Origin of the sequence: Streptomyces sp. NBC_00390 (assembly GCF_036057275.1) — a bacterium.
Lineage (GTDB): Bacteria > Actinomycetota > Actinomycetes > Streptomycetales > Streptomycetaceae > Streptomyces.
The window spans coordinates 8,063,755-8,120,121 of record NZ_CP107945.1 but is presented as its reverse complement, the minus strand read 5'-3'; the positions used below and the strand labels follow the sequence as shown (position 1 = coordinate 8,120,121).

At 69.7% G+C, this 56,367-nt stretch carries 54 protein-coding genes (2 of these 54 cut by a window edge); 26 read left to right on the top strand and 28 right to left on the bottom strand.

Annotation, left to right across the window (positions count from 1 at the left end):
- Window positions 1–100: the beginning of a YciI family protein gene (locus OHS70_RS36195; RefSeq protein ID WP_328404724.1), read on the bottom strand. It extends 308 nt beyond the left edge of the window; the window shows 100 of its 408 coding nt (coding positions 1–100); it begins with the start codon at window positions 98–100; its stop codon lies beyond the left edge, outside the window.
- Window positions 101–1,013: 913 nt separating this feature from the next.
- Between OHS70_RS36195 and OHS70_RS36190 the strand changes: the two genes are divergently transcribed.
- A complete protein-coding gene (locus OHS70_RS36190; RefSeq protein ID WP_328404722.1) occupies window positions 1,014–2,549 on the top strand; it encodes a SpoIIE family protein phosphatase in 1,536 nt (511 codons plus the stop codon).
- 135 nt (window positions 2,550–2,684) lie between these two features.
- On the opposite strand, the gene OHS70_RS36185 is transcribed toward OHS70_RS36190, so the two are convergent.
- Together OHS70_RS36185 and OHS70_RS36180 are read right to left on the bottom strand one after the other, a co-directional pair.
- The gene (locus tag OHS70_RS36185) at window positions 2,685–3,506 is read right to left on the bottom strand and encodes a DUF427 domain-containing protein (RefSeq protein WP_328404720.1); all 822 of its coding nucleotides are present in this window, start codon (window positions 3,504–3,506) and stop codon (window positions 2,685–2,687) included.
- Window positions 3,507–3,653: 147 nt separating this feature from the next.
- The gene (locus OHS70_RS36180) at window positions 3,654–4,556 is read right to left on the bottom strand and encodes a LysR family transcriptional regulator (protein WP_328404718.1); all 903 of its coding nucleotides are present in this window, start codon (window positions 4,554–4,556) and stop codon (window positions 3,654–3,656) included.
- 108 nt (window positions 4,557–4,664) lie between these two features.
- Between OHS70_RS36180 and OHS70_RS36175 the strand changes: the two genes are divergently transcribed.
- Window positions 4,665–5,021 carry a DoxX family protein gene (locus OHS70_RS36175; protein ID WP_328404716.1) on the top strand — a complete coding sequence of 119 codons (357 nt, stop codon included), beginning with the start codon at window positions 4,665–4,667 and terminating at the stop codon, window positions 5,019–5,021.
- 142 nt (window positions 5,022–5,163) lie between these two features.
- A complete protein-coding gene (locus tag OHS70_RS36170; RefSeq protein WP_328404714.1) occupies window positions 5,164–6,249 on the top strand; it encodes a winged helix DNA-binding domain-containing protein in 1,086 nt (361 codons plus the stop codon).
- A 226-nt stretch (window positions 6,250–6,475) separates the two neighbouring features.
- Here OHS70_RS36170 and OHS70_RS36165 read toward each other — a convergent pair whose 3' ends face one another.
- Window positions 6,476–7,573, bottom strand: coding sequence for a GlxA family transcriptional regulator (locus tag OHS70_RS36165; protein WP_328404712.1), 1,098 nt, complete (start codon window positions 7,571–7,573; stop codon window positions 6,476–6,478).
- Window positions 7,574–7,669: 96 nt separating this feature from the next.
- Between OHS70_RS36165 and OHS70_RS36160 the strand changes: the two genes are divergently transcribed.
- Together OHS70_RS36160 and OHS70_RS36155 are read left to right on the top strand one after the other, a co-directional pair.
- A complete protein-coding gene (locus tag OHS70_RS36160) occupies window positions 7,670–8,629 on the top strand; it encodes an NADP-dependent oxidoreductase (protein ID WP_328404710.1) in 960 nt (319 codons plus the stop codon).
- A gap of 499 nt (window positions 8,630–9,128) precedes the next feature.
- Window positions 9,129–9,632: a hypothetical protein gene (locus OHS70_RS36155; RefSeq protein ID WP_328404707.1), complete on the top strand. Its 504-nt coding sequence runs from the start codon at window positions 9,129–9,131 to the stop codon at window positions 9,630–9,632.
- 519 nt (window positions 9,633–10,151) lie between these two features.
- On the opposite strand, the gene OHS70_RS36150 is transcribed toward OHS70_RS36155, so the two are convergent.
- Together OHS70_RS36150 and OHS70_RS36145 are read right to left on the bottom strand one after the other, a co-directional pair.
- A complete protein-coding gene (locus OHS70_RS36150) occupies window positions 10,152–10,865 on the bottom strand; it encodes a hypothetical protein (protein ID WP_328404705.1) in 714 nt (237 codons plus the stop codon).
- 128 nt (window positions 10,866–10,993) lie between these two features.
- On the bottom strand, window positions 10,994–11,974 hold the full coding sequence (locus OHS70_RS36145) for an alpha/beta fold hydrolase (RefSeq protein ID WP_328404703.1): 981 nt from the start codon (window positions 11,972–11,974) through the stop codon (window positions 10,994–10,996).
- Window positions 11,975–12,403: 429 nt separating this feature from the next.
- Here OHS70_RS36145 and OHS70_RS36140 point away from each other — a divergent pair, with 429 nt between their 5' ends.
- A complete protein-coding gene (locus OHS70_RS36140) occupies window positions 12,404–13,645 on the top strand; it encodes a PP2C family protein-serine/threonine phosphatase (RefSeq protein ID WP_328404701.1) in 1,242 nt (413 codons plus the stop codon).
- Between the two features lie 310 nt (window positions 13,646–13,955).
- Complete coding sequence (locus OHS70_RS36135; protein WP_328404699.1) at window positions 13,956–14,159, top strand: ferredoxin; 204 nt, start codon at window positions 13,956–13,958, stop codon at window positions 14,157–14,159.
- 29 nt (window positions 14,160–14,188) lie between these two features.
- On the opposite strand, the gene OHS70_RS36130 is transcribed toward OHS70_RS36135, so the two are convergent.
- A complete protein-coding gene (locus OHS70_RS36130; RefSeq protein ID WP_328404697.1) occupies window positions 14,189–15,022 on the bottom strand; it encodes an SDR family NAD(P)-dependent oxidoreductase in 834 nt (277 codons plus the stop codon).
- 273 nt (window positions 15,023–15,295) lie between these two features.
- Here OHS70_RS36130 and OHS70_RS36125 point away from each other — a divergent pair, with 273 nt between their 5' ends.
- Complete coding sequence (locus OHS70_RS36125; protein ID WP_328404695.1) at window positions 15,296–15,712, top strand: signal peptidase I; 417 nt, start codon at window positions 15,296–15,298, stop codon at window positions 15,710–15,712.
- 91 nt (window positions 15,713–15,803) lie between these two features.
- Here the strand turns inward: OHS70_RS36125 and OHS70_RS36120 are convergent, their stop codons facing one another.
- From OHS70_RS36120 to OHS70_RS36085, 8 genes are all read right to left on the bottom strand, one after another.
- A complete protein-coding gene (locus OHS70_RS36120; RefSeq protein ID WP_328404693.1) occupies window positions 15,804–16,313 on the bottom strand; it encodes a DUF3592 domain-containing protein in 510 nt (169 codons plus the stop codon).
- Between the two features lie 136 nt (window positions 16,314–16,449).
- Complete coding sequence (locus tag OHS70_RS36115) at window positions 16,450–16,635, bottom strand: hypothetical protein (RefSeq protein WP_328404691.1); 186 nt, start codon at window positions 16,633–16,635, stop codon at window positions 16,450–16,452.
- A 225-nt stretch (window positions 16,636–16,860) separates the two neighbouring features.
- On the bottom strand, window positions 16,861–18,642 hold the full coding sequence (locus OHS70_RS36110; protein ID WP_328404689.1) for a VanW family protein: 1,782 nt from the start codon (window positions 18,640–18,642) through the stop codon (window positions 16,861–16,863).
- A 255-nt stretch (window positions 18,643–18,897) separates the two neighbouring features.
- A complete protein-coding gene (locus OHS70_RS36105) occupies window positions 18,898–19,956 on the bottom strand; it encodes an SAM-dependent methyltransferase (RefSeq protein ID WP_328404687.1) in 1,059 nt (352 codons plus the stop codon).
- A 278-nt stretch (window positions 19,957–20,234) separates the two neighbouring features.
- Window positions 20,235–21,023: an oxidoreductase gene (locus OHS70_RS36100; RefSeq protein ID WP_328404685.1), complete on the bottom strand. Its 789-nt coding sequence runs from the start codon at window positions 21,021–21,023 to the stop codon at window positions 20,235–20,237.
- Between the two features lie 75 nt (window positions 21,024–21,098).
- Window positions 21,099–22,085, bottom strand: coding sequence for an alpha/beta fold hydrolase (locus tag OHS70_RS36095; RefSeq protein ID WP_328404683.1), 987 nt, complete (start codon window positions 22,083–22,085; stop codon window positions 21,099–21,101).
- 223 nt (window positions 22,086–22,308) lie between these two features.
- On the bottom strand, window positions 22,309–23,013 hold the full coding sequence (locus OHS70_RS36090; RefSeq protein WP_328404681.1) for a TetR/AcrR family transcriptional regulator: 705 nt from the start codon (window positions 23,011–23,013) through the stop codon (window positions 22,309–22,311).
- Window positions 23,014–23,319: 306 nt separating this feature from the next.
- Window positions 23,320–23,778: a winged helix-turn-helix transcriptional regulator gene (locus tag OHS70_RS36085; protein WP_328404679.1), complete on the bottom strand. Its 459-nt coding sequence runs from the start codon at window positions 23,776–23,778 to the stop codon at window positions 23,320–23,322.
- An 85-nt stretch (window positions 23,779–23,863) separates the two neighbouring features.
- On the opposite strand from OHS70_RS36085, the gene OHS70_RS36080 reads away from it, so the two are divergent.
- The 5 genes from OHS70_RS36080 (at window position 23,864) to OHS70_RS36060 (ending at window position 28,945) form a co-directional block, all read left to right on the top strand.
- On the top strand, window positions 23,864–24,679 hold the full coding sequence (locus OHS70_RS36080; protein WP_328404677.1) for an acyl-CoA thioesterase: 816 nt from the start codon (window positions 23,864–23,866) through the stop codon (window positions 24,677–24,679).
- Window positions 24,672–25,853 carry a thiolase family protein gene (locus tag OHS70_RS36075; RefSeq protein ID WP_328404675.1) on the top strand — a complete coding sequence of 394 codons (1,182 nt, stop codon included), beginning with the start codon at window positions 24,672–24,674 and terminating at the stop codon, window positions 25,851–25,853. The genes OHS70_RS36080 and OHS70_RS36075 overlap by 8 nt, the downstream gene beginning before the upstream one ends.
- Entirely contained in the window at window positions 25,850–26,548 is a 699-nt protein-coding gene (locus OHS70_RS36070) for an SDR family oxidoreductase (RefSeq protein WP_328404673.1), read from the top strand. The genes OHS70_RS36075 and OHS70_RS36070 overlap by 4 nt, the downstream gene beginning before the upstream one ends.
- A gap of 196 nt (window positions 26,549–26,744) precedes the next feature.
- Entirely contained in the window at window positions 26,745–26,954 is a 210-nt protein-coding gene (locus OHS70_RS36065) for a hypothetical protein (RefSeq protein WP_328404671.1), read from the top strand.
- A 23-nt stretch (window positions 26,955–26,977) separates the two neighbouring features.
- A complete protein-coding gene (locus OHS70_RS36060; protein ID WP_328406147.1) occupies window positions 26,978–28,945 on the top strand; it encodes an ABC transporter ATP-binding protein in 1,968 nt (655 codons plus the stop codon).
- Between the two features lie 93 nt (window positions 28,946–29,038).
- Here OHS70_RS36060 and OHS70_RS36055 read toward each other — a convergent pair whose 3' ends face one another.
- Window positions 29,039–31,114 carry a DUF1996 domain-containing protein gene (locus OHS70_RS36055; RefSeq protein ID WP_328404669.1) on the bottom strand — a complete coding sequence of 692 codons (2,076 nt, stop codon included), beginning with the start codon at window positions 31,112–31,114 and terminating at the stop codon, window positions 29,039–29,041.
- Between the two features lie 228 nt (window positions 31,115–31,342).
- Here OHS70_RS36055 and OHS70_RS36050 point away from each other — a divergent pair, with 228 nt between their 5' ends.
- Together OHS70_RS36050 and OHS70_RS36045 are read left to right on the top strand one after the other, a co-directional pair.
- Window positions 31,343–32,101 (top strand): IclR family transcriptional regulator, encoded by a 759-nt coding sequence (locus OHS70_RS36050; protein ID WP_328404667.1) that lies wholly within the window; start codon window positions 31,343–31,345, stop codon window positions 32,099–32,101.
- Window positions 32,102–32,324: 223 nt separating this feature from the next.
- Entirely contained in the window at window positions 32,325–33,440 is a 1,116-nt protein-coding gene (locus tag OHS70_RS36045; protein ID WP_328404665.1) for a PP2C family protein-serine/threonine phosphatase, read from the top strand.
- A gap of 86 nt (window positions 33,441–33,526) precedes the next feature.
- Here OHS70_RS36045 and OHS70_RS36040 read toward each other — a convergent pair whose 3' ends face one another.
- Together OHS70_RS36040 and OHS70_RS36035 are read right to left on the bottom strand one after the other, a co-directional pair.
- Window positions 33,527–34,345, bottom strand: a complete 819-nt coding sequence (locus OHS70_RS36040; protein WP_443062704.1) for a GNAT family N-acetyltransferase — start codon at window positions 34,343–34,345, stop codon at window positions 33,527–33,529.
- 190 nt (window positions 34,346–34,535) lie between these two features.
- Window positions 34,536–34,934, bottom strand: a complete 399-nt coding sequence (locus tag OHS70_RS36035; RefSeq protein ID WP_328404663.1) for a GntR family transcriptional regulator — start codon at window positions 34,932–34,934, stop codon at window positions 34,536–34,538.
- A 235-nt stretch (window positions 34,935–35,169) separates the two neighbouring features.
- Between OHS70_RS36035 and OHS70_RS36030 the strand changes: the two genes are divergently transcribed.
- On the top strand, window positions 35,170–35,790 hold the full coding sequence (locus OHS70_RS36030) for an L-threonylcarbamoyladenylate synthase (protein ID WP_328404661.1): 621 nt from the start codon (window positions 35,170–35,172) through the stop codon (window positions 35,788–35,790).
- A 234-nt stretch (window positions 35,791–36,024) separates the two neighbouring features.
- On the top strand, window positions 36,025–36,534 hold the full coding sequence (locus tag OHS70_RS36025; protein ID WP_328404659.1) for a DinB family protein: 510 nt from the start codon (window positions 36,025–36,027) through the stop codon (window positions 36,532–36,534).
- Window positions 36,535–36,732: 198 nt separating this feature from the next.
- On the opposite strand, the gene OHS70_RS36020 is transcribed toward OHS70_RS36025, so the two are convergent.
- Window positions 36,733–37,179: a hypothetical protein gene (locus tag OHS70_RS36020; protein ID WP_328404657.1), complete on the bottom strand. Its 447-nt coding sequence runs from the start codon at window positions 37,177–37,179 to the stop codon at window positions 36,733–36,735.
- A 128-nt stretch (window positions 37,180–37,307) separates the two neighbouring features.
- On the opposite strand from OHS70_RS36020, the gene OHS70_RS36015 reads away from it, so the two are divergent.
- The gene (locus OHS70_RS36015) at window positions 37,308–37,508 is read left to right on the top strand and encodes a hypothetical protein (protein ID WP_328404655.1); all 201 of its coding nucleotides are present in this window, start codon (window positions 37,308–37,310) and stop codon (window positions 37,506–37,508) included.
- A 340-nt stretch (window positions 37,509–37,848) separates the two neighbouring features.
- A complete protein-coding gene (locus OHS70_RS36010) occupies window positions 37,849–38,769 on the top strand; it encodes a serine hydrolase (protein WP_328404653.1) in 921 nt (306 codons plus the stop codon).
- 262 nt (window positions 38,770–39,031) lie between these two features.
- On the opposite strand, the gene OHS70_RS36005 is transcribed toward OHS70_RS36010, so the two are convergent.
- The 4 genes from OHS70_RS36005 to OHS70_RS35985 all read right to left on the bottom strand — a co-directional run bounded on the left by OHS70_RS36005 (window position 39,032) and on the right by OHS70_RS35985 (window position 43,939).
- A complete protein-coding gene (locus OHS70_RS36005; RefSeq protein ID WP_328404651.1) occupies window positions 39,032–40,039 on the bottom strand; it encodes a hypothetical protein in 1,008 nt (335 codons plus the stop codon).
- A 60-nt stretch (window positions 40,040–40,099) separates the two neighbouring features.
- Window positions 40,100–40,627 (bottom strand): hypothetical protein, encoded by a 528-nt coding sequence (locus OHS70_RS36000; RefSeq protein WP_328404649.1) that lies wholly within the window; start codon window positions 40,625–40,627, stop codon window positions 40,100–40,102.
- 599 nt (window positions 40,628–41,226) lie between these two features.
- Window positions 41,227–43,335 (bottom strand): elongation factor G, encoded by a 2,109-nt coding sequence (gene fusA, locus OHS70_RS35990; protein WP_328404647.1) that lies wholly within the window; start codon window positions 43,333–43,335, stop codon window positions 41,227–41,229.
- Between the two features lie 397 nt (window positions 43,336–43,732).
- Complete coding sequence (locus tag OHS70_RS35985; RefSeq protein WP_328404645.1) at window positions 43,733–43,939, bottom strand: hypothetical protein; 207 nt, start codon at window positions 43,937–43,939, stop codon at window positions 43,733–43,735.
- A gap of 500 nt (window positions 43,940–44,439) precedes the next feature.
- On the opposite strand from OHS70_RS35985, the gene OHS70_RS35980 reads away from it, so the two are divergent.
- Window positions 44,440–45,270 (top strand): IS5 family transposase, encoded by an 831-nt coding sequence (locus tag OHS70_RS35980; protein WP_328401068.1) that lies wholly within the window; start codon window positions 44,440–44,442, stop codon window positions 45,268–45,270.
- On the opposite strand, the gene OHS70_RS35975 is transcribed toward OHS70_RS35980, so the two are convergent.
- Complete coding sequence (locus tag OHS70_RS35975) at window positions 45,188–45,754, bottom strand: hypothetical protein (protein ID WP_328392304.1); 567 nt, start codon at window positions 45,752–45,754, stop codon at window positions 45,188–45,190. The two genes, OHS70_RS35980 and OHS70_RS35975, sit on opposite strands and share 83 nt — an antisense overlap.
- 373 nt (window positions 45,755–46,127) lie before the next feature.
- Between OHS70_RS35975 and OHS70_RS35970 the strand changes: the two genes are divergently transcribed.
- The gene (locus tag OHS70_RS35970; protein ID WP_328404643.1) at window positions 46,128–48,212 is read left to right on the top strand and encodes a TIR-like protein FxsC; all 2,085 of its coding nucleotides are present in this window, start codon (window positions 46,128–46,130) and stop codon (window positions 48,210–48,212) included.
- A gap of 109 nt (window positions 48,213–48,321) precedes the next feature.
- Here OHS70_RS35970 and OHS70_RS35965 read toward each other — a convergent pair whose 3' ends face one another.
- Complete coding sequence (locus OHS70_RS35965; RefSeq protein WP_328404641.1) at window positions 48,322–48,651, bottom strand: putative quinol monooxygenase; 330 nt, start codon at window positions 48,649–48,651, stop codon at window positions 48,322–48,324.
- 148 nt (window positions 48,652–48,799) lie between these two features.
- Window positions 48,800–49,003, bottom strand: coding sequence for a cold-shock protein (locus tag OHS70_RS35960; protein WP_328404639.1), 204 nt, complete (start codon window positions 49,001–49,003; stop codon window positions 48,800–48,802).
- A gap of 355 nt (window positions 49,004–49,358) precedes the next feature.
- On the opposite strand from OHS70_RS35960, the gene OHS70_RS35955 reads away from it, so the two are divergent.
- The 5 genes from OHS70_RS35955 to OHS70_RS35935 all read left to right on the top strand — a co-directional run bounded on the left by OHS70_RS35955 (window position 49,359) and on the right by OHS70_RS35935 (window position 52,942).
- Window positions 49,359–50,099: a GntR family transcriptional regulator gene (locus OHS70_RS35955; protein ID WP_328404637.1), complete on the top strand. Its 741-nt coding sequence runs from the start codon at window positions 49,359–49,361 to the stop codon at window positions 50,097–50,099.
- A 168-nt stretch (window positions 50,100–50,267) separates the two neighbouring features.
- Window positions 50,268–51,032 (top strand): LamB/YcsF family protein, encoded by a 765-nt coding sequence (locus OHS70_RS35950; protein ID WP_328404635.1) that lies wholly within the window; start codon window positions 50,268–50,270, stop codon window positions 51,030–51,032.
- Window positions 51,029–51,661, top strand: a complete 633-nt coding sequence (locus OHS70_RS35945) for a 5-oxoprolinase subunit B family protein (protein ID WP_328404633.1) — start codon at window positions 51,029–51,031, stop codon at window positions 51,659–51,661. Before OHS70_RS35950 ends, OHS70_RS35945 begins: the two co-directional genes overlap by 4 nt.
- A 5-nt stretch (window positions 51,662–51,666) precedes the next feature.
- Window positions 51,667–52,554, top strand: a complete 888-nt coding sequence (locus tag OHS70_RS35940) for a biotin-dependent carboxyltransferase family protein (protein ID WP_328406143.1) — start codon at window positions 51,667–51,669, stop codon at window positions 52,552–52,554.
- Between the two features lie 73 nt (window positions 52,555–52,627).
- Window positions 52,628–52,942: a hypothetical protein gene (locus OHS70_RS35935; protein ID WP_328404631.1), complete on the top strand. Its 315-nt coding sequence runs from the start codon at window positions 52,628–52,630 to the stop codon at window positions 52,940–52,942.
- Window positions 52,943–53,023: 81 nt separating this feature from the next.
- Here OHS70_RS35935 and OHS70_RS35930 read toward each other — a convergent pair whose 3' ends face one another.
- Window positions 53,024–54,538 carry a S1 RNA-binding domain-containing protein gene (locus OHS70_RS35930; protein WP_328404629.1) on the bottom strand — a complete coding sequence of 505 codons (1,515 nt, stop codon included), beginning with the start codon at window positions 54,536–54,538 and terminating at the stop codon, window positions 53,024–53,026.
- 228 nt (window positions 54,539–54,766) lie between these two features.
- A protein-coding gene (locus OHS70_RS35925) for an acyl-CoA dehydrogenase family protein (RefSeq protein WP_328404627.1) crosses the window boundary here: on the bottom strand, window positions 54,767–56,367 show its 3' portion. The gene runs 121 nt beyond the window's last position; the window shows 1,601 of its 1,722 coding nt (coding positions 122–1,722); the start codon falls outside the window, past its right edge; the stop codon is at window positions 54,767–54,769.

The window sequence follows — 56,367 nt, the reverse complement described above, 5'->3', positions numbered from 1 at the left end:
TGTGGGCCGAGATCTCCTCCGGGCTCCACTGGTCCATGGGCACGTCGTTGACCGCTGCCGGGGCGCCGCGGTAGTGCTTGAGCAGCAGGTACTTGGCCATCGTGGTTCTCCTCGGTGCTGGTGCGACCCATTGTGGTCGCCTTCATTGCGGGGACGAAGCCAGTCACGGGTTCTCGACATCGCCGTCCGAGTTTTTTGACTCTCGTAGATGAAACTGGGTGAGCCGCACGACTGGACCAGTGGCTCCCGCTCGGCGAGCCGAACAGCGAGGTCGAGGTCACCCGGCACCTCTACCAGCAGATCCGCTCGGACCGTGCCGGCTCCTTCGCGACGGCCCGTCGCAGGTTCGGCACGCAGTGCGCCTGCGCCACCACGGTGCACCGCGCTTGCGGACGGCACCGACATGGACCGTAACCGCCTGCTGACGTGTTGCAACGGGTGGTCGGCGGCCACATGACCGGCGGCCTCACCCACCGCCGCACCGCGAGCGACGGACACGGAGGCCGCAGCCGCGTCGATAGCGCATGCCGGCGCCGCCTCCGGCCGTCGGGCGCACATCGGCGCGAACCCGGTCGTCTCTGCGGCGGGGAGCCGCCTCCCCCAGGAACTCCCAGGTCATCGGGGACCGCACGCCCAGGAGAACGGCATCGACTGCCACCGTGAGAACCGCACTGGCGTAGGGAGGGCACGGCGGTCACGGCGGCCGAGCCGCGGCACAGCGAGCGCTTGTGGGCCGCCCGCATTCACCCGGATCAGGATGGTGCGCATGTGCCGCCCGGTGGCGGCCGCCATGCAGGCCCGATGGTGTTCGGAGGCGTGAACCCGGCGCTGATGGGGACGACCTCGGCAAGCTCCGGCGGCGCCGGCAGGCCCGGGCACAGGATCGCCATGGCTGCGCGAATGGCACTTGTGGGGCGACGATGGAGGAGGTGGAGCCCCGAAGCCGAGGCTCGGTCGTGGGTCGCCGTCCTGATACAGCTGGGCGGCGACGTGCGCAGTGAGGAGGGCCTGGGATGTGCGCAGCCAAGTCCTTCCCGCCTGGTGCCGACCCAAGGGACGTCGCTGCGACATCCGGCGGCCTCCTCGATGTACTGAGCGTGGCGGCCGTCCTCCTCAATGCCGAGGGCAGGATCGATCTCTGGAGTCCGCAGGCCGAGGCCCTGTTCGGCTACACCGCAGAGGAGGCTCTCGGCCAGTACGCGGCCCGTTTGCTGGTCCACGAGAAGGATCGCGGACTTGTGATGGACATGTTCATTCGGGTCATGGAAGGCGGCAGCAGCTGGGCCGGAGTCTTCCCGGTGCGACACAAGGACGGCAGCACGCGGCAGGTGGAATTCCGGAACATGCGGCTACAGGACGACCAGCGGGAGTACTGGGCTCTGGGCCTTGCCGCGGATCAGACGACGCTGCGCGAGCTCGAGCGGGACCTCGCGTTGTCCGCCCGGCTGGTGTCCCAGTCGCCGATCGGACTCGGTGTACTGGACACCGACCTTCGCTATGTCTCGGTCAATCCGGCTGAGGAGCGCATGAACGGCGTGCCTGCCTCCGAGCATCTGGGCCGCCACGTCCATGAGGTGCTGCCCTTCCTGGACGAGTCCTTCGAAGCGACGATGCGTGAGGTCCTGGACACCGGCGTCCCCGTTCTGGACCAGTACACCGTCGGCCGCACCCCGGCCGACCCGGAGAACGAGCATGCCTGGTCGATCTCCTTCCACCGGCTCGAAGCACCCAACGGAACGGTGCTGGGGGTGGTGACCTCCAGCGTGGACGTGACCGAACGGCACCGTGCCGTCCAGGAACAACGCCGCACCGTGCTCACCCTCCAGCGCAGCCTGCTGCCCCACCCGCCACCGCCACGTCCCGGACTGGCGATCGCCTCCCGGTACCAACCCGCCCAGGCAGCCAGCGAGATCGGCGGCGACTGGTTCGACGTCATTCCACTGGGCGGAGACAAGACCGCCCTCGTCGTCGGAGACGTGATGGGCAGCGGTGTCGGCGCCGCTGCCACGATGGGCCAGCTCCGCACAGCCACCCGTACCCTGGCCGGCCTCGACCTCGACCCCGCCCAGGTCCTCCAGCACCTCGACCACATCACCGAAGGCCTGGAGCAGGACACCATCGCCACCTGCGTCTACACCGTCTACGACCCGCTCAGCGCGCAGTGCCACATCTCCCTCGCCGGCCATCTGCCCCCCGCCCTGCTCCGCCTCGACGGAAAGCCCGAACTGCTCGACCTGCCCACCGGAACACCGCTGGGCGTCGGAAAGGCCCCCTTCCACACCACTACGCTCGCCCTGCACCCGGGCGAACAGCTCGTTCTGTACACCGATGGTCTGGTCGAGCGGCGCGACCGAGCCATCGACGAATCCCTGGACGGCCTGCTCGCCCTTCTGGACGACCCCCATCGCTCGCTGGACGACACCTGCGACGTGCTCCTGAACACCCTGCGCCATCCCGGCGACCCCGATGATGTCGCGCTGCTCATCGCCCGGGTCCTGCCCTCCACGCTCAGCACCAACGGCACGCAACTGCCCCAGCCTGAGCACTGAGTGAGCGAGCAGGGGACGCCGCGGAGGTCCGCAAGCTCAGGCCCGGCCTGCGACTTGTCGGAGCCCACTGCCCAACAGGGCGCGAACGGACCGCCTTGACCGGCGCACCTGCGCGACCGCCTTGTGGCCGGAGAGCTACCGCGCCAGCATGTCGCTGAAAGGGGTGACCGGACGTTCCAGCCGCTCGCCGTCGACGACGATGTCGACGGCCTCGTTGTAGAACGCCACCCGCCCCGTGATGGCGCTCATGGCCGGCAGGGGATCGGGGTAGCTCCAGGCGATGTTGCGCGGCACGTCCCCGTCGCCGGCCCACGACCAGTAGTCGGTCGCAACCCCCTTGTACGGGCATCGGGTTCGGTGATCGTCCGGGGTGAAGAGATCGAGCCGGACGTCCTCGCGCGGGAAGTAGTACCGGGTCGGCAGATGGGTTTCGAAGAGAAGCACCGGGGTGCGTGTGTCGGCGACGACCGTGCCCTGGATCTCGACCTGGACGTGCCGGGTACTGGCCAGGGCGTCGACCCGCTTGTACGGGTCACGCGGGTGTACGAAGATCTCCTCTTCTTCTTCGTACCAGTGGTCGAGTACGTCCCGTCCGAACCACTCGAAGGACACGTGATCGGCCAATTCCTCGGCGGGGTACGTCCATGCCGCCCTTGGGACGGTTTCGCCGCCGACCTCCAGGTCGTAGAAAACGGTCGCTCCCGCATGACGTCTCGTGGCCGGTTTCTCGGTCCTGCGCAGCAGGTCCATCCGGACGTCCTCCTCCGGGAAGGCGTACAGCGGTACCGGACGGCCGGGTTCCCACACCAGGACCGGCCGTCGGCTGTCGACGACCGTGACCTCACCCTTCGTCCCGCGTACCCAGCGCCCGCTGGGTTCCCAGGTCACGCGGTCGTCCGGATCGGGCCGACGGCGGGTGACCGGCACGACTCGCGCGTTCTCGTCCGATGGGGTCATGAGCCCTCCTCGATACGTCAAAACCATGGTGCCACTGCTGACAGCCGGGCGGGCTGCGGGCTGCGGGCTGCACGACCCGTGACACCTGCGACCGGCTCCACCGCCGTCCGCCGGGGGTTGCTCACGGGCCGGCCCCGCGCGGCCCCATCACGTCGGGTCCGGCGGCCGGTTGTCCAGGCAGCACCGGACGAAGTCCTGGATGACCGGGTCGGTGTCGGCAGCGGACGCCCAGGCGATGCCGACGCTGCTCGGGCTGACGCCGGTGACGGGGCGGTGGACGATGCCGGGGCGGGGGTAGAAGCGGGCGGCGGACTCCGGGGCGAGGGCGATGCCGTAGCCGTTGGCGATCGCGCTCAGCCACTCGTCGGGGTTCTCGGTGACGGTTCCGATGCGGGCCGGGCGGCCCTCGCGTTCGTCGGTGGCCAGCCAGTAGTCATGCCATGAGCCGGTCTCGGGCGGGGCGGCCACGAACGGTTCGTCCCACAGCTCCCGGAACGGGATCTCGTCCCTGCCGGCCAGAGGGTGTGCGACGGCCAGCACGACGCACCGCGGCTCGGTCAGCAGCACCTCGACGCGCAGCTCGTCCTGGCCGGGGAAGGGCAGCCGTAGCAGCGCGGCATCGACGGTCCCGTCGCCGAGCCCGGCGGTCGGGTCTGACCAGGGTGCCTGCCGCATGTCCACCCGCCAGCCCGGCCGGCGGCGGACAAAAGCGGCGACGATCTGCGGAGTGAGCTCGTTGGCGGCGCTGGCCAGGAACCCGACCCGCAGCACACGGCCGGCCCGGGCGGCGGCGCTCCTCGTCCCCCGCAGCAGCCGGTCCCAGTCGGTGAGCAGCCCCGGCACCCCAGCGGCCAGAGCACGGCCCGGTTCGGTGAGAGTCATCCCGGCCCGGGAGCGGGTGAACAGCTCCACACCCAGCTGGGCCTCCAGTTGCCTGATCTGCTTGGTCAGCGCCGGCTGCGACACGAACAGCCGCCGTGCGGCGCGGGTGAGGTTTCCCTCCTGCGCGACGGCGGCGAAGTACCTCAGCAGCCGCGTGTCCACATCCATGCCGTCAGGTTATGGATGCAGGTATTGGACTCGCAACGCCGGACGTGAGGAAGGTGGAGATCAAGAGAACAGGCACATTCGCCTCGATCTCAGCCCGGGGAGGAATCCATGTTCACCGCCTACGCCACGGTCACCGTCCTGACCGCGATTGCGCTCGGCTACGGCGCCTGTCTGGACCTGGTGCGCCACGAGTCGATCGCCGTGATCGCAGACAGACTGAGTGTGCCCCGGTCATGGATGGTCCCGTTGGGCACGCTCCTCGGCGCGGGCGCGCTCGGACTGCTGATCGGCTTCGCTGTGCCGTTGATCGGAACGGCGGCCGCGGCAGGCCTCGTCCTGTACTTCCTCGGCGCCGTGGGCGCACACCTACGGGTGGGCGACCGCAGGCTCGGCGCCGCGGCCGCGTTCCTCTCGCTCTCCGTCGCCGTACTGGCCCTGGGCCTGGCCCACCACGGCGCATGGTGAACCGCCTGCCGACGGCACCGACCCCACGAAGTCTTCCAACCGCGGCTGCGCGTCACACGTCCGCTGATGTGACTGGCGACAGTGCGACTACCGGGTGCGGGCGTGTGTACGGTACGGACAGACGTATGCAGGGGGCAGAGTCGTGAGCAGCGCACACCGGATCGAAGTGGGCCGGGAGCAGGTACTGGCCCATCGGGTGGCGGCTCATGGGTTCGACCGCTCCTCGCTCGCGCCGCGGGTACTCGATCTGGGAGTGCAGGACACGCCGAAGGGCTCGGCACGGGCGGCGCTGGCCGCGCGGGGCGCGTCCGCTGACGGGCTGGACCTCGTGTGGTCGTTCCGCGGCGCGCCCCATCTGCACCGGCGTACCGACCTCCCGGCCCTCGCCACCGCCTTGTGGCCCGTCGACGACACGGACGCGACGGCCCGGATCAATACCGCTGTGATCAAGGAGGGCAGGCGGCTCGGTCTGGGGGCCTTCCGCGCCACCGCCGAGGCCTTCCGCGAGGTGGTGACCGCGCCGATGGTCAAGGGCGAGGTCAGTACAGCGGTGAGCAGGTTGGTGCCCGCGTCACTGACGTACTGGTGCGACGCCTGCGAAGCGCAGCACATCTCCGGGCTGCTCTTCCAGCAGGCCGGACTGTTCGGTGGGATCCGGGTGGACGCGGAAGGGGTCAGGACCCTCCTCGCGCCGCTGGAGCAGCGGTTCCCCGTGCCGTCCACGGCCACGGGCACGGACGGACTGGTGCGTGCCTATCTGCGTCTTCTCGGTCCTGCCACACCCGCCGACGTGGCGAAATTCCTGGGCACCAAGCCGACCGTCGTCAAGGCGGTGTGGCCACAGGATCTGGCCGAGGTGTGGGTGGACGGGGAGAAGACCTGGCTGCCCGCCTCCGGACTGGACGCCCTGCGTGCCGCGAAGAGCCTGGATCTGGTCCGGCTCCTTCCGCCGGGCGATCCGTTCCTGCAAGCGCGGGATCGCGGGCGGCTGGTGCCCGACAAGGACCGGGCGAAAGAGATCTGGCGGGCGATCGGAGGGCCCGGGGCTGTCCTGGTCGGTTCGGAGATCGCCGGAACCTGGCGCGCCAAGGCCGCCGGCGCCGAACTCGACCTGACCGTCACGCCGTTCGGGTCACTGTCCGCTGCCGTCCGCAGGGCCCTGGAGGCGGAGGCCGGCACCGTGGCATCGGCCCGTGGCGCGGCGGAGGTCAGGCTGCACTTCGCCTAGCGCTTCGCCACCTGCGCCGATCCTGACCGGTCGGGGCACGGTGGAGCGTTGAGCCTGATGGAACGGCTCCGGCATCGCAGTTCGTGGCCACTGATGTGATCGCCTCGCAAACACGGCGGGACCGGCGCCGGCGGTCCGCCGTACCCGCCCTGCCGGTCGCGACCGCCGGGCCGCGGTCACCGGCGCGCGACTGGCGCGCCCCGCATGCTGCCGAACGGCAGGGGCGTCAAGCACGTGATGCGGTGAGCTCCGTCCGCCCGGACGCCGGGCCGTCGCCTCGGTCGGCGGCTGTGGCGCGGAAGGTCCGGCGATAGGCGGCGGGTGAGACGCCGACAAGGTCGCGCATGTGCTGCCGCAGCGAGTTGGCGCTGCCGAAACCGGCCCGGTCGGCGATCAGGTCGATGGACAGGTCGCTGGTCTCCAGCAGTTGCTTGGCCACCTCCACCCGCTGAGCGGTGAGCCACTGCCCCGGAGTGACGCCCGCCTCGTCACGGAACCGCCGGGTGAAGGTCCGCACGCTCATCCGGGCGTGCTCGGCCAGCTCCCCCAGTGACAGCGGCAGGTGCAGTCGCTCCAGTGCCCAGGCCCGGGTGGGAGCGGTAGTGGCGGCAGCCGGGGGCGGCACGGGTCGCTCGATGTACTGCGCCTGTCCGCCGTCCCGCCACGGCGGCACGATGCAGCGCCGGGCCACCTGGTTGGCGACGGCACTGCCGTGGTCGCGTCGCACCAGGTACAGGCACACGTCGACCCCGGCCGCCGCGCCGGCCGAGGTGAGCACGTCGCCGTCGTCGACGAAGAGGACGTCCTCGTCGATGCGCACCTGCGGGAAGAGCCTTCGGAAGTGCGCGACCTCTGCCCAGTGCGTGGTGGCGGGGCGGTCGTCGAGCAGCCCGGCCGCCGCGAGCACGAAGGCCCCCGTGCAGATGGACACCGTCCGGGTGCCCGGCCGGATCCGTGCCAGAGCCGCGTCCAGCGGTCCGGGCAGCACGCCCTCCTCTCCGACCGGCCCCAGTCGGTGCGTCGGCGCGATGACCACGGTGTCCGCGTGTTCCAGGGCCTCGGGGCCGTACTCCACGTCGATGGAGAAGCCTGCCTCGGTGCGCACCGGCCGTCCGTCGGGGGTGCAGACGGACACCTCGTAGAGCGCGCGTCCGTCCGCCGAGCGAGCCGTCCCGAAGATGCGTGCGGGGATGCCCAGCTCGAAGGTCATCACTCCGTCGAGGGCGAGAACCACGACGCGGTGCGGATCAGGGCCGGGAGGGACGACACAGCCGTCACGCACGGTCCATTCGGCACTCTGGTTCGGCTCCTGCGCAGCAGTCATGGCCAGATTCTGTCACATCATGGCCATCCGGCCAGTTCTGAGGACCGGGGAAAGCGCCGAAGGTGGTGGCGTACCGAGAAACGGGAAGGACATCTCATGAACGACACCACGATGCGCGCGATCACCCCCACCTCCTGGGGCGGCCCGGAAGTACTGACCATCGCCGAGCTCGCCCGTCCCGTGCCCGGGCCCACGGAGATCCTCGTGCGGGTCCACGCCGCCGGCGTCAATCCGGTCGACTGGAAGACACGGTCCACGGGCGGGTTCGGGATGCACGGGGAGCCCCCGGTGCTGGGTTACGACGTATCGGGCGTCGTCGAGGCGGTCGGCCTCGGGGTGACGCTGTACCGGCCGGGCGACGAGGTGTTCGGCATGCCCGAGTTCCCGCGCCAGGCCGGCGGCTACGCGGAGTACGTCACGGGCCCGGCGCGGCACTTCGCCCGCAAGCCCGCCGGCCTCACCCACGTGGAGGCCGCCGCGCTGCCGCTGGCCGGCCTCACGGCATGGCAGGCGCTTGTGGAGACGGCACGCCTCGACGCCGGTCAGCGTGTCCTGATCCACGCGGCCGCGGGCGGCGTCGGGCATCTCGCGGTGCAGATCGCCGCGGCCCGGGGCGCGTACGTCATCGGCACGGCCCGGGAGGACAAGCACGCACTCCTGAAGGAACTGGGCGCCGACGAGGTGATCGACTACACCCGCGAGGACTTCGTCGAGCGGCTCGGGCGCAGCGTCGACGTGGTCCTCGACTCCGTGGGCGGCGACTACGGGCCCCGGTCCCTGCGGGTGCTGCGTGACGGCGGCACCCTCGTCACCCTGCCCTCCCCCGACGACGTGCCCGCCGCCGAGGAGAACGGCGCACATGGGATTCGCACCGGGTTCACGCTGGTGGAGCCCGACTCCACCGGGATGATCGCCCTTGCCGGGCTCGCCGAGAAGGGCAGCCTGCGACCCGTCGTCGAGACGGTGCTGCCGCTGGAACGTGCGGCCGAGGCCCACCGGCTGGGCGAGGCCGGCCGCACACGGGGCAAGATCGTGCTCTCGGTCCTGGAGGACTGAGCGAGCGACGCGCCGCGGGGCGCCCGGTCCTGCTGGTGCGCGGGGGTGCGTGAGGCGACGACCGTCAGAAAGCGCCGGCTCTCGCACGGGCCCTCGGTGAGCACCGAGGGCCACAACCCCACGCCTGGACCTCACCCGCCCGGGGCAGGACCATGGCGGCGCCTCGCGGCAACTGCACCGGGAGACCACCCGTCCCGGCCCCCGCCCCCGCATTCAATGCATGGGCCGCCGGCCGAGCACGCCCTCTCGTCGCCCCGCACAGGGCAGTTGGCTCTCAGTCGGCCGTTTCCGGCGCACCGATACCGGTCGCACCCAGCACCCGACGCTCCGGTCAGTTGTCCGTCGGGCGTCCCACTGTCGGACGGGTGAGAGTCGGCCGGCTCCGGCATGTTGCGGGAATCGCCGCCGGATGGATGAACCAGGCGCTTCGGTTGAGTTATGTAATTGACACCGAATCACACAATGAGATTGTTGAGCGCACCGAAGAAGCCGCGTTCACATGCGAGGAACAATGCTTTCCATTTCGAAGTGGGGCGTGGTGGCAGCAACGGCGTTGTCGCTCGTAACTCTCGCGGGTTCCGCCTCTGCATCCAACGACCCGTACCCCCTGAACTGGGGCAGCGTGAGCCGCGCGGAGGTCATCAGCCTGACGTCGACGGGCACAGGAACCACGATGGTCGACCACGGCGCACCCGGACGAGGGATCGGCGACCAGATCATCATCACCGCGAACCTCTTCCGCAGAGGCGTCAGTTACGGCACCGAAGGTGCGGTGTGCACCCGAATGTCGGCGCAATCCAACCTCTGCACAGGCACGTTCAGCCTTCCTCGGGGGCAAGTGACGTGGCAACACCTGCAGACCACCACTGTCGGCACCCCGCCCAGCGACTTCGACCTCGCCATCACCGGCGGCACCGGCGCCTACGCCACTGCCCGTGGCTATGGTCACGTCGCCCGCATTTCTGAGCCTGGCGGCGCCCTCACCCTCTATCTCGTGCACTGATTCCTCTCGCCACAGCACGCCCGCATGTCGCGTTGTATGCCTCGCCGCTGATCTGCTGGAAGCGGATCGTTCGCCACGCTGCTTCGGACATGATCTGGGCCATGTCGCTCGGGGCAGCTCGGCACCGCCCACCGCTACGTCACGGGTGCGCCGCCCGTACCCGTGACGATGGCATTGCCCCAAGGGTCCCGATCGACGGCCGCCGGGCACTCGTCCGCGCCGCTGCGGCGGGCATGGCCGGGCCGTGCGGAGCGGGGGCCGACATGACCGGTTGCCGCGTCAAGGGAGTTGCGTACCCCACGTTTCGGCCGCTGATTGAACGGCGGGCCGGTCCGGTCCCGTTTACCTCGGTAACCGGTGACCCTTCTCCAGACCGGTGAGTGAGTGAGGTTCGCACATGTCAACGGTCGTTCCGAAAGACGCCAAGAGCCGCCTTCTGACGGCTGGTTGCTGCCCGGCCGGGTCGGCCGACCGCGGTTGCTGCCGGCGACTCCCTTACTGATCGGTCGAGCCCATGGACTACTGCTCCCCTTGCCGCCGCACCCTCAACGGCGCCGTGACCTGCCCGGAGTGCGGGGCGTACGACTCCCGCATGGCACCGCCGAGCGAGCCGGACAGCGGTGCTCCGGCAGTCGACACGACGATGCCGAATGCCCTGTTCAGCGCGGGACCGGGCTCCTTGGAGTCCTTCGACATTCCCTCGTCACCGGCTCCCTCGGCCGAGGTGCCCGCAGCCCGGCGGCAGTGTCCGCCGCGCGTGAAGAAGTACGGCGGCCGGAGTCTCGCCGCGGCCACCATCGCCGTGCTCGGCGGCATGGCCGGCGCAATGCTGCTGCCCCAGCACTCCGCAGGTGTGCCACAAGCAGCGCCCAGCCCGGAACAGGCATCCCCCGACGAGCCCCCGGCCCCCGTCACCAACGGACCGAAAGCCACCCGTTCACCGGAACGTGCGGCCACGCACCCGGCCAGGGGAAGCGTCCGGGACCGCACCAGCGGAGCGCCCCAGCGTCCACGCGCGTCGGCCGCTCCCCGGGAATCACCGGCCTCCCAGTCTCCTCCTGCCGACACCAGTCCGCCGCCCGTGAAGGCCCGGCCGACCCCCCGCCCTTCCAGTGGCCGCCCCAGCCATTCGGCGTCGCCGACACCGACGCCGACGCCGAGTGCTTCCGCAAGCCCTTCCGACGGTGCCTCGCCCACGAGCAGTCCCACACCGAGCACCACGGGGCGTGCCACTGACTGATCCGCACGGGGCGTACCCCACCCGCAGGCAGGACAACCGGTCCTGCCGGTCGCAGGCTTCGCGCAGCAGCGCGAGCGCCGGAACGTCGGCGTCCCCTTGGCCGTCCGGTCGGAGCAAGGCTTCAGGAGGGCAGAGAGGCGAGCCAGTCGGTCAGAAGCCGGTTGACCTCGGCCGGGCGCTCCTGCTGGATCCAGTGGCCGCAGCCGTCGAGGATGTGGGAGGAGACCAGGCCGGGCAGTGTGGTGGGGTAGGCATCGATCGCGTCGGCCATCCAGGTGGTGGGGGCGTCCAGGCCGCCTCCGATGAACAGGGACGGCTGGGCGATGGGGGCGCCGGCGAAGCGGGCGAGGTCTTCCCAGTCCTGATCCATGTTCCGATAGCGGTTCAGTGCCCCGCTCATGCCGGTCCGCTCGAACTCCCCGGCGTAGACATCGAGGTCGTTCTCGCTGAGCCACGCGGGCAGCCGGTCGGCGGGGAACCGGTCACGCAGCCTCCCGCCCCGGCTGACGAAGTACGGGGCGGGGGCGCCGGGGCCGGGCATGGTGTCGGCGGACAGGGCAGCGAAGAATCCCGCCAGCCAGCCTCGCACATCGGGCTCGATCTCGGCCTCGGCCCGGCCGGGCTCCTGGAAGTAGGAGACGTAGAACTCCTCGTCCCCGCCCATCCGCGCGAAGACCTCGCTCGGCCTCGGTCCGCCGCGCGGGGCGTAGGGAACACTGAGCAGCCCCATCGCGCGGAAGACGTCCGGCCTGACCAGAGCCGAGTTGGCGGCGATGGCCGCCCCCCAGTCGTGGCCGACGATCACCGCGGACTGTTCGCCCAGCGCGTGCACGGCCGCGGCGTTGTCGTCGACCAGATCGAGCATCCGGTACGCGGCCGTGTCGCCGGGCCTGGAGGACCGGCCGTAGCCACGGACGTCGACGGCGACCGCCCGGTACCCGGCCGCGGCCAGGACCGGCAGCTGATGACGCCACGAATACCAGGACTCCGGGAATCCGTGCACAAGCAGCACCAGCGGCCCGGTGCCCTGCTCCACCAAGTGGATCCGGCCTGCGGGCGAGGGAACCAGCCGGTGCGTGAGGGCCGTGACCTGCTGCGACATGAACACTCCAGGACTCTCGGTCTGTCAGCGCCATCATGGGTGCCTGATCGTGCGCGATCAGCGGGGACATGGCGAGCCTTGTTGCCGCTCCGGCAAGAAGCGTCCGAGCGGTCGTACCTGAGTCCCGATGTGCCTCGCCGTCCCGCGACCGCAATGACCGGACGGTGCATCCGCCTCCCGTACTCGTGACCATCGACTGCCTGCGGCACACCGCGTTCCCTCGATGTGGATCAACCGCAGTCGCCTGGCACCCCAAGGACGCCGGGCGGCTGCCCCACGAGCTGATGGCGGCGGGGCACCAGCCTGTCGTCCGGCGCAGCAATGGATGTGCCCGGCGCCGACGCGAAGAACGCCGCAGATCGTCGTGGCAGGCGAGAACGCCGGGCGCCTCCTAAATTGGTAGTGGTCCGCCGGTCCAAGGGGACGCATGTGACGATTCCAGAGATCGATTACGCGGCGTTGTTCGCGGCGACGCCCAGCCCGTACCTGGTCCTGAATGCCGACCTGAATATCGTCGGCGTCAACCAGGCATATCTGGAGGCGACCGGGCGGACGCGAGACAACCTGATCGGGCAGTACATCTTCGACGCGTTCCCGGACAACCCCGCAGACCCCAAGGCCGACGGAGTGCAGAATCTCAGCGCCTCGCTGCACCGGGCACTGGCCTCCCAGGAGCCCGACAGCATGGCACTGCAGAAGTACGACATTCCGCTCATGGACCAGCCCGGTACGTTCGAGGAGCGGTGGTGGAGCCCGATCAACACCCCTGTCCTTGGACCCGACGGTACCGTGGCGTGGATCATCCACCGGGTGGAGGATGTCACCGCGTTCGTCCGTACCCGTCGACACCGGCTCCAGGGCACAGACCTGAGCGAGCGGGAACAGACCATGGAATCCGAGCTGTATGCCCGGGCCCGGGAGCTGCAGCTGCTGAACGAGGAACTGCGGCTGGCCCACGCCCGCGAACGCAAGGTCGCGCTGACCTTGCAGGAGGCCATGCTCCATTCGCCCGACCTCGATGAGCGCACGGACGTCGCGGTGCGCTACCTGCCCGCAGCCGGCTCGCTGAACGTGTGCGGTGACTGGTACGACGTGATCAACCTGTCCGGAGACAGCTTCGCAGTGGCGGTCGGCGACGTGGTCGGCCACGGACTGGAGGCTGCCAGCGTCATGGGTATGCTCCGCAGCGCGCTGAGCGCGGCGATGCGCACCGCCAACGGCCCCGCCAAGGCCATGGAGGTTCTCGGTCTGTATGCCCGCAGCGTTGTCGGTGCCCTGGCCACCACCGCCGTCGGGATCACGATCGACAGACGCCGCCGCCTGATCACCTACAGCTGCGCCGGCCACCCGCCGCCGGTCCTCATGCACGCCGACGGAACCTGCGCACTGCTGGACCAGGCGACCGACCCGCCACTGGGCGCCCGCCCCGACCATGTCCCTCGCCCGCAGGTCAGCCTGTCGTACACCCCGGGAGACACCCTTGTGGTCTACACCGACGGGCTCATCGAACGCCGCGACGAAGACATCGACACCGGGCTCACCCGCCTGACCGACACACTCGCCCAGCAGGAACGGCAGGACCCGGACCGCCTGGCAGACACGCTGCTGGCCCGCCTCGGCGTCAGCGGCGGCGCCAGCGACGACATCGCCCTGGTCATCGTCCGACTGTGACCCCGGCGGGTGGCAGCCATCGCCGCAGGTGATCCGGCCCGGCTCCGGCCCGGCGTCCCGTCTCAGCCGCCGCCGCGTCGGATCACTCGGGCATCCGCAAGGTGCAGAGATCGGGGGTTTTCTCGAGGAATCCCTCGCCGAGCACGGACTCCGCCGCAGGGCGGACACCAGAGACGAGTCGCCCGTCTGATCCAGCCCCGGTTCCCCGACCGGGTGACGCCCGGCGGGTTTGACGTGCGACGGGGTCGGCCCACGCGATCATGCCACTGGCGTGAGACCTCGTGTGCCGGACGTTCGGAGGGATGGGCCAGTGTCCTCTACCAAGATCAGCGTCAACAGCGACACCTGCATCGCAAGCGGGCAGTGCGCCTTGACAGCCCCTTCCGTGTTCACCCAGGACGACGACGGGTTCGGGACGGTGCTGCCAGGGCGGGAAGACGGGGCGGGAGATCCGCTCGTACGGGAAGCCGCCAGGGCCTGCCCCGCACAGGCCATCGAGTTCTCGGAGGCCTGACCGCTCCCCGCGTGGCGCAGGCCCTTCGATCACTGCGCACTTCGGTTCAGCTGTCCGACCAGGCGATGGGTCAGCTCCATGAGGCGCCGGCGGGCGTCGACGTCGTACGCCTGCTCGTGGGCGCGAGTGTCCGTGAACTGGTCGAAGTAGCGGCCGGTAGTGGATTCCAGGTCCGGGTCGGTGACCAGCCGCACCGTCGGCCGTACGCCCTCGTCAATGGTTGTCACGGGAGTGAGGCCGTACTCCCGCACTCCGTCGGTGTCCATCAGATGGGCCGGGTGGAGGGTGTTCACGGTGACGCCGGTGCCGGTGAGTTCGGCGGCCAGCTCGAAGGTCGCCATGATCATTGCGAGCTTGCTCCTGCAGTAGGCGCGTAGTCCCTCGTAGCCCTGCTCCAGCATGACGTCGTCGAAGTCGATGGCCTCCTGCCCGATCGAAGCCACATTCACCACGCGGGCGGGGGCGGACGCGGCGAGCAGCGGCAGCAGGTCGCGGGTGAGGGCGTACGGGGCGAGGTGGTTCACGGCGAACCGCAACTCGTGCCCCTGTTGGCTCAGTTCCCGACGCAGGGGCTCGGAGCCGCCACCGGCAACCGCGTTGTTGACCAGCGCGTCGAGGCGGGGCTCCGCGGCCCGCACCTGGTCGGCCATCGCGTGCACATGGTCGAGGTCGGCCAGATCCGCGAGGTAGGTGCGGACCGTGGCGTGCGGTGCGGTGGCGCGGACCTCAGCTGCAACGGCATCGAGGCGGGTGCGGTCGCGGCCGTGGAGCAGGACGGTGTCGCCGCGTGCGGCGAGGTGCAGTGCGATACCACGGCCCAGCCCTTGGGTCGCGCCGGTGATCAAGGTAGTGCGTCGCTTCATGGCCGCGATCCTGGCAGGCGGGGTGCGGTACGAGGCAGTGTGTACTGATCCTGGTGTTGCCACCACCAGCCGGGGATTGCCCAACTCCGTGCGCGACGGGACCTGATCGAACGGCGTCTGTCTGCTGTGTGCGGCCCGGACGGTCCGGTCGTCAGGGTCCGTCACCGTGGACGACCGGTCTGCTGCCGGCGGCGCCGAGACCTTCAAACGCACCCTTCGGCCTGGCATGACCCTTGCGAGAGCTGATGTGGTCGACTGCTACCTTGCGAAACCATGAACGACAGCGTGTACGTGGGCAATGCGGGCGAGGACGCACTTGTGGACCGGGGATGGCTCCTCGGACACTTCAAGGAAGCTTCTGACCCCCGGCACAGTGAGGCCGTTGAGATCAAGTGGGGTGTCCACCCGCAGGGCGATGAGCGGGCGCGGTGGGTGACCGGCGAGGAGCGTACCGCCCTGTTGGTCCTCGTCAGCGGCCGCTTCCGTGTGGAACTTCCCGGCCGCAGTGTGCTCCTGGCCCAGCAGGGCGACTACGTCGTGTGGGGTCGGGGCGTCGATCACTCCTGGTTCGCGGAGGAAGAATCCGTCGTGCTGACGGTTCGCTGGCCGTCCATGCCCGGCTACAAGGTCACCGACGAGGAGCGGAACGCGGCATCGCTCTCCAACCCGGCCCGGCAGACGGCGCCCTGACCCGGCTCCCGGCGAACGGCCGTTGAACCGGGTCCTCCTCGGCGGTCCGACTGCGCGGCACACAGCCGAGGGCGGGGCCGCCGGCCAGAACCTAGGGCTCGGTGATCCAGTCCTCCGTGTCGGAAATGGTCCCGCCGTCATCGACCACTTCGTCGGTGGCCGCGGCAAGACCGAAGCCGGTCGCGGCGAAGAAGAGCCCCGCGCATATGAAGACCGTCACCACTCCGCCGACCAGGTACGGACCGATCCCCAACCCTGATGATGCCGTGGCCGGTACCGCCCGCTCAGGGCGCTGCGGCAGATAGCGCACGGGAACGATGTCCCCCACCACATACGGCACTTCCGAGGTGACCTCGGCCCGCGCATCCCGCCCGTCGGGCGTCCGGAACCCGAGGATCAGACGCCGCTGGCTGTGCCCGTGCCCCTCCGACGAGCGGTTGTGCACCACGAACGTCTCCAGACAGCGGGCCTCCGCAACAAGCCCCTCCCGCAGAGTCCGCCTGTACTCCAGGACCTTGCGCACCGTGAGAACGAGCATCACGATCCCGAGAGCCGCAAACAGCAGCCCGATCGTCCCGATGACCCACTCCGCTTCACCCACAGCAAACACCCTCATCCCCCGCTGATGGCCCGACATCACGCTTCTGCGCGCAGGGCCGACGACACCTGTGAAGATACACAGCCGGGACCAGCGGTTCCCGTTCCGGAGCAGCGGCGAACCGGCCCGTGCCCTGCGCTCAGCCTTGGCGTGACCGGTCGGACGGACCCTGGTCTACGGCTTTCTGCCACGCCGTCGTGCCGAGCAGTCCCGTGTCACCGACGTCGAGGCCACCCTCCGGCTGCACCGTCTGGCGGTCGACCCCGGCGGTCGGGGCGATCTCCACGTACACGCCGCTCCCCCGCTGTGTCTGTACGACGGTCATGGCGCGATCATCACACGCGCCTCGTACGCCCCGGACATGATCCGCCGAACACAGGAGTGCCACCGGGTGCAACGCCAACGCGACTGGGCCTGCGCCCGTTGGCCGGCTCCCCTCTGCCGCGGCAACGATCCGTCCAAGGCGGACCGTTCCCGTTGGCGTCAGATCTGAGCGGGACGACGCGTCACCGGTCTTCCGCCTGCCCGCCCAGCAGGCCGAGCGGAATTGTCAGCTGAGGGGGTCACCGTCGGCCTCGAGCGCGCGCAGAATGTCCTCTGCCGCCGTGGGTGCCGGCTCCTCCGCGTTGCACGTGACCTTGTCACGAGGCGTGTAGTGGGTCTTGAAGTTCTCTCGCTTGACTTCCCGGCCGCCCTGCACGAAGACGCGGTCGACGGCGACATCGAAGCCTTCGAGCGGGGTCTGGACCTCGCACGTCGGGCCACTGCCCGGGCGAATGCCCGGCTCCTTGATGTTGGTGCGCGGCCCCTGGGTCGCACGTATCTCGTCGTACTTCTTCGTGCCGAGGAAGGTGATGGTCACCGAGGTACCGGTGGACTCGGCCTGGATGTAGAGGGCGTTGCCGGAATCGTTGATCCACCGCAGATCGAGGGTGCCCCACGCGACCGTGGCCTCGCGGCCCTCGGGGTAGCGCTCGATGTAGAAGGAGTGGGCGCCGTACTCCACCGGCTTGACGCCTGCGAAGAACATGGCGTTGAACATGGTGGTGGCAACGGCAGAGACCCCGCCGCCGGGAGACTTCACGTACTGACCATTGTTGATCATGATGCCGTCGACGAAGCCGTTCCCCTTGGTGCGCTCGCCGACCGTCCGGTTGAAGCTCCACTCCTGCCCCGGGAGGACCACCGACCCGTTGATGAGCTCCACGGCGCGGCCGATGTTGGTGCTGCGGTAGGGGGCGGGCGGGAAGGAGACGGTGAAGGAGGAGACCTTTTCCTTGATCCCGAGCCGCTGTGCTGATGCGCTGGTGAGCTGCGGCTGAACGGTTTCGGCCGCAAGCTCGCCGGTGCGGGCCGCGCCGGAGCGCGTCAGCAGGGGTACGACGGCCTCTCCGAGCGCTTTCTCCGTGATCTGCCGTCCCTCGCGGCTCCCGTGCGCCACCACGCGGTCACGGTCGTCGAGCCGGAACGTGGCATCCCGGGGTGCCTGCGTGGCTGCCTGCACCGAGCCCGAGACATCGGGGTCGGTGAGCAGGCCCTTGGAGTCGAGGTCCGGCGCGAGGTGGTTCCGGCCGTCCGGCTTCATCGCCAGATGACGACCGAGCGCCTCGGGGCCGATGGATATGCGCTTCTCGGCGAATGTGAGCGTGATCGGGCCGGAAACCGCGGGCTGGGCGAACTCCTTCATGGCCCGCGCGGTCTCCTGCGCGCCGATCCGCGGCTGCGTCTGCTTCACCGGCATCACGACGGGACCGGCGGCCGTACGGGGGTACGCGTCGCGAAGGGTGTCCAGAGCCTGGTCTGCGACCAGGGCGACGCCGGTGGCCGGAGCGACGGCTTTTGCCTTGCCGTTCTCGAACGTTATCGCGCCGTCGCGGACCTGCCGGCCGGCGGTCGCACCGATGCGGTCGACGGCGGCCCGGCTCTTGCGCTCGTCCATGCGTATCACCGGATCGACGTCCCGGTCCTCAGAGGCGAAGAGCCTGCCGATGACGGAGAACGGATCGATTCCTGCGCCGGCGGCGCGGTCGGCGGTGGCGGCGGTGTCGAGGGACAGCCCGAGGGCTCCGGGATCGGCCTTCTCGACGCGGTCACCGATCTTCATCGCAACCGGTGCCGCGGCAGCCTGCCCGAGCTCACGGTCCAGGACCCGCTGCGCCTCCACCCTGCCCATCCCGCCGATGTCGACGCCGCGCACCCGCGTGCCCTCGGCGATGTCGTCACCGGCCACCAGACCGGTGGCGTAGAGGCCTCCGACCCCGAACACGACAGCCACTCCTGCGACGGGCAGAGCGATCCGCCAGTTGCCGGTCCTGCTGGCTGTGCGTTCCATGTTTCTCCCGTGATGATCGGCCGGAATGACACGTCGGGGCAGCAAGAACAGCCCCAGCGCGCCTGGATTCGCACGAAATAATTCACCAAAACCGACTAAATGTGTTGAATGTGTAATTCTTGTCACGCCAGAGGACATCGCTCGAGTGCCCGCAGCACTTGAGGGGTCGCACCCGCTTCGAGCAGGGCAGACGGTGCGCGGCGGCCTAGAGCGCCGCCCGCGGGTGAAGCGCCGCCCGGCCGTCCGAGAGCGGGCTCACACCTTCTCGAAGACCATGCGGACGACCGTGAAGCGCCCCTCACGCAGGAACCTGAGCGCGGTCCTCTGCTCCCTGAGAATGTCCGACACCGCGGCTTCGCCGATGAGCTCCGCGCCGCGCGCACGGTTGGCCTCTGCCCGTTCCAGCCAGGTCCGTACCGTGCGTACGCCGTCAGCGGGGTCGCTTCGCGTCTCAACCACCCGGAACAGGCCGTCGGCGGCTTCCGCCAGCTCGACCCGAGTCGGCAGGAAGCACTCAGGGAACACCTTCCGTGACGCGTGAAGGCCTTCACGTACGTTCTTGACGCCGCCCTGGATCGCTCGGAGGCCGAGGCGTTCCCTGCCGCTTCCCCTCCCGCCGGCCGAAGCCAGCTGCTCGGGAGAGAGCAGGAGGGAGGTCAGCCATCCTCGGTCGTTCCAGGCGTTGGCCTGCAGGGAGAGCCGTCCGGTCGGCCGCAGCCAGGAATGGCAGCGCTCAAAGAACTCCCGGTAGCGGGCGATGCGTTTTGCCCGCCACATGGTGTTGCCGGCGAAGTGCTCGATCGCCTCGATCGCGATGATGGCGTCGTAGGGCCCGTCCGGTTCGTGGTCGAACCAGTTCTCGGTCCGGACCTCGCAGCCCGGCCAGTGCTGGTCGCGCGCCCACGCGGCCTGGCCGGGGCTCATCGTGATCCCTACGGCGTGTTTGACGTGGTGGGTCTCCACCAGCCGGTGCAGGAGGCTGCCCCATCCGCAGCCGACGTCGAGGACCCGCTCAGCGCCCACCGCGCGGGCTGCCTCCGCGTGGTGGTCGAGCTTGCGCAGTTGTGCTGATTCGAGGGTGTCGCCCTCCTCCCACATGCCGTAGGAATAGACGAGCTCCGGTCCCAGGGTGAGCCGGTAGAAGTCGCCCAGGAAGTCGTACTGATGAAGGATCGCCTTCGATGACGTGCCTTTGTAGGAAGAGGCCTTTTTTGCTCGGTGCACGATGGTCACCCACCAGTCCGTTTCGGCGACAAGGGCCCGCGAGGAGCGCCGACCCAGATAAACCGGGTGCCAGGTGAGAACCTCGCCCACACGCCGGAGCTCATTCCTCGGCACGCCCGATCGGCGGAGGTCTGCCCACGAGCGACGAGACTCGCCCGCTCGTGCCGGTCACCTCCACCGGCGAGCAGGCACCGCCGCACATATCAGGCCATATATGAGCTAAAAGACGGTGTGCCCTGATATGACGATCTCACTCGGCTGCAGTCCGGGCAGATCAGGACTCCCGGATCGGGGCCGGTCAGCCCCATGATCGCGCCCCTCCTTGCCCGGGCCGTGGAGCAGGAGGAGGACGGGACGGTAGTGCCCCTTCAGAGGGTCGTGACGAGTCCACCGTCGATGACGAAGTCGGAACCGGTCACATTGCCCGTGCGGTCGCCGGCCAGCATCAGGACCAGGTCGGCAACCTCCTCGGGACGGGTGAATCGGCCGGTCACTGCCCGGCCCGCGACCTCCCGGGCGACGGCCTCCGCGTCAACGCCGCCGGCCGCGGAGACGGTGGCGGCGACCCCCTCGTCGCCGAGCCAGAGGTCCGTCGCCACCGGTCCGGGGCTGACCGTGTTGACGCGTACTCCGTGGGGTCCGACCTCCTTGGACAGAGCCTTGCAGAAGTTGGCCAGTGCCGCCTTTCCCGCGCAGTAGTCGATGACGGCCGGATCGGGCAGGAAGGAGTTGACCGAACCGACCGTCACGACCGCGCCGTTGCCGCTGTCGATCAGGTGAGGCAGCGCCTCTCGCGTGGTGCGGACCGCGGCAAGGAAGTTGATCGTCAGACTCCAGTTCCAGTCCTCGTCGGTGACAGACAGAAAGCCTGCTGGGCGCGGTCGGACGGCACCGACGTTGTTGACGAGAATGTCCAGGCCGCCGAACGACGAGACGGCTTCGGCGACCAGATGGGCGGGGCCTTCGGGCGTGGCGAGGTCCACGAACACGGGCAGGACCTGATCGTCGGCCGCCAGTTCGGACAGGGGTTCCGTGAGCGTACGGGCAGCGGCGGCCACCCGTGCACCTTCGGCGGCCAGCGCCTGCACGACCGCCAGACCGATGCCCTTGCTCGCACCGGTCACCACCGCCACCTTGCCCGACAGGTGCAGATCCATGACGGCTCCTCGCGGCTTGTGGGGGTTCCTCTGCGCACAGCGATGTCGCAGAACGTCCGGTCGGTGCGCGGTGGTTCAGCGGGCGGGGCCCCGACGCCGGCTGGACAGGACCAGACCGGCGCCCGTGAGGACCATTGCCGTGGCGGCCGCACCGAAACCTGCGAGTGCAAGGGTGCTCGGGCCCGTGTCGGCCAGGGCCGGCTTCGCAGGCGGCCGGCCGGCGGCGGCCTGGCGGATGAGATCAGTGACCGCGTCGGGGTGGGAGAGCATCGCGACGTGAGAGGAGTTGACCTCGACGGTGTGCGAACCGGCGCGCTTCGCCCCGAACCGCTCCAGGTCAGGTGGGATGGTCTTGTCCCCAGTGGCGATCATGGACCAGGACGGAATGGTTCTCCAGGCCGCCGCAGGGGCCTTGTCCATGAGCGCGGAGGCGCTGATGGGGCGTTGGGACCGGGCCATGACCGCTGTGGTCGCCGCGGGGAGGTCGGCGGCGAACACCTCGCGGAACTTGGCGAGCTGGATGGAGAGGTCGGTGCCGTTGGAACCGTCGGCGTTCCGGAACGGCGACTGCTTGAGCGCGGTGCCGAGTTCGCTGCCGAGGAACTTGGCTGCCAGCTGCCCCAGGGCTTCGCCCTTGTCCGGCATGAACGCGGCTATGTAGACCAGCGACTTCACCGACGGGTTTCCGGCGGCGGCGCTGCTGATCACCGCGCCGCCGTAGGAATGGCCGACCAGCACGATCGGGCCCTGGATGGCCTTGAGGACGCTCGCGATGTAGGCGGAGTCACCGGCAAGTCCGCGCAGCGGATTGGCCGGGACGACGACGTTGTAGCCCTCTCGCTGCAGGCGCTCGGTGACGCCGTTCCAGCCGGAGGCGTCGGCGAACGCGCCGTGCACCAGCACCACAGTGGGCTTGGACCCGGCACCGTCCCCAGGCCCGGTGGGCGTGGCGTCGGCGGCGGCGGCAGGCCCGACGGCGGCGAACGCCGTGACCGCGAGCACGGCTGTGACCGCACCCCCGCGACGCGAACGGCTGTGACCGAAGACGGAACGTATAGCCATGCTGATACCCATTTCCGAGGGAGGGGTTTCCTGGGCCTCAGCGTTTCCGAGCACCGCCGGGCAGGCGCGGCCCGGCGGGCATGCGGGTGAATTCCACGGGCCGTCCGGGTGAAACCGGCCTCACCCGGCGCTACGACGCGTATCGGCTCGTCATCCCGTCGGCTCCGCGACGACCGCGGCAAGCCGGCAGCGGGAGGTCGGACCGAGCACCGTGGTGGCCTGCTCAGGCGAGGCGGAAGGCGTCGGCAAGGGCGTCGATCTGCGCGGCGAGGAGCGTGTCGCCCGTGTGGCCCATACCGGTGAACAGGCCGGAGACTTCGAGGCTCACGGCACCATGCATGTGCGACCAGGCCAGGACGACTCCGGCGAGAGCCGTGCCGGGCGACGGAGAGTGCTCGGCGGCCCACGCGGCGACGGCGGGATCCTGCCGGGTCCAGGCCGTCATCTGGTCGACGACCGGCTGGACCGAACCGGTCGGCGTGGCGGCGCCGAAGGCGGCCAGGAAAGGCGTCATGGCGGCGGCGCGGGCCCGGTCGATCGTGTCCGGCGGAGCGGTGTAGCCGGGGACGGGTGTGCCCTGGATGAGGAGATAGCGTTGCGGCTGGGCCACGGCCCAGGTGCGGTAGGCGTCCGCGAGCGTGTGCAGACGGGATCGCGGGGTCGCCTGCGCGCTGATGCCTGAGGCGGCATGCCGGACGGCCGCGGCGAGGTCGTCGTAGGCGTCGCGGACCAGCTCGGTCAGCAGCGCGTCCCGGCTGTCGAAGTAGCGGTACAGTGCGGGTCCGGACATACCGACGCTCTTGGCGATACGGATCAGCGCGACTGCCGAGGTGCCGCCTTGGGCAAGCTGCTGGAGTGCGGCGTCCTTGATCTCGGCGCGCGTCTGCTCGCGGAAGCGGGCACGGGGGCTTCGAGGGGTGCCGGTCACGTGCGGTTCCTTCCGGTTCGACGGTGACTCACCCTAACCGTGGCGTGACTCCGTAACGACAGGCGGCGGAGCGCGCACGAGTGCGCCTCGACCGGCCCTCTGCGTCGGCGCACGAGCTGCCGCCCTGACACTCCGATTTCGACCTGGCCGTTCCACCGCCGGGGTCGCGGGTGCGCCGTCGACCGTACGGGCGCACTGAGCGTCGGGCGCCGACAGACCACATCGGTCTGCGGGCTCACAGGCGATCGCGGAAGGCGCCGGTTCCGGACCTGAATTCACCTCTCCCCCAGAGCCCGCCCAAGGGACTCAGGCCGCGCCCTCGGCGGTCCAGCCCGGCACCTGGAAGTGAGGGGTGACATCGGCGGCACGGACCTCTCCCCCGCAGGCCCGGCACATCACCGCAGGGTCGAGTTCGGCTCCACAGGAGTGCTCGAACACGGTGGGCGGCACGTCCGCGAGGTGGCGGTCGCCCCAGGCCATCAGCATGAGCAGCACCGGCCTCAACTCCCGTCCGGCGGCGGTGGCGTGGTACTCGTACCGCGCCGGCCGCTCGTGGTAGAGCCGCCTCTCCAGAACTCCGGCGTCCACGAGTCTGCGCAGCCGGGCGGTGAGGACGTCGCGGGGGCAGCCGACGTTGCGGGCGATCGCATCGAAACGGTGCACGCCGAAGAACACCTCGCGCAGAACAAGAAGCGAGTACTTCTCACCGATGACGCCGAGGGCGTCGGCGATGGAGCAGGGCCGTGCGGTCGTGGATCCGGGCATGTGTCCACGATACCCATTGCGTTTGATTTTCCTACTCACCCGGGTATGGTGAATCCAGTTTTCAAACTAACCTCAGGAGATTGCCATGGGCATTCCAGTCTTGGACGTCGGGAAGACCGTGGACGGTGTCGACCCGTCCTGGTGGTCCTGGGACGGAGCGCACGGCGGGTACTCCGCAGCGCTGGCGCTGACCGCCGCACGGGACCACCTGGTCGCCCTGGGCGAGGAGCCCCGCCCGGTGCGGACGCTGATCACGCACTTCCTGACTCCCGTCGACCAGCGGCCGCTGCACTTCGCGACTCATACCCCTCGGGCAGGGCGCCGGGCCGCTGTGAGTACGTTCACCGGGCGCCAGGGCGGCGAAGCGGCACTGACGGGAACGGCGCTCTTCGGGCAGGGTGGTGCGGGGCCTGCGTACAGTGCGTGGCCGACGCCGCCCGTACCGGGACCGGAGGGCTGCGGGCCGATCGGCCTCCCCCAGGAGTTGGCCCCGTTCGCACGGCATCTGGAGATCCGCCCGGCCACCGGCGCACGCCCGCTCGGCGGCGGGGAGCGGGCCGAACTGGTGGCGTGGATACGGTTCGCCGACGGGCGCCAGCTGGACGCCGAGGCAGTGGTGATCCTCACGGACGCCCTGCCTCCCGCACTCTTCGCCGTATGGACGTCGCCGCGTCCGGTTCCGACGGCCGAGCTGACCGTGCACTTCACCGACGCCCTGGACGCCGGCCCGGTCGACGGGTGGGCGCTGGTGCGCATGCGCACCGAGCACGCGGGCAGCGGCTGGGCGATCGACGACAGCACCGTGTGGTCCGGCGACGGGCGCCTGCTGGCACTGGCCCAGCAGGCCCGCATCATCCAGCCCACCGTCCGGGACGGTGCAGAGGAAGGTCGCCATGCGTGACGCCGTCGTCGTCGAGGCCGTCCGTACCCCGATCGGCAAGGGAAAGCCGGGCGGTGCGCTGTCCGGTGTCCATCCGGTCGACCTGCTCGCGTACACGCTCCGTACGCTTGTCCAGCGCAGCGGGATCGACCCGGCGCTCGTCGACGACGTCGTGGGCGGCACGGTCGATCAGGTCGGTGAGCAGGCCATGAACACCACTCGATACGCCTGGCTGTCGGCCGGTTTCCCCGAGTCCGTGCCCGCCACCACAGTCGACCGGCAGTGCGGATCCTCGCAACAGGCGGTGCACTTCGCCGCCCAGGGGGTCATCTCCGGGGCGTACGACATCGTGGTCGCCGGTGGTGTGGAGTCGATGAGCCGGGTGCCGATGTGGTCCAACGTGCCGCCCGGTAAGGACCCGTTCGGGCCCGGCATCGCCGCTCGCTATCCCGAGGGCCTGGTGCCACAGGGCATCAGCGCCGAGCTGATCGCCGCACAGTGGTCTCTCGGCAGGAACGCGATGGACGAGTTCGCCGCGGCCTCGCACGCCAAGGCGGCCGCCGCCTGGGAGGCCGGGCTCTTCGACATCGAGACGGCCCCGGTCCGCACAGACAGTGGACCGGTCACGCGCGACGAGTCGGTACGCCCCGGAACCACACCCGAGATCCTCGCCGGGCTCCGGCCCGCATTCCAGGACCCCGGCTTCGCCGAGCGGTTCCCGCACATCGACTGGTCGGTCACGGCAGGCAACAGCAGCCCGGTCAACGACGGCGCTTCCGCCGTGCTGATCACCTCCAGCGAGACCGCGGCACGCCTCGGGCTGCGGCCGCTCGCCCGGCTGCACAGCTTCGCCGTCACCGGCTCCGACCCCCTGCTCATGCTCACCGGAGTCATCCCGGCCACCGAGAAGGTGCTCCGCCGCGCCGGTCTCGACCTCGACGACATCGACCTGTTCGAAGTCAACGAGGCGTTCGCCAGTGTCGTCCTGGCCTGGCTCCAGGAGACCGGCGCCGACCCGGCAAAGGTCAACGTCCACGGCGGCGCCATCGCCCTCGGCCACCCCCTCGGGGCCAGCGGCACCCGCCTGATGACCACGCTCGTCCACGCCATGCGCGCTCGCGGCGCCCGCTACGCACTGCAGACCATGTGCGAAGCCGGCGGACTGGCCAACGCCACCATTCTGGAGAACTTGTGACCACCTTCGAGATCGCCGGCTGTACCGCGCTCGTGACCGGGGCCAACCGCGGCCTGGGGCGAGCCATCGCCCTTGCCCTTGTGGCCGCCGGCGCCGCTACCGTCTACGCCGGAGCCCGTGACCCCCGGACCGTGACCGACCCCGGCCTGGTCCCCGTCGGACTGGACATCACCGACCCGGCCGATGTCGCCGCCGCTGCCGAACGCTGCGCGGACACCAACCTGCTCGTCAACAACGCCGGGGTCATGCACCGCAGTTCACTGCTGACCGCGCCCACGTTCGACGACGCCCGCGCGGACCTGGAGACCAACCTGTTCGGCACGCTGTCTATGAGCCGGGCCTTCGCCCCGGTGCTCGGACGCAACGGCGGTGGCGCACTGGTCAACATGCTCTCCGTGCTGTCCTGGCTCCCGCTGCCACAGGTCGGCGGGTACGGAGTCTCCAAGGCGGCCGCCTGGTCGATGACCAACGCCCTGCGTGAAGAGCTGCGCGGCCAGAGCACTCTGGTGGTCGCCGCTCACGCTGCCTTCATCGACACCGACATGGCGGCAGACGTGGACCAGCCCAAGACCAGCCCCGAGGACGTCGCCCGCCATATCCTCGACGTCCTCGGGTCCGGACGGGAGGAAGTCCTCGTCGACGACCTCACACGCCACGTCAAGGCGGGTCTCTCGGCAACCGCCGGTGAGCGCTGAGCGCACAGCCATGCCGGTACTCCCCGCCAGGTGAACAGGTGCGCATCGTCCTCGGCCCGCGCATGCGACCGTCACGGCCTCCCCCCGGGCCGGTCACCAAGGTTGCCGTGTCACGTGCGCAAGAAGTCCGGCCGGATTCGAGGCCGGGCGCCCGTTGCGGGGCATCGTAGAAGGCAAAGGGGATCGGGGGGCAGGGATGACGACGACGCACGCGGCGTCCTTCGGACGCTGGGGCAAGCCGCATCGACGGGGCAAGACCTGGATCGTCACGGCCGAGCGGGACGGCGTGGGCCGGGGCAGGGTGGTTGCCGCAGGCCGGCCGGCCACCGACCTCGGCAGCTCCGGGGCGCACTCAGGCTACTTGGCCGCGAATGCACCGGACATGGGCGCAGGTGACATGGCGTGAAGCGGTTCTTCCGGCGCGTACGCATGATCGAGCCCACCGTCTCCGAGGCCGAACGGGAGTTGTTCGGGGGGCCGCTGCGGTACGACACCGGCTGGTCCGAGCACGAGCGGGCCCAGCTCGACCTGACGATGCTCACGGCGATCCGGGCTCTGCCCCGGCTGGTGCTGGGGACGCTGCGCCGAGCCTGGCGGGCCGACCGCCCGTCCCTGCTAGGCGTGGGGATCAGCGAGGTGGGGCAGGGTGTTGCCGCGGCGGCAAGCCTGCTGGCCGTCAACGCGGTCATGCATGCCCTGCTGGGCGGCGGCACCGCGATCGACCGGCTGCGTACGGCCCTGCCGGCCTTGATCACCGTCGCCGCCGTCGCCGTGGTCAACGCCGCCCTCGCGGGCTGGTCCACGTCGCGGGCCGGGCGTCTGGAGCCGCTGGTGGAGCGGCTGGCCACCACCGAGTACCTGGCGGCGGCCGCCGCCGTGGAACTGGAGGCGATCGAGGACCCGGCGTTCCGGCGTCTGATCGACGTGGCGCAGTACGGGGCCGCCGCCGCCCGGGTCATGATCGGTGCCTGTGTCGCCGCCCTCAACAGCACCATCGCCCTGGTCGCCACGGCCGGCGTCCTCACCATTCTGCACCCGGCGTTGCTGCCGATGCTGCTGCTGATCGCGGCACCGCGCGGCTGGGGGGCGATGAGGGTGGCGCAGGAGAGGTACGTATCGGTGATGTCCTGGGTCGAGCATGTGCGGGCAGGCCGTCTGATCGGCAACCTGCTCACCGAACGCAGCGCCGCTCAGGAGGTACGGATCCATGCGGTCGGCTCGTTCCTGCTGGACCGCTACCGCGACATGTCCGAAAGCGCGGAGGCCGAACAGAAGCGGCTCGCCAACGACAAGGCGGTCACCGAGCTCGTGGCCGCGGCGTTCTCCGGCCTGGCCATGGCCTGCACCTACGGGGTCATGATCTGGCTCATCGTCGCCGGACACATGGAACTCGCGGTCGCCGGCACCGCGGTGATCGCCGTCCGGTCGGGTTCGGCCAGCCTGGGGGCGCTGGTGATGAACGTCAACCAGCTTCACGAGGAGTCCCTTTACGTCCAGGATCACGAGCGATTCCTGACCGAGGCGGGCCGGCGCGCGATCCCTGACACAGGAGCGGGCGTGCCCGCCCGTATGGACAAGATCGCCCTGGACAAGGTCAGTTACCGGTATCCCGACCGGGACGAGCCCGCGCTGGACGAGGTGTCCCTGTCCGTTCCGATGGGGTCGGTGATCGCGGTCGTCGGCGAGAACGGCTCGGGCAAGAGCACGCTGATGAAGATTCTCGCCGGACTGCTGCTGCCCCAGAGCGGCAGCGTGCGATGGGGCGCTGTGGAGCTGACCGATCTGAACCGGTCCCAGGTCTTCGAGAGGGTCTCTCTGCTCACGCAGGACTTCCAGCGCTGGCCGATGACAGCCGCCGTGAACATCGGGATCGGACGTCCCCACCGGGCGGCCTTCGACGAGGAGCTGGAAGCCTCGGTCGACTATGCCGGAGCCGCGCCGGTCATCGACAGACTCCCCCACGGATTACGGACGTTACTGGCCCGAGTGTTCCGGGGCGCTTCGGAGATCAGCGGCGGCGAGTGGCAGAAGATCGGGCTGGCCCGAACCCACTGGCGCACGACGACCTGTCCGGCCGACAGCATTCTCATCGTCGACGAGCCGACCTCGGCGCTGGACCCCGAGGCGGAGATCGAGGCCTTCGACCGCATCCGGCGCCTCGCCGGCCCGCAGCGCGCCGTCGTCCTGGTCACCCACCGTATGTCCGGTGTGCGTCACGCCGACCTCATCCATGTCCTGCACCACGGCCGTCTGGCCGAGCACGGCAGCCACGACGAACTGATGGCGGCGAAGGGGCGCTACGCCGCGATGTTCCGCACGCAGGCCGCTCAGTACGCTCCCAGAGCGCGTCCTGGCCTGCCGCGCCCCAGCGCGCCGGAGTCCGCCGAGCGTTCATGAGCGGATGTGCCTGCGCCCGGCCTCCGGATCCCTGGCCGGACCGGTGTTTCCGGTCCGGCCGGGGATCTCGATGGCCTGCACAAACGGCCTACATCAGCGGTGACGGACCGTCCTGCGGCGGGTGCGCGCCCGAAGAAGCAGGAAACCGGCGGTCAGCAGCACGAGTGCGGCCGCACTCGGCCACAGCACGGCACCCGTATCAGCAAGGCCGCCCTGCGGTTCGCCGGCAACGGGGGACGCCGGGCCGTTCGCACCCGCATCCGGCGCGCCCTGCGCCGTGGGCGCGCTCTGACCTGTCTCAGCCGCAGCATCGGAACTGTCCTCCGGACCAGCAGTGCTCGGCTTCACGTCCTTCACAGCAGGTGCGCCGGCATCCGCCTCAGCCACAGCAGCCGGGGTCTTCGTCGGGACAGGAGCACTCGGCTTCACGTCCTTCACAGCAGGCGCGCCGGCATCCGAGCTCTCCTGCGGAGCAGCAGCGCTCGGCTTCACATCCTTGACAGCAGGCTTGCCCGCCCCTGGCCCCTCCACCGGACCAGGAGAACTCGGCTTGTCATCCTTCACAGCAGGCGACTCGGCAGGCGACTCGGCATCCGACCCATCCCCGGCATCGGGACCCTCCTCGGGGCCGGTCTGAGGGTCACCCGGGTCGTCGGAGCCGCACTGTCGGCCGGTGTTGATGCAGTCGACCAACTCCTTCATGAGGTTGTCGTCGAAGACGTTGATGAAGTCGCCGTGGTCGGTGACCGGCTTGTGCAGCTGCTCGGGGAAGGAGTCGACCGCGAACACCGAGGCGTTCTCGCCGTCGAAGACCGGCGGCGGCACGTCGTAGACGATCCGCTGCACCAGCTGCGGGATGGCCTGGAAGCCGTTCGGGCAGTTGCCGTTCTGGTCGGCGAAGGCCACGTGCGTGCGGTGGTTGGCGCTGTCGATGTTCTGACCGTCCCAGCAGCTCTGGAACTTGAAGGAACGGACCACCTGGCTGCCCTCGGGGCAGATCGGGTACTTGTCCTTCAGCTGGCGGTTCTCGAATCCGGTGCAGCTCCAGGAGGCGTTGGCATTCGCGTTCCCGTTGACGAAGGCCTTGGCGTCACCGGTGATGATCCGCAGGAAGCGGGGCATCGCGGTGACCTTGCCGACCGGGCTTCCCACGAAGTTCAGCGTGACCTGGGAAGGCGTCTGGATCTCGCCGACGTTCTGGTCCTTGCCGCCGCCGTCCGCTTCGGCGTCGTTCTCGTTCTGGCCGTTCTGCAGACGCAGCACGGGCCAGTAGTACGTCGACTTGTCCCCCTGGTTGTTGCAGGTGGTCTGGCCGCCTGCCAGGTCGTCGTCGCTCGCGAACGCGTCATTGGCCTGGTTGCCGACATAGTCGTGCATGTGGTGCGCGCCGTTGCTGACACCCGGGGCGACGATCACATTGTCAGGGTTGAACTTGCCGTTCGCGTTGACACCGCACTTCGTGGAGAAGGTGCCGCGGGAGGCGTTACGAAGCTTGCGGGGGTTCTGGACATTCGGCTGCACCGACTCGATGTCGACGAAGTCGCCGGCCTCGGGGCCGTTGCCCGCCTGGCCCTGACCCTGACCCTGGTCCTGGCCGTCACCCTGGCCCTGGCCCTGGTCCTGGTCCTGGCCCTGATCCTGACCGTCACCCTGATCCTGACCGCCGTTGGCGTTGTCCGCCTCATCCGCCTGCAAGGCGCAAGGAGCCAATGCCTCCAGCCCCTGGGGCCGCTGCCCGGCTGCCCGGCCGATGGCGACGGCTATGCGGTCGATGCTCGCGGCCCGCTTGTCCTGGAGCGGTCCGAGGATCGCGTTCTGGACGAACTGCGGATCCTGCTCTATCTGTTCCTTCTCATCGGCGAACCGCTGATAAGCCTCCGTTATCTGGCTGTCCATCGTGGCCAGTTCGCGGTCGACCTCCGCCCGGGCCGCCTCCGGCACGTCGGGGAGCCCGTTCGCCACTTCAGGGCACTTGATGGTGGACGCCGAAAGACCCGCACTCTGGGTCTGCTGTTGCTCGTCGGCCTTGCCGCCCCAGGAGCCCCAGCCTTCGCCGGCTGAGGCGTAGGAGGTGATCGCGACGAGACCACCCCCGCCCAGGACCAGCGCGACCGAGGCAACGACCAGTCTTCTGCCTCTTCTTGAGCGTCGTCGAACTGTATGTCTCATTGGAACTCCAATGCTTCATAGCCGGTCGGCCGTGAGTGTGCGCCGGCTGTGGGGGAAGCGCTGAGCTCCATACGGAAGTGACGCCTGAAGTGTTCAATGAGGGCGGGAGTTCGTAGCAACCTCCAGCATGGAAGCCGCCGCCCCTCATCACCATGAGCCTGAAGCGTGCCCATGTCGTCACCGCCCGGGCGCCTTGCTGCGGGGGGCCGGCGGGCGCAACCTTGAACCATGGGTGCTCAAGGTGGACCCACCCTCATCACTTCCGTCCAGCGGGCCTTCCGACTCCTGGAAGCCGTGGGGGCACATGACGGCGGCGCCACGGCGAAGCAGCTGGCGCGGGAGGCGGGCCTTGCCCTCGCCACCACGTATCACCTGCTGCGCACGCTCGCTCACGACGGGTACGTGCGCAAACTGGACGACGGCGCGTTCGTCATCGGAGACAAGGTGCAGGCCCTGCACCACGGAAGCCACGGGCAGGCAGTGCTCAGTCGGGTCCGCCCCACGCTCGGTGCCCTGCGCGACGAACTGGCGGCCGCCGCCTACCTGACCTTCTACGAGGACGGGGAGATCCGTGTCGCCGAGATCGTCGACGGCCCCCGGGCACCACGGGTCGACCTGTGGGTGGGTTTCGAGGACGCCGGGCATGCCACGGCGCTGGGCAAGTGCGTGCTGCGTGAGCTGGACGAGGAGGGACGCAACGACTACCTCTCCCGGCACGACCTCGCCGATCTCACGCCCCGCACCATCACCCGCCGCGCAGAGCTCCTCCGCCTGCTGGACCGCGAGCCCGCCGAGCCGGTCGTCATGGACCTGGAGGAGTACAGCCTCGGCACTTTCTGCGTCGCGGTGCCCGTGTACCGCGGGAACACACTCGGCTCGCTCGGGGTCTCCCTGCGGGCGGACCAGCGTCACCGCGTCGACGAGATCCGGGAACTACTGATTCCCACGGCGAGCCGCGTGACACGAGGCATGTCGCTCACTATCTGAAAATCCCGCCCTTGCCGCACTCACAAGATGCGTGTTTTCTGGCCAAAACGGACATTCGAGTGTGCGGAGGGATAGGCCGTTGCCACTGAGGAACACGATCCAGATACGGGACGGGCGTCGCGATCGCCGGCCGACCTGGTTGCGGAGTCTGACACGGCGGGCGGCGAATTCCGGGCGTGTCCGGCCGTATGCCCGTACGACACCCTCCCAGGCCGGGGGGACAGTGGCGCCGGACGGGACGGGCGTCGCCTCACAGCTCGCTGTCTGCGCGCCCGCTCTGATCGTCACTGCCGTCGCGTTCCTCGCACTGGCCACCGGAGCCGGCATGGCCTACTTGCCGCTGCTGGCCGTCGGGCCCGCGTTGGCCGCTGCCACCTGCCGACCGTGCGGAGTGCTCGGCACCGGCATCCTCGCCGTGACGCTGGGTACCGCACTCGGCACCCGTGGCGACGCCCCGGCGGGTGAGCAGGCGATCCTGCTGTCCGCGCTGGTGGCCGTCACTCTGGCAAGCAGCCTGGCCAGCGCGCTGCGAGAGCGCCGCGAACGCATCCTGGCCGCCGTCCGCTCCGTGGCCGAGGCCGCTCAGCACGCGCTCCTCAAGCCGGTGCCCGCCACCGTCGGCCAGTTCCAGGTGGCCGTCCGCTACAGCGCCGCCGCGGCGGAGGCCCGGATCGGCGGGGACCTCTACGCCCTCTTGCCCACTCCGTACGGGGTCAGGATGATCGTCGGCGATGTGCGCGGCAAGGGGCTGCCCGCGGTGAGCACGGCCGCCCTGGTCGTCGGTGTCTTTCGCGAGGCCGCCTACGACGAGCCGGACCTCCTGGACGTCGTCGCCCGGATCGAGCGGAGCCTGTCGCGCAACCTCGGTGCGGACGACTTCGTCACCGCCGTGGTCGTGGGCCACTTCCGGTCGGGGTACATGGAGGTGGTCAACTGCGGGCACGCCCCGCCGCTCCTGGTCCGGGACTCCACCGTCACAGCTGTGGAACCCGCCCGCCCCGCTCCGCCTCTGGGGCTGGGCGCCCTCACCGGCGAGACGCCGAGCCTTCAGGTACTGCCGTTCACCGACGGCGACCAGCTCCTGCTCTACACCGACGGGGTCACCGAGGCGCGCAACGAACGCCGGGAGTTCTTCCCCCTGATCGAGGGGGTGGCGCGGCACGCCTCGGACGAGCCGTCCCGCACGTTGGCCGCTCTGGCCGACGAACTGCTGGCCCATGTGGGCGGCAGCCTCCACGACGATGCAGCCCTGCTGCTGGTGCGCAAGCCGTCCACCACGGACGCGACCCCGGTCCCGGCCATGGACGAGCCCCTCCTGCAATCGGTGGCGGCGCGCTGAACGGTCGGTCCAGGCGTCGGGCAGGTACCAGCCCTCAGCACCGGCAGTCTCGCCGAAGCCTGAGCGAGGTGTCCGGGCCGGGTGGCTCACGGCTGCCCCACACCCCTCCTGCGAGGATGCACCGTCACCGCCCGTTCCCACCTGACCTCGCCGTCCTGCCATCGGTCTGTCGGTGACAGGCCGATGGCGGAGGCGATGGAAGCCGACGCCTGATGGTCCGGATGGATATGGGCGATGAGGGACTGCACAGGTAGCTGCTCGAGCCAGACAACGAGCCTCTGCGCCGCTTCCGTTGCGATACCCCTCCGCTGCCACGGCACTCCGACGACCCAGGCGATCTCGGCTTCCGTGCCCTCCTCCGACGGACCGATCGTCGCCTGGACCGTGCCCACCAGACGTGCCTCGTCACGCAGCCGGAGCACCCAGTTCCACCAGGAGACCGCAGGGTCGGGGGAACCGGTCACCATGCGTTCGTAGCGGACGCGCAGTTCCTGTGCCGTGGCCGGAATGCCGCCGATGAAGGTGTGCAAGGAAGCGTCGGACAGTGCGACGGCCATCTCGTCGGCATGCTCCACGCGGAGTGGCAGCAGCTCCAGCCGCGCCGCGCCAAGAGGAGTGGCCTTGATCCCGGTCCCGGCCCCGCGAAGCTTGCTCTGAGCCCCTGGCCGGCGGACACCGTCGACGGCCAGACAGAGACCGTAGACCCGGTCGTGGCTCGTCCAACCGTTCACGCGTCCGCGGTTGTTGCTGATCTGCACCCGTTTCCTGGGTCTGTCCACTGCCGAAACGAGATGCAGATACACGGTGCCGGCAACGCGGGCGAGAACGATGTCACCGACCTCCAGCTTCGCCGGATCGGCCGGTCCGACTACAACCAGCTGCCGGCTGCGTATCAAGGGAACCATCGAGGAGCCGGTGGGACGGAACTCAACGGTTTGTCCGTCGGCGACTCGGTGCGCAACCCCGTCCAACATGGCCATCCGCTGATTCTGCCTGTTCGTCGCCGGAATGACCGCCTCCTCGCCTGCCACCGCGTGCATGACGGACGGCGGGCAGGCGCCCGGAGCACGGTCAAAGGCCAGTACTGGAATCGGATCAGTACTGGAATCCGTGTCCACCCCCGCACTCGCGGTTGACCTCGCGCAGGCTGCGCTCCATGCGCCCCACGCGTTCGGTGAGCTCGCCAAGCCCCTTGTCGAGCCGCTCGACCTGGAGCTGCAGCCTGCGCACCGCCTGCACGACGCTGCGGACACCCGGGTCCATCTCCGGATCGGCCACGAAGACACCCGGCTCGAGCAGGCCCTCCACCAGCACCCCTTGCTCGATCAGCTGCCGGTACGCGGAGTCGACCGCCTTGGTGAGCTTGCCCAGCTCCCGGGCGAGGCTGTCGGGGGTGGGCAGCTGATCACCCGGCCGGTACACGCCCTCGGCGACATCGCTCCGGATCTTCGCCACGACGTCCTCGGACGTCAGAGTCCTGCGCATCTGCTCCATGCCGAGAAGGTACCCAGCGCAGGTGCCGGCCGGTCCCGGACGGCGGCGATCCGGCCATGGCTCGGTCTTTCGGCCGTCCCAGGTCCGGCAGTTCCATGCCCGCACGCACGTCGCACTCGACGACGGCGACAGCGACAGCCGCTCATTGCCGGTGAGGTGCCGGGCACATCCAAGGCGTACTGCAGCAGCCGCAACCTGGCAGGTAAGGGCCCGCAACACGCTCTAGACTCGGCGAATGGCGAAGTACTTCGACGTGCACCCCGAGAATCCTCAGCGGCGCACCATCAGCAGCGTGGCTGACAGCATCCGATCCGGCGCGCTCGTCGCCTACCCGACGGATTCCTGTTACGCCCTGGGATGCCAGCTGGGCAGTCGTGACGGCATCGGCCGGATCCGATCGATCCGGAACCTCGACGATCGTCACCACTTCACCCTTGTGTGCCAGAACTTTGCGCAGCTGGGCCAGTTCGTGCAGATCGACAACGACGTGTTCCGGGCGATCAAGGCGGCTACGCCTGGCAGTTACACCTTCATTCTGCCCGCGACGAAGGAGGTGCCGCGCCAGTTGCTGCACCCGAAGAAGAAGACGGTCGGAGTCCGGATTCCTGACCATGCCGTTGCTCAGGCGCTCGTCGCGGAACTCGGTGAGCCGCTGCTCTCCAGCACGCTGCTGCTGCCCGACGAGGAAGAGCCGCTGACACAGGGCTGGGAGATCAAGGAACGCCTCGACCATGTGCTGGACGCAGTGGTCGACTCGGGCGACTGCGGCACCGAACCGACCACGGTCATCGACTTCTCCGGCGGTGAAGCCGAGATCGTACGCCGAGGGGCAGGCGACACCGCGCGGTTCGAGTAGCCGATGGGGCGGTACACCTCCAGGGCGAACGGATCGAGCTGACCGGCCGGGGACGTGTTCCCCCCTCGGTGAGGTCCTGGCCTTCGCGGCCACCGGCGTCGGACCCTTCGGCGCCGGATCCGCACACGCCGTCAACTTCCGCGCGGTGTACGAGGAGCCGGATCTCACCGGCCTGCGACCGTCCCCGGGCGCGGGCTGCCGCCTGAATGCATGCACGGATGAGGAGCACGGTCAGTGACCAGCGACAATCGCATAGGACCGCCCAGTTTTGGAAGCGAACGCGACATGCTGCGGGCCTTTCTCGACTATCACCGCGCGACCCTCGCCATGAAGTGCGAAGGGCTTACCGACGAGGAGCTCCGGCAGCCGTCCATGCCGCCGTCCACGCTTTCGTTGCTCGGTCTGGTGCGGCACATGGCGGAGGTGGAGCGTGCCTGGTTCCGTCGAGTGTTCGAGGACAACGATGCACCCATGGTCTGGTCCGACACGATCGACTTCCAGGCGGCGTACGACGCGAGCGCGTCGACCAGGGACGAGGCGTTCGTGGCCTGGGAGGCCGAGGTGGCGAACTCGCGCCGTATCGAGCGGGAGGCCGAGTCCCTGGACCAGGCCGGGTATCAGCCGAGATGGGGCGAGGAGGTATCGATGCGGATGGTGATGGTGCACGTGCTCCTGGAGTACGGCCGCCACAACGGGCACGCGGACTTTCTGCGTGAGGGTGTCGACGGGACAGTGGGGGCCTGAGTCCGCAGGAGCCACCGATGCCCCAGCAGCCCGGGTGCAACAAGCGGTTGCGCAAGGCTGCTGATCTGACCCGGCGCCTCACCCGCACGCCCGCCCGCGATCGTCCGGCCGTACGAGAACAGGTCCGGCGCGCCGCTCAGGGTCGTCCCGAACGGCGCCGGGTCACTCAGCAGCCGGGGCGCCGGCAGACGGACCGTGTCACCGGGCGCGCGACTCGTCGAACTGCTTCAGCTGCGCGTACATGGCCGCGGCCCGCCCGTCCTCACCGAAGTCCCTGAGCGCCCCGGCGAACGTGAATCCGACGTTGCCGCCACACGGGTCGTCGATGCAGCTCCGCACCCACGCCAGGGGGAACTGCACGGGCCCGCCCTCGCGAACGGCGAGCACCGAGCGCAGGTTCATGCCCACGCCGTCGACGACGCACCTGACGTCGCGACAGGTACCGGCGAGGAGTTCGGCGAGGTAGACCGCGTACGCCAGGCACTTGACCGCCCGGAGGGAGGGCTCCTCGCCGTTGTCCTGCGCCATGGACTCGAGCACGCCCTGCACGAACCAGACGCTGTGGTCGGTGCCGTCCAGCTCGGCTCCCTGCTCCCGGGCCCAGTCCAGGAACCGGTGCGCTTCAGCCAGCAGGTGACGACTCATTTGCGCAGGCGATATCGGGAGGCACGACGTTGGATCACGCACGCGATACTCTCCTGGCCACCGGGTGGTACGTACCAGGTGCCGTTCCGGTTGCACACTCCGTGCCATCGGACGACAAGGAGGGCTCTGTGAGACGGATGGTTCTCGCCGCGCTCGCGGCCACCGCGAGCGTGTTCCTGCTTGCCGGTACGACCAACGCGATCCCCGGCAATTCAGGTGCGTACAGAACCACGTTCGCCGACGGCGGGGGTGCTCTGACCGAAGACATCGCCGATGACGGCCGGGCCGGGAAGCAAACATGGACAAAGGCTGACGACAGACTCATATGACGCCTTGCCAGCGATTCCTGCTTCTTCCGGGACACGAACACTCCAGGACGACGGCGCCCACCAGCTCACTGTCGCCCAGCTGCCCGGCCTCACCGACCACTTCTTCCACGGCGGCCCGCGGGTTCGGTATCACCGGCGGACCGTTGTGAACGGCCAGACGACCTCATCCACGGCGCGACGGAGCCGCACCGGCCCGGCCGGCTTCGGCCCGGGTGCGAGCGGAGACTCGGACCCGATCAAGTTTCAGTAACAGCTACAACCATCCGACGCTGCGGTGAGTCGTGTGGCGCGGGTGCGCGGGTGCGCACCCGCTCCACATCAAGGGGATGGAAACCTCCGAATGACTCTCCGGATATCCCGGCCTGCCCGCGTGCTGTCCGCGAGCCTCGCGGCCGGAGTGCTCGCACCGCTCGTGGCCGCCGCCGCACCCGCTGCTGCCGCCACACCGCAGGTGGCCTGCACGTCCGGCAAGGCCGGCCTTGCCGCGAAGCTGCAGCAGGACATCACGACGGCCCTGAAGAACCGCAAGGGCACCATTGCCGTCGGCCTCTACGACCGCACCACGAAGACGACGTGCAGCCTCCGTTCGACCTCGGCCTACGACTCGGCCAGCGTCGTCAAAGTGACCGTCCTCGCGACGCTGCTGTGGGACGCCAAGAAGCAGAACCGCTATCTCACGCAGCGCGAGGCCGACCTCGCCAAGGCCATGATCACCAAGTCGGACAACAGCGCGACGAGCACGCTGTGGAAGCAACTCGGCCTCACCAAGGTCAAGGGCTTCCTCACCGCGGCCGGCATGACGAAGACCGTGCCGGGCTCGGGCGGCTACTGGGGACTCACACAGATCAACGTGAAGGACGAGCAGAAGCTCCTCTCGCTGATCACCGCGAAGAACTCGGTGCTGAGCGACAACTCCCGCGCCTACATCCTCAAGCTCATGAACACGGTCGTCGCCTCACAGCGCTGGGGCACTCCGGCAGGGGCGCCCTCCTCCGTGAAGGTGCACGTCAAGAACGGCTGGCTGTCACGGGCCACGCACGGCTGGCGCGTGCACAGCGTCGGCGCGTTCAAGGGCGGCGGCCACGACTACTACATCTCCGTGCTGACGCAGGACAACAGCACGATGGACTACGGCGTCGCCACCATCCAGAGCGTGGCGAAGGTGATCCACAAGGACCTGGTGCCGACCACCGCGGTCCCCCAGCGGTACACGCCCACGAGCACGCCGCGCGAGGCGTTCCCCGCAGTCCCGGCCGAGTGACCGGCTGACCGGCCCTGCCGGGATGCCATGGACGGCCCCGCCCGCAGGGGCCCTGTATCGGTTGTTTCCGCCCCGCTGGATCTCATCCAGCGGGGCGGAGTGCTGCGAACTCGGCATCCGCGAAGCCCGGCCCGCGCAAGGAGACGAAGCCATCCCCCTGAACACGACGTCGGCCTGCACAACCCCAACGGGGCGTACAGACCGACGTCACGCAGGCCCTCGCGGTGTTACCGACAGCGTCCGACTCGGACGGGAACCGGGATCATGCCGGTTTGCCCCTGCCGCGTCGGCGGTGGGAGAGGGTGATCCCGAGCGCCACGGCAAACAGGAGAGCCAGTGCCGCCGGCACTGCGATGAGGGCCGGGTGCAGAGCGCTCGGCTGCTGATGGCGTGAACGGACTGCCGCGGCGACACCAGGATTGTGCGGAAAGGTGATCCGAGCTTTATAGGTTTCCTTCAGCAGTCCACTCTTCAGACTCAGGGAGACGTCCCACGGGCCGTCCTCCACTTGGTCGGTCACGACGACCCTCACCGGCTGGGACTGGCCCGGTGCCAAGGTCGTTCCGAGCTGAACCTCGTACGGACCCGCGCTGAGGCTTCCGGATACCTGCGACATCTTCATGGAGCCCGCGAGGTCCAGAGCACGACCACCGGTGTTGTGCACCTGGGCCTGCACGACGGCGCGCCCGTCGCGGTCACGCGCGGCCGTCATCGTGTCCACCGTGAATTTCGGCAGTGGTGGATTGTTGCCGCCCACCGAGAGGTAGACCCGGATACCGGTGCGGCTGACCAAGGAGATGCCACCGTCCTTGTGTCGACTGCTGACCTGTGCCCACACCACGCCGTATCTCTCACCGGGGGCCGCATCCCTGGGCACCGCGATGGTCACGGTGTCGCGGGCCACGGAGTGGGCGGGGATGTCCAGGCTGCGTTGACGGAGCTTGATCCAGGTCGTGAGCTCGTTTCCGGTATTGCCCGCCGCACCGACGAAGGAGCCGCGCACGATGTCCGCGGCCCCGGAGTAGAGCGTGACATGCAGTCCGGACTCCGAGGTGTTCGATACCTCGATGCGTCGGCTCACGGTGGTACCGGGCTTCAGGTTGTCGATGACGTACTGCCTCGCCCGGGGATCGCCGATCAGGTCGGCCGGAACATCGACGAGACGTACGCCGACGCTGCCCACATCCGGGGGGCCCGGCCGACGGGCCGCGTCCGAGTCGCGGGATGCGGGCGAGGCAGTGCCGGTGGCCAGGACGAATGACGTGGCCACCAGCACTGCGAGAGAAACGAACCTGCGCACAGTGCCTCTGCTGATTTCCGCCTGAGGCTGTCAGGCGACGGAGTGGGTGATCGTCGAGCTGTACGATCCGGCCAGGGCGTTCGCCGGAAGGGTGAGGGAGATCGTCGGGTTCCAGGTGGCCGAATTGATCCCGGACACGTCGGTGGCCACCTGGACGGGGGCGGGGGGGTACAGCGCGCTCAGGTTGCTGGGGGTGACGGTGGCGGTGCCGGTGACCGAGGCGTTCGGCGTTGTGTAACTGCTGGAGCCGGGAGCGGAGACGGAGATGTTCTGGGGCCCGGTGAAGTCCACGGCGTTCGCCGTGACCGTCCAGCCGGTGTTACCGCCTCGGCCATCCGTCACCGTGATGTTGCCGAGCTCATTGCTGACCGTTTGCGGACTGCTGCTGACGGTGACCGTACCGAGGTTCACGGGCCCCGTCGGGACGGCGATGTCGAGCGTGCCGGAGCTGACCTGGACCGTCACCGGTGTGTCCGCCGCGGAGGCCGGCACCGGGCATGCCAGCACGGTCACTGCCGCACCGGCAATCAGGGGGCTGATGACAGTACTTTTCCTCATCGTCACGACCTCGCTCGGGTTACAAGGGGGGAGTTGGGCAACGGAGCCGACGGCGATTGCTTGATCTCAAGCTATTCAGGCCATGATCGAAAAGCTTGCCGGCTGCTGGTCAACGCCCGAACTTCACCCAGTTGGGCGGGCGCCGCGGTACCGGCTGGGACACCGGCTGCGGCAGACCGAGCGCACGGCCCGCGAGCCTCGAAGGGTTCCCCGACCTGGAGTAGGTGCCCCCCAGTGCCTCAGCGACCGCCCCGCCGATCCCATCGAGGGGTCACTGACCGCCCGGCGTGCGGCGGCATCGTCGCGCCAGTGGCGCCGCCGCTGCGGACGCCCGCGTAGGCGTGGAGGGCAGGCATCTCCCAAGCCGGCCAAGCCTTCGCCTTGCGCCGATCCCGCTACCGCGGCCTCGACAAGACCCGGCTGCAACACCAGGTCACCGGCGCCGCCCTCAGCGGCGCCCGCCTCGCGCCCGGCTCACCGACAGACCACCCGCCAAAACCTGCATCTCACCGTTGGCAGCACTCCGCCCCACTGGATGAGATCCAGCGGGGCGGAATCAACCGACAGGGGTCCCCTGCGGGCGGGGCCATCCGGGGCATCTAACGTGACAGCACCCCGTCGGACACCGCTGCCGGCACAGGCGCGTAACCGGTGGCCCGGGTGGTGAAGGTGCCCCTGCCCTGGGTCCGGCTGCGCAGCCGGGACGCATAGCCGAACAGTTCGGCCAGCGGCACGGTCGCCGTGATCACGGCTGTGCCCGCCCGCGCTGCCTGGCCCGAGACCCGGCCGCGTCGCGCCGCCAGGTCGCCGAGCACACCGCCCACGGCATCGTCGGGCACGGTGGCCGTGACCTCCACCACCGGTTCCAGGAGTGCCATCACACCGGCGCGCAGTGCCTCCCGGAGTGCGAACCGGCCTGCTGTGCGGAACGCCGGCTCCGAGGAGTCCTTGGAGTGAGTGGCTCCGTCGGTCAGTGTGACCCGCAGGCCGGTCACCGGGTGGCCGCCGAGAGGGCCCTCGGCGAGGGCGTCCCGGCAGCCGGCCTCCACCGCGCGGACGAAGTCCTGCGGCACCCGGCCACCTGCCACCGTCGACCGGAACACGAAACCCCCTGCGCTGCCGCAGGCGTTGTCAACGGTGCCGGCCTCGGACTCCAGGGCTTCCACGTCAAGAACGACGTGGGCGAACTGCCCGGCGCCTCCCTCCTGCTTGACATGGCGGTACACCAGGCCGGACACCCCGCGGACGACCGTCTCGCGATAGGCCACCTGCGGCCGTCCGACACCGACGTCCAGCCCCTGGGCACGGCGGATCTTCTCCACAGCCACCTCCAGATGCAGCTCCCCCATTCCTGACAGCACTGTCTGGCCCGTCTCGGGGTCGGTCCGGACCACCAGCGACGGATCCTCCTCGACCAGCCGTGCCAGCGCCGTTGCCAGCCGGTCGGTGTCGAGGCTCCTGCGGGCCTCGACCGCCACGGAGACGACCGGTTCGGCCACGGTGGGCGGTTCGAAGAGCAACGGCGCCGCGGGTGTGCACAGGGTGGCACCGGCGCGGGCGGCCTTCGGGCCGATCACCGCGACGATGTCCCCGGCCTCCGCCCGGTCCACCTCCACGTGCCGGTCGGCCTGCACCCGCAGGATCCGGCCGATGCGCTCGTTGCGCTGCGCGCCTGCGTCGAGCACCGCGTCTCCCTTCTGGATCGTTCCTGAGTACACGCGCAGGTAGGTCAGCCGCCCCTTGGCGGTCGATTGCACCTTGAAGACCAGTGCGGCGAACGGCTCCGCCGGGTCGGCGATCCGCTCCTGCACCGCGCTGCCCAGGGTGCCGCGTACTGCCGGCACGTCGAGAGGCGACGGAAGGTAGGCCACAACGGCCTCCAGCAGCGGCTCGATCCCGCGGTTGCGGTAGGCCGATCCGCACAACACCACGACTCCCTCGCCACTTCGGGTCAGGTCGCGCAGTGCTGCGGCCAGGGTCGGTGCGGAGACCGTCGACTCCGTGCAGAACTCCTCCAGAGCGTTCGGATGGAGTTCCGCCACCGCCTCCTCCAGCATTCGGCGGCGGCGGTGCGCCTCTTCCCGCAGGGCCTCGGGCACCGGGCCCTCCTCGAACGTGTCGCGGCCGGCGCCCCAGACCAGCGAGCGCATGCGCAGCAGATCCACCACCCCGGTGAACCCGTCCTCCTGCCCGATCGGCAGCTGGACCACCAGTGGGACCGGATGCAGCCGCTCCCGGATCGAGTCGACCGCCGTGTCGAGGTCGGCACCGGCACGGTCCAGTTTGTTGACGAAGGCGATCCTCGGCACTCGGTGCCGATCGGCCTGCCGCCACACCGACTCGCTCTGCGGTTCGACTCCGGCGACGGCGTCGAACACCGCGATCGCACCGTCGAGCACCCGCAACGAGCGCTCCACCTCGTCGGAGAAGTCGACGTGGCCGGGAGTGTCGATCAGGTTGATCCGGTGACCGTCCCAGACACAGCTCACCGCCGCGGCGAAGATGGTGATCCCACGGTCGCGCTCCTGCGAGTCGAAATCGGTGACGGTCGTTCCGTCGTGGACCTCGCCCCGCTTGTGGGTGGCGCCGGTGGCATACAGGATCCGCTCGGTGACGGTGGTCTTGCCGGCGTCAACGTGGGCGAGGATGCCCAGATTTCGGACGCTGGTGAGCGGACTGGTGTGATGGCGTTGCTGGTGGGTGCGCACGGCCCAGGGCCTTTCGGAGTGCTCGCGAACATGGGAGCGCGATTCCCGGGACGAAACGGCCTGGCGTCAGGCCTGGCAGATTCCCTGATCCGGCATCATTCCTGATGCAACGCCGTCGGCATCGGGGCGTACCCGGCCACAGGGCTCAACGGACGGACGGGAGTCAGGTGTTCGTCACGGGTGTCCGGCGGCGGCCGCGCGGCCGGCACCGGGAACACATGGACATCAGGATCACGTCGTACCGTGACCGGGGAGCGACGACAGCGGTGCGGTAACGCACGGTCGGGCTCCCCTCACTCGTCGATGCGCGCGCTGTGATGTTGTGTCAGCGGGCGAGGCGAGCCTACCGATCAGGCGGAGCGCGGGCACGGGATTTTCGCTGCACATGGCGACCGCTTCAGGGCAGTGCCGTCCGTACCAGGGCGATGAGGCCGAGGCACAGCGACATCGTCCCGGCGAAAGCCACGCCTGCGCGCGTGATGGCGGCCGGAACGGTCACTCCGTCCCACCTCGCCAGAGCGGCCGCCGCCGTTGCGGCCGCGAGGGAAAGCAGCAGAGCCAGGGTGAGGAGCGTGAGAAGCAGGGTGGAGCGGGTGAGGGTCATGAATGCCGCCTGGAGACGTAGGGCGCCCGGAGACGAGCCGGGGTCAACTTCACGATCTGTCCCTTGAGGTGACCGGTCGAGGGGTTGGATGTTGTTCCGGGGAGAAGGAGAGTTGTCCCCGGAACAAACGGGGACTGTTACGGGGGGAGGGCAGATGACGCGTCCTGGTCGCCCATGGGGAGCGCCGCGTGGCTCGTGTGCCGAGATCAATGAACTGGTCGGCATCCTCAGTGCGTTGTGGCTAACCGGATTTCGTTCGAGGCGTGCGGCGCGGGTGATCATCTGGACAGAGGTACGGGTGCGGTCGCGGGCATGAAAGAACGGGCCCCTTGGTAGTGACGCGGTTACGACACCAGCACGACCAAGGAAGCCCGTTGCCCGATCAGTTGAGCAGTACCACTGTGCCTGCGTCCACCGCGGTCACCCCTGCGTGTGACTGCTACGTGCACCGGTTCGGTTCGATCGCTCCGGGGCTGCGGGCAGGCTGCTATCCCAGTGACATGACGGATGCGGAGTGGGCCGAGGTCCGCTCGGCGATGCCGGTTCCGGCCTGGCTGCTGAAGCGGGGCGGGCGTCCGGAGGCGTACTGCCACCGCGAGATACTCGACGCGGTGCGCTACCTGGTCGACAACGGCGTGAAGTGGACGGCCATGCCGGTCGACTTCCCGTACTGGCGGGCGGTCTACGACTTCTTCCGCCGCTGGCGGTCCTACGGCTACGTGCGTGAACTGCACGAACGCCTGCGACGTTCGGCGAGGGAACGCTCGGGCCGCAACGCCGAGCCCAGTGCGGGAATCATCGACAGTCAGTCGGTGGACGCCTCCGAGACCGTCGGCGAGGACAGCCGCGGATACGACGGCGGCAAGTCACGTGACGGCCGCAAGCGTCACATCCTGACCGACACCGAGGGCCTGCTCCTGGAGGTCACCGTGACCACGGCCGATGTGCACGACTCCAAGGCCGCCCCCGCACTACTGGAGACGTTCATGGACCAGCCCGGCCGGCTGCTGAAACTGGTGTGGGTCGACAGTGCCTACCAGGGTCCGGCGCTGGCCAAGGCGTTCGCCCGCCACGGAGTCCGGACCGAGGTCGTGCGCCGCTCCGACGGACAACGCGGATTCGTCGTCCTGGCCCGCAGGTGGGTCGTGGAGCGCACGCTGAGCTGGCTGGCCCGCTCACGCCGCCTCAACCGCGACCACGAACGCCGCCCCGACCACCACACCCAGATGGTGTGGTGGGCCGCCGTGATCAGGCTGTCCCGGCGCCTGGCCGCAGACGCTCCGCGCTGGCCGGAGAAACGCCCCGCCCGACTGCTGCGGGCACGGGCATGAACCGTCCGTCCTTCGCCCGCACCAGCCAGCCCCGCTTCTCCAGCACGTAGGCACGGTGCCGGATCCTCTCCACCTCGTTCTTGATCTCCGCCTCCCGGCCCACCGCCCGCGTCAGCTCCACCCCGTTCACCGGCCCCGAAGCAGCCACCACCGCGGCGAACACCTCCCGGTACAGGCCGCTGAGCACCTCCTCGCCCATGCCCGACCGCCACACCGGCGGCCGCTCGCCATGCCCCGCGCCGGGGCCGCCCGATCCCACGGCAGCAGCCATCCCACCACCGGACAGCACGGAAACCGGCGTATTCACCGCGCCCTCCCCGGCCAGCACCGACACGAGCTCCTCACGCCCCACCCGGGCCCGCTCGACCCGCTCCCGCGCGGCATCCACCTCCGCCTGAGCCTGCTCCAGGACCTCCGTCCAGGACTCCAGATCCTGCCTCGCCCGCGCCTCACGCTGTTCCATCAACCCCAGCACCGACGGCATCGCACCCTCCTCGATCCACAACAAGCCGTCCGCTGCCTGCCCCTACCCCTCCGCGATCATGCCCCGCACACGACGAAGCCCCTGCTCATCGAACAGGGACTCCCTTTGCCACAACGCACTCAGAAGCTGGCTCGCCTCAGCGGAGATCAACGTGGCTGAACTGCAGGCGAAGTTGACAGTCGATCACTTCACGGATGGACGGGTTCCGGATCTGCGCCGATTACGGACGTGTCTTGCGGGAGACGGCCTGTCGTGGGCCCTGGTCGAAGCGGTCGCGGACGTGTGCTTCCCCGATGAGGCCGGCCACGAGGCCGGGGAGCGACTTGCCCGTCCCAGACAGCTGTGGGAACTGTCTCAGCGGGCACCTACTCCTGTGCCACCGTCCAAGGCGGCGGACGAACTGCTCAAAGTCAGCCGTCAGGCTCTGGAGGCCTTCGAGGAACTGGCGCGGGTCAGACGCAACTTCGAGGCAAGTGAGCACGGCCGTCAGCAGGCGTTGCAGATAGCGACGGTGCTGTTCGGCATGCTGGGCCAGGCGCAGGCCAAGGTCCTGGAGCTGACGCGCCGCCTTGAGACCCTGGAGGCCTCCTCAGCCGCCGTGGCTCCCCGTGAACTCGTCGGCCTTCGTCAGGCGGTGCAGCGGGCCAAGAGCCAGGAGCTCGAGCTCCAAGGGCAACTGGCCCGCGCCGAACGGGACCGGCAGACGGCGCAAGCCGTCGCGGATCACGCGGCTCGCCGTATCGAACAGCTGGAGTCCGAGCTCCGGCACCTGAAGGCCGGCGGCGCTTCCCCGCGCCAGGCACCGGAAGCCGACACCGTGGATCCGCCCGCTCCGGTCCTGGCCGATCCGACGTTGGAGGACGCAGCGCTCGACGCTGTCGACGAGACGTTGGAGAAGGTGCGCTCCGTACTGGACCGCGAGCACGACTCCGTTCAGGAAGCCGCGGAGGAGATGGGACTGACCCTCGCACCGCCAGATGTGGGAGTCGCCCCCGCCGGGGTGAAAGTGGTGCCCGGGCAGGTCGTTCCCCAAGAGGTCGGGCCTCAGGTGGCGCAGCCGGCGGACAGCACTTCCCTGTCCGGGACACAAGGTGCGGAGGAGTTGTTCCGAACAACCGCGAACAACACCGCTGCACAGGAAACGGCACAGGATGACAGCTCCGCGGAGGACCGGCCGTCCGCCACCGGCCCTGCCGGTGGCGCGCATCCTCCACGGCAGACCGGACCGGATCCGGACCGGGAGAAGTTGTTCCGGGGCGGGTCACGTCCCCGAGCGGTCGCGTACCGGCCGTACTTCTATCTGAGCTACGCGCACACGCCGAGCTACGGGCCGAGCGGACCCGATCCGGACATATGGGTGGAGCGGTTGTTCCGTGATCTGTGCGGTCATGTGATGGCCATGACCGATCTGCCGGCCGGTGCCTCTGCGGGGTTCATGGACCGCGAACTGCGTTCAGGGGAAGGCTGGTCCGAACAGCTCAGTGAAGCCCTGGCCACCTCCCAGGTGTTCGTGCCCCTGATCTCCCCTCGCTACTTCGCGAGCGAGATGTGCGGCAAGGAGTGGTATGCCTTCGCCCAGCGCTCCGTCTACCACCACGCAAGGAGCGACCGCCCGGCCGAGGCGGTCGTGCCCGCCATGTGGGTGCCGACCCCGCCGGATCAACTGCCCGAAGTCGCCCGGCACATGGCGTTCGATCACCGCACTGCCCTTGGCGACCGTTCCGCGACCGGGGGCTTCTACGAGCTGATCAAGCTTCGGATATTCGCCGAGGAGTACGAGGCCGCCGTCTATGAACTGGCCAAACGCATCGTCGGTGTCGCCGAGGCCACCCGCATCGGTCCCGGCGAACCGATCGACCACCGCACCGCGCCCAGTTCCTTCCGGCAGCCCGGCCTGCCACCACGTGATGTCCGTCTGACCGTCGCCGCGCCCACCCGCCACCATCTGCCCGACGGCCGCTCCCCCGACTACTACGGCGGGCAGCCGAAGGACTGGAACCCCTTCCACCCCGGCTTCGTCCGGCCGCTCGCCTCCGTGGCACACGATCTCGTGCGCTCGCTCAACTACCGTGCCACCGTGTCATCCTTCGTGCCCGCGACACCGTCCAGCGTGCCTCCACCGCAGCCCGAGATCCTCCTGGTCGATCGCTGGGCGCTGGAGGACGACGACGTACGCCGGCGTCTCGCCGCCTATGACGCGACACCGCGCTCCTGGGTCACCGTCATCGTCCCCTGGAACCGCAACGATCTCCAGAGCCGCACCTCCGAGGCCGAACTGGCCGACCGGTTCGAGCGCACCATGCCGCGCTACATGCGCCAGGGCCGGGCCGTTTGCCGAGCAGCCGCGAGAGGCGTGCCCGGCATGAAGGCCTTCGGACAGATCCTGCCGCAGGTCCTCGAGTCGGCGGTCCATGAGTACGACCGGCACTTCCAGCCTCCGGCGTCCGACTCCGCGTAGCGGGCGCCCCTGTCACCGATCCGGCGCTGAGGGCTGCGGGGAGCATCAGCGCCGTCGCGGCGCCTCGCCCGTCAGGGGCGTCGATCGGATCCGCCGGGGAATCGACGGGTCAACGTCCGTCGACAGCCATCTCGCCCAGCAGTGACCAGTCGTCCTGCGGGACCGTCATGTTCACGATCCGGGGTGTCTCGGCCAGGTGGCGCGGCAGGGTCTGCTGTGCGGCCTTGAAGTGCTCGGACTGTACGTGAGCAGCGCCGGCCTCGTCGTCGCGGAACGCCTCGACCAGGACGTACTGTGCCGGGTCCTCGACGTCCCGGGACCAGTTGAACCACAGGCAGCCGGGTTCAGCGCGTGACGCGGCGGTGAAATCGGCGGCGATCTCCGGCCACCGGTCGGCGAACTCGGGGCGGACCGTGAACCTGGCGGTGATGAAGATCATTCGGGCTCCTCGTGTGCGCTGTGTCAGGCCATTCTGCGCTGCCGGTCCCACTCCACGCGCGCGTACCCCGGCACCCGCGCCGCCACAGGCCAGGGGCCCCCGGAGAGCGCTGTGCGCGTCCCGGGGGCCCCTGGAGTGACGTGCTGGATCAGGCAGGGGTGATGTTCTCCGCCTGGGGGCCCTTCTGGCCCTGGGTGATGTCGAAGGTGACGGCCTGGCCTTCCTGGAGCTCACGGAAGCCCTGCGCGTTGATGTTGGAGTAGTGGGCGAAGACGTCGGGGCCGCCGCCGTCCTGCGCGATGAAGCCGAAGCCCTTTTCGGAGTTGAACCACTTGACGGTACCGCTGGCCATGCTGGTGCCTCTCAGTCGCTGTCGGATCCCGCACCGCGCGGGGTCCGGAGGTGATCGCCCTGGTTCTCAGGCACTGCACAGCAAAGCGCCCGCGCCACAGCGCGGGCCGGGGTACTGCGAACCACGACATCTATGGGCGACGCTACACGCAGGCACGGCCTCGTACCAGAGAGAGACCGGCAGTCGGGGGGTTCCTCACAGCGCCGGGCTGACCAGCAGTTCGATCCGACAGGGAAGATCGCCTGTCTTTACGGCACCAGGAACGTTGAACAATCCTACAGACGGTGAGGTTGATTCCTCCCCTGCTGTTCGCTTGACTGCTTCCGGGAACATCCCGGAAGCAAGGGGCGTGGGCATGGCCACCGAGGTCGATCCGGCCGTTCTGGCGGGTGATCGCGCGCGCCTGGGCCGGTTCAGTACCGCCGACCGGGTCGCGGACATCCTGCGCGAACGCATCAGCGAAGGGTACCTGCCGCCGGGCAGCAAGCTCTCCGAGGACGCCATCGGGACCGCTCTCGGGGTCTCGCGCAACACCCTCCGTGAGGCGTTCCGGCTTCTCACCCACGAGCGGCTGCTGGTGCATGAGCTCAATCGCGGTGTCTTCGTGCGTGTCCTCACCGCCGAGGACGTCACCGACATCTACCGGGTGCGCCACATCATCGAACGCGCTGCCGTCCGCCACCTGGGCATGCCTCCGTACGACCTGGCCAAGGCCGAAGCGGCCGTCACCGAGGGAGAGCGGGCCGCGCAGGACGGGGACGGGCGCGGCCTGGCCACCGCGGACATCCGCTTCCACCACGCGGTGGTGACCCTCGCCAAGAGCACCCGCCTGAACGAGCTGATGCTGGGCATCCTCGCCGAGCTGCGCCTGGTCTTCCACGCGATGGACGACGCGCGGGACTTCCACGAGCCCTACCTGGCGCGCAACCGGGAGATCCTCGCCGCCCTGAAGGCGGCCGACACGGTGAAGGCGGAGCTGCTGCTCGCCGCCTACCTCGACGACGCCGAGAAGCAGCTCGTGGGCCGGTACTCCGAGCACATCGCGACGCACATCGCGACCGGTCAGTGCCGGGGACCGCGCCGGGAGGCCGGGTAGGGACAGCGCGGCCCGCTCCTGGATTCCCGCGGCCTGACTCCCGCGGCACCCTTGTCGAATCGTTCAACAATCCCCTACGTTGATGGCCCCGCCGTGAGCCGTCGGCCATGCACCTACGCCTTGCATCGACAGGCGGCAGGCAATTCGCCCTAGGAGACCGCAGCAGCGATGAACGACATGGTGATCGATCTCAACGCCGATCTCGCAGAGGGCTACGGACGGTGGGCCCTCACCGACGACGAGGCCATGCTGTCGGTGGTCACCAGCGCCAACGTCGCCTGCGGGTTCCACGCGGGCGATCCCAGCATCATGCGCAAGGTCTGCGACATCGCCGCCGAGCGCGGTGTGCGGATCGGAGCACAGGTTTCCTACCGGGACCTGGCGGGTTTCGGGCGGCGTGCCATGGACGTCCCCGCCGACGAGCTGGCCGACGAGATCACCTACCAGATCGGTGCGCTCGAGGTGTTCGCCCGGGCCGCCGGGGTGAAGGTGGCCTACGTCAAGCCGCACGGCGCCCTGTACAACCGCGTGGTCGCCGACCCGGTGCAGGCCGCTGCCGTGGCCGCGGGCACCAGGCTCGCCGATCCCGCACTGCCGGTGCTGTGCCTGCCCGGGTCGGTCATGCACGAGGAGGCCGGCAAGGCGGGCCTCGGAGTGATCGGCGAGGCGTTCGTCGACCGTGCCTACACGGCAGCAGGGACCCTGGTCCCGCGGGGAACGCCGGGCGCGGTGATCACCGACCCCGGTCAGGTCGCCGAACGGGCGCTCACCCTCGCGCGCGACGGCCGCACCACGACCCCGGACGGCGAGGCGGTGCACGTACGGGCGCGATCGCTGTGCCTCCACGGGGACACCCCCGGAGCGGTCGCGCTCGCCCGGCGGGTCCGGGCCGGGCTGGAGGCGGCCGGCATCACGCTGGAGGCATTCGCATGAGGCTTCTGCCGGTGGGCGAGGACTCGCTGCTCCTCGACCTGGACGGCCCGCAGGAGGCTCAGGCCTGGCATGCCGAGATCGTGCGCCGCCGCGGCGAAGGCCCACTGGCGGCCGTCCGCGACATCGTTCCCGGGGCAACAACCGTTCTGCTGTACGGGGTGTCCGACCTGCCGGGCCTGAAGACGACTCTGCAGCGCTGGTCGGTGCCGCCCCTGGCGGCCCACAGCGGCCCGCTCGTGGAGATCCCCGTGCACTACGACGGCGAAGACCTCGCCGTGGTCGCCGAGTTGTGGGGGGTGGGGAAGGACGAGGTGGCGCGCGTACACAGCAGCGTCGAACACCGGGTCGCGTTCTCGGGATTCGCCCCCGGATTCGCCTACATGACAGGGCTCGACGAGAGGTACCACGTGCCGCGTCGCTCTGCGCCGCGCACGTCGGTTCCGGCAGGATCCGTGGCCGTCGCGAGCAACTGCACCGGTATCTACCCCCGTTCCTCGCCGGGTGGCTGGCAGCTGATCGGCACGACGTCCGTGAACGTGTGGGACACGAACCGCCGCCCGGCGGCATTGCTGGCACCCGGCACGCGGGTCCGGTTCGTGCCGGCAGATGCCGAGAGGGGCGCCGCGTGACCGGCATGCTGGAGGTGGTGCGTGCCGGAGCGCTCACCACGATCCAGGACCTGGGCCGGTTCGGCCACGCCCACCTCGGCGTACCCCGCTCCGGCGCCCTCGACCAGAGCGCCCACCGGCTGGCGAACCGCCTCGCCGGCAACACCCCCGACACGGCGACCCTGGAAACCACCCTGACCGGCGTCGCAGTTCGCACCCTGCAGGCCGTGACCGTGGCCGTGACCGGGGCGCCCTCGCCGGTGCAGGTCGACGGCCGGCCTGCCGCCTGGGCGAGCGCCGTCCATGTGCCGGCCGGCGCGGTGCTGGACGTGGGCGCCGCGGTCGGCGGGCTGCGCAGCTACGTCGCCGTCAGCGGCGGGATCGCCGTCGAGCCCGAGCTCGGCAGCCGCTCCACCGATCTCCTCTCCGGCCTCGGACCCGCGCCGCTCAGGGACGGCGACCGCTTGCCGGTGGGCAAGGCTCTCGGCCACCCGGTCCGCACCGACCTCGCACTGTGCGAGGGGCCGCCGAGGGAACTGGTACTCCCCGTACTGCCGGGTCCCCGCAACGACTGGTTCACCGATGCCGCACTGCGCACCCTTGCCACGGCCCGGTTCACCGTCTCTCACCACAGCAACCGCATCGCGCTGCGCATGAACGGCCCCGTCCTGGAGCGCGCCGTACACGGCGAACTGGCCAGCGAGGGCATGGTGATCGGCGCGATCCAGGTACCGCCGGAGGGCAGACCGGTGGTGTTCCTCGCCGACAGCCCCACCACCGGCGGCTATCCCGTGATCGGCGTGGTCCCCGAGAGCCGCCTGGCCGCGGCCGCCCAGGCCACACCGGGACTCCCGGTCCGCTTCACACTTCTCCGGGCACGTGAACGCGGCCTGAAATCAAGCAGGTTGAGGTGAATATTGGTCTAGACCGGAGCCGGTTGTCTGATCCATAGTGGTGGTCCCGCCACCCCCATGGAGAGGATCGACCGTGCTGCGCACGAAGACCGCCCTCGGACTGGCCGCCGTCGCGGCCACGGCCGCCGGGCTGCTCGCCGCCACCCCCGCCTCCGCCGCCCGTCTGCCCTGCCACCTCGCCGGCAGCGGGAACACCGCCTCCGCCACGTGCTACAGCGGCTCCTCCTACACCTGGCGGCTCGTCGTCGACTGCGACGACGTGAGCAACCCCAGGTGGCCCGCCCGTGTGACGAGCCTCCACGGCGCGTGGCGCACCGGGGACGGCAGCGAGACGCTCTCCTGCGGCGGTACGCTGCGCGCCACCGGCCACCTGGAGGCGCGCAGCTGAGGGCCGTGACCGGCCGCGCACGCTGTCGAGGCCGCCCTCGGCGTATCCATCGCGGACCCACCACCCCCGGATGGCGGGAATTCACTCCGTCCGTGTCTTCAGCGAGAGGCTGATACGGCGGCGCTCCAGGTCGATGTCGATGAGGGTGGCAAGGACGTGGTCCCCGACCGCGACCACGTCCTCGGGGCCCTCGACCTGACGATCGGCCAGTTCGGCGAGATGGACCAGGCCTTCCACGCCCTCCGCGAGGCGGACGAAGGCGCCGAACGGCACCAGCTTGGTGACCCTGCCCGGGATCGTCTCGCCGACCTGACGTGCGGCGGCGAACAGCCCCAGGGGATCGGGCAGGAGTGCCTTCAGGGACAGGTTCACCCGCTCCCATGCCCAGTCGATGCCGATGATCCGGGCGCGGATCTCCCGGCCGACCGGGGCGATGTCGTCCACCGAGTCGAAATGGTCCCAGGACATCTCGGGAACGCGCAGGAATCCGAGGCCGCGGCCCAGGTCGTCGTCCAGGTCCACGTGCACCCCGACATCGTCCAGGCCGGTCGCGACGACGCCGGTGACGACGTCATCCACCCGAAGCGAGGCGAGGAGCGTCCTGCGCTCGTCGGCGCGAGTGCGGTTGGTCCGCCACCGTGCCCTCAGGACGCCGTCGGCGTCCGGCAGCACTCCGGCGAGCAGCGGGTGGCGATCGGCCGGCTCCAGTGGGACCAGGGCCGCTCGACGGGCCGGCCCCGCGGCAACCATCAGGGATGACCCATCGGCCCGTGCCATCCACGGCTCGGCGATGCGCACCTGGAGGGACGCTCCGTCGGAGCTCTGCTCGACCAGCAGTGCGAGGCGTTGTCGGCGCAGAATCGCGGCGCGGACCGCCTCGATGTCCTCGCTCAGGTCCGGCCAGACCGACAGGCGCGCCCGTGGGGCCAGACACGCGCGCACCGCAGCTGCCTCGCTCGCGGTGGTCACGCGGTGCCAGCGGTAGGCGTTGGCGATGTGCCGCTCCTCCAGCAGCACGCCGCCGTGCTCAGCGACGATGCCGCGGAGTTCCGCCCAGAAGGCGTCACCGGCGGGCCGCTCGCCGACGGTCTCGTCGAAGGCCGGGTCGTAGGGCGAGAACTGGACCGGTTCGGCGAACAACCCCAGGGCACGGGTGCGGGCCACGGCCTCCTCGTGCGGCCGGTCACTGCCGACGTAGACGTCGTCCTGGCCACCGACATGGAGGAAGAACCCGCTCGCCGCGACCAGCCGGCACCAGGTGCCGTCGCGCAGCACCATGGCACGCAGCAGGCCGAGCCCGGTGGCGAGCGGGACGCCCGCACCGTCGTGGTACCCGGCCAGGCCGTAGGGGAAGAGTCCGGAGAGACCGTGGCCTCCCCGTCTCCCGCGGACCGAGAAGGAGAAGAAGCCCTCCAGCATCGGGTTGTCCACCGTCAGGTGGTCGGCACCGGCGTCGAGTGCGAACCCGGCAGCCGCTGCGACACAGGCAGCGGCGACACCTTCCCTGGAGTCGTGCGGGACGGCCGTCCAGCCGTGGTCCGCCGCCTCCCGCTCGGCGGGGTCGTACGGGGTGATCCGGTACACGTAGGACGCCATGTCAGCGTCCCGTGCGGCTCGAAGTCGCCCTGAGGGCCGGTCGCGGGCGGACAAGGGAAATGATCATTCGCACAGACTAGCGCCCCGGAGCCGGCGCCTGCACGCAATTCAGCTGGTACACCCGCTCCGGCGGGCCATCGCAGGGCGAGGGCTCCAGGTCCGGGTGTGCGGGAGTTCCGTCGGCCGGGGCAGGCTGAGCCTTCCCCGGCCGAAGGACGCCCGCGCTGCCTACGGCGCCATCTCGTACGCGCCTGCCAGTGCCTCGACGCGTTCCCAGACGCGCGCCGAGCGCGCGTCGTCCACGACCGGCCGCCGGACCGCCTCCAGTGCCCAGCGCTGCTGCTGCACGGTGGCGGAGTCCTTGCCGTGCAGTTCGACGGCGTGCGCGGAGAAGTCGCGTACGAGGACGGCGAACAGTTCGTCGAGCACGTCCTCGTCGAGCCCCGTCAGGCGCGCCTGCTCCAGGATCAGCTGGCCGTGCACGACCAGTGCGAACAACTGGCCTACGGCGAGAAGGAGATCGAGGTCGCGGCTCTGCTCCTCGCCGGGGGCGGCCGTGGTGACGAACTCGCACAGGGCGTCCGCCTGTTCGCGGAAGCGCCCGACATTGGGAACGTCGGCATAGGCGTCGTAGGCGGTGCGCCAGTCGTGGAACCGTATGGAGCCGAGGCCCCTGGCCGGCCCCTGCCGGAAGAGGAAGTCGTCGTCGGCCGCGTCGAGGCGGGTCGGCACGGGTGCGTACTCGGCCGGGTCCAGCAGATGGTTGCGCATGAACTTGAGGATCAGCGCGAGGTTGACGTGGACCGTGCCCTCCAGCTTCGGCAGCCCCCGGATCTCGGTGGCGGCCTGCGCGAAGTAGGTGTCCTTCTCGAATCCCCTGGCGGCGATGACGTCCCACATCAGGTCGATCACCTTCTCGCCCTCGGTGGTCACCTTCATCTTGGTCATCGGGTTGAACAGCAGATAGCGGCGGTCGTCGGGACCGGCGGAGCGGAAGTAGTCGACGGCACGGTCGCTGAACAGCTTCATCCCGACCAGCCGGACGTAGGCGTCGGTCAGTTCACGGCGCACGTGCGGGAACGCGGTGACGGGGCGGCCGTAGAGGATGCGGCCCTGCGCGTGGGTGACGGCCTCGTACATCGCGTGCTCGCAGATGCCTATCGAGGCGGTGCACAGGTTGAACTTGCCGACGTTGACGGTGTTGAGGGCGGCGTCGAAGGCGGCACGGCCGGTGTGCAGGATGTCGTCGGGGCCGACGGGGTAGTTGTCGAGGCGGAACTCGCTGACGTACTTGGAGGAGTCGACGACGTTCTGCACGAGGCGGTACGCCGGGTGGCGGCTGTCGGCGGCGAAGAACACGTAGCCGTCGGGCCCTTCGACGTCGGTGCGGCGGCCGAAGACCGACACGAGAGCGGCGGCGTTGCCGTTGCCGATGTAGTACTTGGAGCCGCTTGCGTGGAAGCCGCCGGCACCGTCGGGCTCCAGGAGCATGTCGGTGGAGTAGATGTCGGCGCCGTGGGCCTTCTCGGACAGGCCGAAGGCGAACACCTCGCCCTGGGTGAGGAGTTCCGCCGCGCGGGTGCGGGCGGCGGCGTTGTCGCTCTGCCAGACCGGGCCGAGGCCGAGAATGGTGACCTGCCACGCGTACCAGTAGTCGAGCCCGTAGAAGCCGAAGATCTCGTTGAGGGCGGCGATCCGGGCGGTGTCCCAGCGCGTGTTGTCCTGCTCCCCGGCGACGGAGGCCGGGGTGAGGAAGGTCGCGAACAGCCCTTCCTTGGCGGAGAACGCGAGGAAGTCCGCCAGCCAGGCGCGGGAGCGGTAGTCCTCGA

Coding starts and splice junctions, on each gene's coding strand:
- OHS70_RS36165 (WP_328404712.1), bottom strand. CDS start 7,573: ATGACTGCTGCGCAGGAGCCGAACCAGAGTGCCGAATGGACCGTGCGT.
- OHS70_RS35965 (WP_328404641.1), bottom strand. CDS start 48,651: ATGATCTTCATCACCGCCAGGTTCACGGTCCGCCCCGAGTTCGCCGAC.
- OHS70_RS36020 (WP_328404657.1), bottom strand. CDS start 37,179: ATGAGTCGTCACCTGCTGGCTGAAGCGCACCGGTTCCTGGACTGGGCC.
- OHS70_RS36185 (WP_328404720.1), bottom strand. CDS start 3,506: ATGACCCCATCGGACGAGAACGCGCGAGTCGTGCCGGTCACCCGCCGT.
- OHS70_RS35950 (WP_328404635.1), top strand. CDS start 50,268: ATGAACGACATGGTGATCGATCTCAACGCCGATCTCGCAGAGGGCTAC.
- OHS70_RS36010 (WP_328404653.1), top strand. CDS start 37,849: ATGACTCTCCGGATATCCCGGCCTGCCCGCGTGCTGTCCGCGAGCCTC.
- OHS70_RS36145 (WP_328404703.1), bottom strand. CDS start 11,974: ATGTCGCAGCAGGTCACGGCCCTCACGCACCGGCTGGTTCCCTCGCCC.
- OHS70_RS36075 (WP_328404675.1), top strand. CDS start 24,672: ATGCGTGACGCCGTCGTCGTCGAGGCCGTCCGTACCCCGATCGGCAAG.
- OHS70_RS35940 (WP_328406143.1), top strand. CDS start 51,667: ATGCTGGAGGTGGTGCGTGCCGGAGCGCTCACCACGATCCAGGACCTG.
- OHS70_RS36130 (WP_328404697.1), bottom strand. CDS start 15,022: ATGAAGCGACGCACTACCTTGATCACCGGCGCGACCCAAGGGCTGGGC.
- OHS70_RS36100 (WP_328404685.1), bottom strand. CDS start 21,023: ATGGATCTGCACCTGTCGGGCAAGGTGGCGGTGGTGACCGGTGCGAGC.
- OHS70_RS36050 (WP_328404667.1), top strand. CDS start 31,343: ATGGGTGCTCAAGGTGGACCCACCCTCATCACTTCCGTCCAGCGGGCC.
- OHS70_RS36110 (WP_328404689.1), bottom strand. CDS start 18,642: ATGGAACGCACAGCCAGCAGGACCGGCAACTGGCGGATCGCTCTGCCC.
- OHS70_RS36160 (WP_328404710.1), top strand. CDS start 7,670: ATGAACGACACCACGATGCGCGCGATCACCCCCACCTCCTGGGGCGGC.
- OHS70_RS36155 (WP_328404707.1), top strand. CDS start 9,129: ATGCGAGGAACAATGCTTTCCATTTCGAAGTGGGGCGTGGTGGCAGCA.
- OHS70_RS36175 (WP_328404716.1), top strand. CDS start 4,665: ATGTTCACCGCCTACGCCACGGTCACCGTCCTGACCGCGATTGCGCTC.
- OHS70_RS36030 (WP_328404661.1), top strand. CDS start 35,170: ATGGCGAAGTACTTCGACGTGCACCCCGAGAATCCTCAGCGGCGCACC.
- OHS70_RS36040 (WP_443062704.1), bottom strand. CDS start 34,345: ATGGTTCCCTTGATACGCAGCCGGCAGCTGGTTGTAGTCGGACCGGCC.
- OHS70_RS35985 (WP_328404645.1), bottom strand. CDS start 43,939: ATGACCCTCACCCGCTCCACCCTGCTTCTCACGCTCCTCACCCTGGCT.
- OHS70_RS35960 (WP_328404639.1), bottom strand. CDS start 49,003: ATGGCCAGCGGTACCGTCAAGTGGTTCAACTCCGAAAAGGGCTTCGGC.
- OHS70_RS36065 (WP_328404671.1), top strand. CDS start 26,745: ATGACGACGACGCACGCGGCGTCCTTCGGACGCTGGGGCAAGCCGCAT.
- OHS70_RS36055 (WP_328404669.1), bottom strand. CDS start 31,114: ATGAGACATACAGTTCGACGACGCTCAAGAAGAGGCAGAAGACTGGTC.
- OHS70_RS36095 (WP_328404683.1), bottom strand. CDS start 22,085: ATGGCTATACGTTCCGTCTTCGGTCACAGCCGTTCGCGTCGCGGGGGT.
- OHS70_RS35930 (WP_328404629.1), bottom strand. CDS start 54,538: ATGGCGTCCTACGTGTACCGGATCACCCCGTACGACCCCGCCGAGCGG.
- OHS70_RS36000 (WP_328404649.1), bottom strand. CDS start 40,627: ATGAGGAAAAGTACTGTCATCAGCCCCCTGATTGCCGGTGCGGCAGTG.
- OHS70_RS36080 (WP_328404677.1), top strand. CDS start 23,864: ATGGGCATTCCAGTCTTGGACGTCGGGAAGACCGTGGACGGTGTCGAC.
- OHS70_RS36125 (WP_328404695.1), top strand. CDS start 15,296: ATGAACGACAGCGTGTACGTGGGCAATGCGGGCGAGGACGCACTTGTG.
- OHS70_RS35975 (WP_328392304.1), bottom strand. CDS start 45,754: ATGCCGTCGGTGCTGGGGTTGATGGAACAGCGTGAGGCGCGGGCGAGG.
- OHS70_RS36035 (WP_328404663.1), bottom strand. CDS start 34,934: ATGGAGCAGATGCGCAGGACTCTGACGTCCGAGGACGTCGTGGCGAAG.
- OHS70_RS35955 (WP_328404637.1), top strand. CDS start 49,359: ATGGCCACCGAGGTCGATCCGGCCGTTCTGGCGGGTGATCGCGCGCGC.
- OHS70_RS35980 (WP_328401068.1), top strand. CDS start 44,440: ATGACGGATGCGGAGTGGGCCGAGGTCCGCTCGGCGATGCCGGTTCCG.
- OHS70_RS36190 (WP_328404722.1), top strand. CDS start 1,014: ATGTGCGCAGCCAAGTCCTTCCCGCCTGGTGCCGACCCAAGGGACGTC.
- OHS70_RS36180 (WP_328404718.1), bottom strand. CDS start 4,556: ATGGATGTGGACACGCGGCTGCTGAGGTACTTCGCCGCCGTCGCGCAG.
- OHS70_RS36085 (WP_328404679.1), bottom strand. CDS start 23,778: ATGCCCGGATCCACGACCGCACGGCCCTGCTCCATCGCCGACGCCCTC.
- OHS70_RS35945 (WP_328404633.1), top strand. CDS start 51,029: ATGAGGCTTCTGCCGGTGGGCGAGGACTCGCTGCTCCTCGACCTGGAC.
- OHS70_RS36060 (WP_328406147.1), top strand. CDS start 26,978: ATGATCGAGCCCACCGTCTCCGAGGCCGAACGGGAGTTGTTCGGGGGG.
- OHS70_RS36115 (WP_328404691.1), bottom strand. CDS start 16,635: ATGACCGTCGTACAGACACAGCGGGGGAGCGGCGTGTACGTGGAGATC.